Origin of the sequence: Chryseobacterium metallicongregator, assembly GCF_031324065.1 — a bacterium.
Lineage (GTDB): Bacteria > Bacteroidota > Bacteroidia > Flavobacteriales > Weeksellaceae > Chryseobacterium > Chryseobacterium metallicongregator.
In genome coordinates, this window is the sequence record NZ_JAVIXS010000003.1 from 57,672 (window position 1) to 115,342 (window position 57,671).

At 35.0% G+C, this 57,671-nt stretch carries 52 protein-coding genes (1 of these 52 only partly in view); 12 read left to right on the top strand and 40 right to left on the bottom strand.

Annotated elements, in window-relative coordinates:
- The 3 genes from rplM to rpsB form a co-directional block, all read left to right on the top strand.
- Positions 1 to 87, top strand: partial view of a 50S ribosomal protein L13 gene (rplM, locus tag REB14_RS04475; protein WP_002976217.1) — the final stretch only. It extends 369 nt beyond the left edge of the window; the window shows 87 of its 456 coding nt (coding positions 370–456); its start codon lies off the left edge, out of view; it ends in the stop codon at positions 85 to 87.
- A gap of 6 nt (positions 88 to 93) precedes the next feature.
- Positions 94 to 480 carry a 30S ribosomal protein S9 gene (gene rpsI, locus REB14_RS04480; protein WP_002976218.1) on the top strand — a complete coding sequence of 129 codons (387 nt, stop codon included), beginning with the start codon at positions 94 to 96 and terminating at the stop codon, positions 478 to 480.
- Between the two features lie 203 nt (positions 481 to 683).
- Positions 684 to 1,445 (top strand): 30S ribosomal protein S2, encoded by a 762-nt coding sequence (rpsB, locus tag REB14_RS04485; RefSeq protein WP_062675707.1) that lies wholly within the window; start codon positions 684 to 686, stop codon positions 1,443 to 1,445.
- Positions 1,446 to 1,802: 357 nt separating this feature from the next.
- On the opposite strand, the gene REB14_RS04490 is transcribed toward rpsB, so the two are convergent.
- The 8 genes from REB14_RS04490 to tsf all read right to left on the bottom strand — a co-directional run bounded on the left by REB14_RS04490 (position 1,803) and on the right by tsf (position 13,382).
- Positions 1,803 to 2,243, bottom strand: coding sequence for a DUF6759 domain-containing protein (locus REB14_RS04490; RefSeq protein ID WP_079243370.1), 441 nt, complete (start codon positions 2,241 to 2,243; stop codon positions 1,803 to 1,805).
- A complete protein-coding gene (locus REB14_RS04495) occupies positions 2,240 to 2,938 on the bottom strand; it encodes a DUF6759 domain-containing protein (RefSeq protein WP_309521619.1) in 699 nt (232 codons plus the stop codon). Before REB14_RS04495 ends, REB14_RS04490 begins: the two co-directional genes overlap by 4 nt.
- 17 nt (positions 2,939 to 2,955) lie before the next feature.
- Positions 2,956 to 3,633, bottom strand: a complete 678-nt coding sequence (gene trmB, locus REB14_RS04500; protein ID WP_034692928.1) for a tRNA (guanosine(46)-N7)-methyltransferase TrmB — start codon at positions 3,631 to 3,633, stop codon at positions 2,956 to 2,958.
- A gap of 96 nt (positions 3,634 to 3,729) precedes the next feature.
- The gene (locus tag REB14_RS04505) at positions 3,730 to 4,494 is read right to left on the bottom strand and encodes a DUF6759 domain-containing protein (protein ID WP_309521620.1); all 765 of its coding nucleotides are present in this window, start codon (positions 4,492 to 4,494) and stop codon (positions 3,730 to 3,732) included.
- 292 nt (positions 4,495 to 4,786) lie between these two features.
- A complete protein-coding gene (locus REB14_RS04510; RefSeq protein WP_079243368.1) occupies positions 4,787 to 5,581 on the bottom strand; it encodes a hypothetical protein in 795 nt (264 codons plus the stop codon).
- Between the two features lie 204 nt (positions 5,582 to 5,785).
- Complete coding sequence (locus tag REB14_RS04515; RefSeq protein WP_309521621.1) at positions 5,786 to 9,184, bottom strand: T9SS type B sorting domain-containing protein; 3,399 nt, start codon at positions 9,182 to 9,184, stop codon at positions 5,786 to 5,788.
- A 223-nt stretch (positions 9,185 to 9,407) separates the two neighbouring features.
- Positions 9,408 to 12,233: a T9SS type B sorting domain-containing protein gene (locus tag REB14_RS04520; RefSeq protein ID WP_079243367.1), complete on the bottom strand. Its 2,826-nt coding sequence runs from the start codon at positions 12,231 to 12,233 to the stop codon at positions 9,408 to 9,410.
- A gap of 324 nt (positions 12,234 to 12,557) precedes the next feature.
- The gene (gene tsf / locus REB14_RS04525) at positions 12,558 to 13,382 is read right to left on the bottom strand and encodes a translation elongation factor Ts (RefSeq protein WP_034692936.1); all 825 of its coding nucleotides are present in this window, start codon (positions 13,380 to 13,382) and stop codon (positions 12,558 to 12,560) included.
- A gap of 143 nt (positions 13,383 to 13,525) precedes the next feature.
- Between tsf and REB14_RS04530 the strand changes: the two genes are divergently transcribed.
- Positions 13,526 to 14,296: a DUF6759 domain-containing protein gene (locus REB14_RS04530; protein WP_309521622.1), complete on the top strand. Its 771-nt coding sequence runs from the start codon at positions 13,526 to 13,528 to the stop codon at positions 14,294 to 14,296.
- Positions 14,297 to 14,358: 62 nt separating this feature from the next.
- On the opposite strand, the gene REB14_RS04535 is transcribed toward REB14_RS04530, so the two are convergent.
- Positions 14,359 to 15,315, bottom strand: a complete 957-nt coding sequence (locus tag REB14_RS04535; RefSeq protein WP_047435651.1) for an acetyl-CoA carboxylase carboxyltransferase subunit alpha — start codon at positions 15,313 to 15,315, stop codon at positions 14,359 to 14,361.
- A gap of 49 nt (positions 15,316 to 15,364) precedes the next feature.
- Positions 15,365 to 16,873 carry a glutamate--tRNA ligase gene (gene gltX / locus REB14_RS04540; RefSeq protein WP_309521623.1) on the bottom strand — a complete coding sequence of 503 codons (1,509 nt, stop codon included), beginning with the start codon at positions 16,871 to 16,873 and terminating at the stop codon, positions 15,365 to 15,367.
- Between the two features lie 438 nt (positions 16,874 to 17,311).
- On the opposite strand from gltX, the gene REB14_RS04545 reads away from it, so the two are divergent.
- From REB14_RS04545 to REB14_RS04555, 3 genes are all read left to right on the top strand, one after another.
- On the top strand, positions 17,312 to 18,745 hold the full coding sequence (locus REB14_RS04545; protein ID WP_079243364.1) for an MAC/perforin domain-containing protein: 1,434 nt from the start codon (positions 17,312 to 17,314) through the stop codon (positions 18,743 to 18,745).
- A 279-nt stretch (positions 18,746 to 19,024) separates the two neighbouring features.
- Complete coding sequence (locus REB14_RS04550) at positions 19,025 to 20,413, top strand: MAC/perforin domain-containing protein (RefSeq protein ID WP_079243363.1); 1,389 nt, start codon at positions 19,025 to 19,027, stop codon at positions 20,411 to 20,413.
- Between the two features lie 304 nt (positions 20,414 to 20,717).
- Positions 20,718 to 21,683, top strand: a complete 966-nt coding sequence (locus REB14_RS04555) for a glycosyltransferase family protein (RefSeq protein ID WP_309521624.1) — start codon at positions 20,718 to 20,720, stop codon at positions 21,681 to 21,683.
- Positions 21,684 to 21,735: 52 nt separating this feature from the next.
- Here the strand turns inward: REB14_RS04555 and REB14_RS04560 are convergent, their stop codons facing one another.
- The 16 genes from REB14_RS04560 to pdxA form a co-directional block, all read right to left on the bottom strand.
- Positions 21,736 to 22,617, bottom strand: a complete 882-nt coding sequence (locus tag REB14_RS04560) for a hypothetical protein (RefSeq protein ID WP_079243361.1) — start codon at positions 22,615 to 22,617, stop codon at positions 21,736 to 21,738.
- Positions 22,610 to 23,512, bottom strand: a complete 903-nt coding sequence (locus tag REB14_RS04565) for a glycosyltransferase family 2 protein (RefSeq protein ID WP_309521625.1) — start codon at positions 23,510 to 23,512, stop codon at positions 22,610 to 22,612. The genes REB14_RS04560 and REB14_RS04565 overlap by 8 nt, the downstream gene beginning before the upstream one ends.
- Positions 23,491 to 24,630: a glycosyltransferase family 4 protein gene (locus tag REB14_RS04570; RefSeq protein ID WP_309521626.1), complete on the bottom strand. Its 1,140-nt coding sequence runs from the start codon at positions 24,628 to 24,630 to the stop codon at positions 23,491 to 23,493. Before REB14_RS04570 ends, REB14_RS04565 begins: the two co-directional genes overlap by 22 nt.
- Entirely contained in the window at positions 24,630 to 25,877 is a 1,248-nt protein-coding gene (locus tag REB14_RS04575) for a glycosyltransferase family 4 protein (protein ID WP_309521627.1), read from the bottom strand. Before REB14_RS04575 ends, REB14_RS04570 begins: the two co-directional genes overlap by 1 nt.
- 76 nt (positions 25,878 to 25,953) lie before the next feature.
- Entirely contained in the window at positions 25,954 to 27,189 is a 1,236-nt protein-coding gene (locus REB14_RS04580) for a glycosyltransferase (protein WP_079243358.1), read from the bottom strand.
- Between the two features lie 3 nt (positions 27,190 to 27,192).
- Positions 27,193 to 28,380: a glycosyltransferase gene (locus REB14_RS04585; protein WP_309521628.1), complete on the bottom strand. Its 1,188-nt coding sequence runs from the start codon at positions 28,378 to 28,380 to the stop codon at positions 27,193 to 27,195.
- A gap of 3 nt (positions 28,381 to 28,383) precedes the next feature.
- Complete coding sequence (locus tag REB14_RS04590) at positions 28,384 to 29,370, bottom strand: WaaS/CpsH family glycosyltransferase (RefSeq protein WP_034692960.1); 987 nt, start codon at positions 29,368 to 29,370, stop codon at positions 28,384 to 28,386.
- A gap of 4 nt (positions 29,371 to 29,374) precedes the next feature.
- Entirely contained in the window at positions 29,375 to 30,121 is a 747-nt protein-coding gene (locus REB14_RS04595) for a glycosyltransferase family 2 protein (protein WP_309521798.1), read from the bottom strand.
- Between the two features lie 53 nt (positions 30,122 to 30,174).
- The gene (locus tag REB14_RS04600) at positions 30,175 to 30,939 is read right to left on the bottom strand and encodes a polysaccharide deacetylase family protein (RefSeq protein ID WP_309521629.1); all 765 of its coding nucleotides are present in this window, start codon (positions 30,937 to 30,939) and stop codon (positions 30,175 to 30,177) included.
- 1 nt (position 30,940) lies between these two features.
- Positions 30,941 to 31,741 (bottom strand): glycosyltransferase family 2 protein, encoded by an 801-nt coding sequence (locus REB14_RS04605; protein WP_309521630.1) that lies wholly within the window; start codon positions 31,739 to 31,741, stop codon positions 30,941 to 30,943.
- The gene (gene rocD, locus REB14_RS04610; RefSeq protein WP_309521631.1) at positions 31,742 to 32,989 is read right to left on the bottom strand and encodes an ornithine--oxo-acid transaminase; all 1,248 of its coding nucleotides are present in this window, start codon (positions 32,987 to 32,989) and stop codon (positions 31,742 to 31,744) included.
- A gap of 326 nt (positions 32,990 to 33,315) precedes the next feature.
- The gene (gene accC, locus REB14_RS04615) at positions 33,316 to 34,671 is read right to left on the bottom strand and encodes an acetyl-CoA carboxylase biotin carboxylase subunit (RefSeq protein WP_034692971.1); all 1,356 of its coding nucleotides are present in this window, start codon (positions 34,669 to 34,671) and stop codon (positions 33,316 to 33,318) included.
- Between the two features lie 94 nt (positions 34,672 to 34,765).
- The gene (gene accB, locus REB14_RS04620) at positions 34,766 to 35,248 is read right to left on the bottom strand and encodes an acetyl-CoA carboxylase biotin carboxyl carrier protein (RefSeq protein WP_034692974.1); all 483 of its coding nucleotides are present in this window, start codon (positions 35,246 to 35,248) and stop codon (positions 34,766 to 34,768) included.
- Positions 35,249 to 35,375: 127 nt separating this feature from the next.
- Positions 35,376 to 35,579 carry a 50S ribosomal protein L32 gene (gene rpmF / locus REB14_RS04625; protein WP_007843326.1) on the bottom strand — a complete coding sequence of 68 codons (204 nt, stop codon included), beginning with the start codon at positions 35,577 to 35,579 and terminating at the stop codon, positions 35,376 to 35,378.
- A 67-nt stretch (positions 35,580 to 35,646) separates the two neighbouring features.
- Positions 35,647 to 36,177, bottom strand: a complete 531-nt coding sequence (locus tag REB14_RS04630) for a YceD family protein (RefSeq protein ID WP_309521632.1) — start codon at positions 36,175 to 36,177, stop codon at positions 35,647 to 35,649.
- Positions 36,178 to 36,261: 84 nt separating this feature from the next.
- Positions 36,262 to 37,353, bottom strand: a complete 1,092-nt coding sequence (gene pdxA / locus REB14_RS04635; RefSeq protein ID WP_079243350.1) for a 4-hydroxythreonine-4-phosphate dehydrogenase PdxA — start codon at positions 37,351 to 37,353, stop codon at positions 36,262 to 36,264.
- A gap of 48 nt (positions 37,354 to 37,401) precedes the next feature.
- Between pdxA and REB14_RS04640 the strand changes: the two genes are divergently transcribed.
- From REB14_RS04640 to REB14_RS04650, 3 genes are read left to right on the top strand one after another with little or no spacing between them, the layout of a single operon-like run.
- Positions 37,402 to 37,986, top strand: a complete 585-nt coding sequence (locus REB14_RS04640) for a riboflavin synthase (protein WP_079243349.1) — start codon at positions 37,402 to 37,404, stop codon at positions 37,984 to 37,986.
- A gap of 1 nt (position 37,987) precedes the next feature.
- Entirely contained in the window at positions 37,988 to 39,442 is a 1,455-nt protein-coding gene (locus REB14_RS04645) for a sensor histidine kinase (protein WP_034692985.1), read from the top strand.
- Positions 39,442 to 40,134: a tRNA1(Val) (adenine(37)-N6)-methyltransferase gene (locus REB14_RS04650; protein WP_079243347.1), complete on the top strand. Its 693-nt coding sequence runs from the start codon at positions 39,442 to 39,444 to the stop codon at positions 40,132 to 40,134. The genes REB14_RS04645 and REB14_RS04650 overlap by 1 nt, the downstream gene beginning before the upstream one ends.
- A 59-nt stretch (positions 40,135 to 40,193) precedes the next feature.
- Here REB14_RS04650 and REB14_RS04655 read toward each other — a convergent pair whose 3' ends face one another.
- The gene (locus REB14_RS04655) at positions 40,194 to 40,904 is read right to left on the bottom strand and encodes a cell division ATP-binding protein FtsE (RefSeq protein ID WP_034692990.1); all 711 of its coding nucleotides are present in this window, start codon (positions 40,902 to 40,904) and stop codon (positions 40,194 to 40,196) included.
- A 154-nt stretch (positions 40,905 to 41,058) separates the two neighbouring features.
- A complete protein-coding gene (gene rpmH / locus REB14_RS04660; RefSeq protein ID WP_002976260.1) occupies positions 41,059 to 41,217 on the bottom strand; it encodes a 50S ribosomal protein L34 in 159 nt (52 codons plus the stop codon).
- 235 nt (positions 41,218 to 41,452) lie between these two features.
- Here rpmH and REB14_RS04665 point away from each other — a divergent pair, with 235 nt between their 5' ends.
- The gene (locus REB14_RS04665) at positions 41,453 to 42,457 is read left to right on the top strand and encodes a DHH family phosphoesterase (protein ID WP_034693239.1); all 1,005 of its coding nucleotides are present in this window, start codon (positions 41,453 to 41,455) and stop codon (positions 42,455 to 42,457) included.
- 28 nt (positions 42,458 to 42,485) lie between these two features.
- On the opposite strand, the gene REB14_RS04670 is transcribed toward REB14_RS04665, so the two are convergent.
- From REB14_RS04670 to tilS, 9 genes are all read right to left on the bottom strand, one after another.
- A complete protein-coding gene (locus tag REB14_RS04670) occupies positions 42,486 to 43,292 on the bottom strand; it encodes a patatin-like phospholipase family protein (protein WP_079243346.1) in 807 nt (268 codons plus the stop codon).
- Positions 43,293 to 43,363: 71 nt separating this feature from the next.
- Positions 43,364 to 44,146: an alpha/beta fold hydrolase gene (locus tag REB14_RS04675; RefSeq protein WP_079243994.1), complete on the bottom strand. Its 783-nt coding sequence runs from the start codon at positions 44,144 to 44,146 to the stop codon at positions 43,364 to 43,366.
- Between the two features lie 110 nt (positions 44,147 to 44,256).
- A complete protein-coding gene (locus tag REB14_RS04680; protein ID WP_309521633.1) occupies positions 44,257 to 44,781 on the bottom strand; it encodes a biopolymer transporter ExbD in 525 nt (174 codons plus the stop codon).
- Positions 44,782 to 45,087: 306 nt separating this feature from the next.
- Positions 45,088 to 46,626, bottom strand: coding sequence for a T9SS type A sorting domain-containing protein (locus REB14_RS04685; protein WP_309521634.1), 1,539 nt, complete (start codon positions 46,624 to 46,626; stop codon positions 45,088 to 45,090).
- Positions 46,627 to 46,733: 107 nt separating this feature from the next.
- Complete coding sequence (locus REB14_RS04690) at positions 46,734 to 48,269, bottom strand: T9SS type A sorting domain-containing protein (protein ID WP_079243343.1); 1,536 nt, start codon at positions 48,267 to 48,269, stop codon at positions 46,734 to 46,736.
- Between the two features lie 135 nt (positions 48,270 to 48,404).
- Entirely contained in the window at positions 48,405 to 50,474 is a 2,070-nt protein-coding gene (locus tag REB14_RS04695; RefSeq protein WP_309521635.1) for a protein-disulfide reductase DsbD family protein, read from the bottom strand.
- 332 nt (positions 50,475 to 50,806) lie between these two features.
- The gene (locus REB14_RS04700) at positions 50,807 to 51,766 is read right to left on the bottom strand and encodes a redoxin domain-containing protein (protein WP_309521636.1); all 960 of its coding nucleotides are present in this window, start codon (positions 51,764 to 51,766) and stop codon (positions 50,807 to 50,809) included.
- An 80-nt stretch (positions 51,767 to 51,846) separates the two neighbouring features.
- Positions 51,847 to 52,407, bottom strand: coding sequence for an RNA polymerase sigma factor (locus tag REB14_RS04705; protein WP_309521637.1), 561 nt, complete (start codon positions 52,405 to 52,407; stop codon positions 51,847 to 51,849).
- Positions 52,380 to 53,732 (bottom strand): tRNA lysidine(34) synthetase TilS, encoded by a 1,353-nt coding sequence (gene tilS, locus REB14_RS04710; RefSeq protein ID WP_309521638.1) that lies wholly within the window; start codon positions 53,730 to 53,732, stop codon positions 52,380 to 52,382. Before tilS ends, REB14_RS04705 begins: the two co-directional genes overlap by 28 nt.
- Before the next feature lie 87 nt (positions 53,733 to 53,819).
- Between tilS and REB14_RS04715 the strand changes: the two genes are divergently transcribed.
- Entirely contained in the window at positions 53,820 to 54,653 is an 834-nt protein-coding gene (locus REB14_RS04715; protein ID WP_309521639.1) for an OmpA family protein, read from the top strand.
- 48 nt (positions 54,654 to 54,701) lie between these two features.
- Here REB14_RS04715 and REB14_RS04720 read toward each other — a convergent pair whose 3' ends face one another.
- The 3 genes from REB14_RS04720 to REB14_RS04730 are packed head-to-tail and all read right to left on the bottom strand — an operon-like array spanning position 54,702 to position 56,887.
- A complete protein-coding gene (locus REB14_RS04720) occupies positions 54,702 to 55,706 on the bottom strand; it encodes an HTTM domain-containing protein (protein ID WP_309521640.1) in 1,005 nt (334 codons plus the stop codon).
- Positions 55,669 to 56,241, bottom strand: coding sequence for a hypothetical protein (locus REB14_RS04725; RefSeq protein WP_309521641.1), 573 nt, complete (start codon positions 56,239 to 56,241; stop codon positions 55,669 to 55,671). Before REB14_RS04725 ends, REB14_RS04720 begins: the two co-directional genes overlap by 38 nt.
- Positions 56,242 to 56,293: 52 nt before the next feature.
- Positions 56,294 to 56,887 carry a hypothetical protein gene (locus REB14_RS04730; RefSeq protein ID WP_309521642.1) on the bottom strand — a complete coding sequence of 198 codons (594 nt, stop codon included), beginning with the start codon at positions 56,885 to 56,887 and terminating at the stop codon, positions 56,294 to 56,296.
- Between the last annotated feature and the right edge of the window lie 784 nt (positions 56,888 to 57,671).

The following is a 57,671-nucleotide window of genomic DNA, read 5'->3' on the forward strand; positions in this document are numbered from 1 at the left end:
CTTAAGAACCTTTACTTATATGAAGGAACTGAGCACAAACATGAAGCTCAACAGCCAAAAACAATTAATGTTAACGAATTTAAATAATTAATTATGTCTATAGTTCACAAAATCGGAAGAAGAAAAACTTCTGTAGCTAGAGTTTATGTAAAACCAGGTTCTGGTGTTATTACAGTAAACGGTAAAGATGCTAAAGAATATTTCTCTACAGACGTGATGGTTTACAAATTAAACCAACCGTTTATCCTTTCTGAGACTGTTGGTCAGTATGACGTTACCGTAAACGTATTCGGTGGTGGAAATACAGGTCAGGCAGAGGCTATCAGATTAGGTATTTCTAGAGCTTTATGCGAAATCAACGCTGAGTTCAGATTAGCATTGAAGCCAGCTGGTTTACTTACAAGAGACGCAAGAATGGTGGAAAGAAAGAAGCCAGGTCAGAAAAAAGCAAGAAAGAGATTCCAATTCTCAAAACGTTAAGAATTGCGATAAGCTTAAAGCAACATGCAATAAGCTATTTGAAAAACTTATTAAAATTTTTAATTCGCTTCAAAGCCTATGGCTTACTGCCTGAAGCTTAAAGCAAAAATTGCCCGTTACGTTTAGCATCCAAACGCTTCTCCCATCTAAAGAAGTTGTTGATTGTTTAAAAGACGGAAAGTAAACTAACAAAAACAGAAAACATGGCAAAAGCAAATGTAAAAGACCTTTTAGAGGCTGGCGTACACTTCGGTCACATGACTAGAAAGTGGAATCCAAATATGGCTCCATACATTTTTATGGAGAAAAACGGTATTCACATTGTAGACTTACATAAAACAGCAGTTAAATTGGATGAAGCGTGCAGCGCTTTAGAAAAATTAACTTCTGCAGGTAAAAAAGTTCTTTTCGTAGCTACTAAGAAGCAAGCGAAAGAAGTAGTTGCAAAACACGCTTCTGAACTTAATATGCCTTATATTACAGAAAGATGGCCAGGTGGTATGTTAACGAACTTCGTTACTATCAGAAAGGCTGTAAAGAAGATGAATGCTATCGACAAAATGAAAAAAGACGGTACATTCGAAACTTTATCTAAAAAAGAAAGATTACAAGTTGACAGACAAAGAGCTAACCTAGAGAAGAACTTAGGTTCTATCGCTGACATGGTGAGACTTCCATCTGCTGTATTTGTAGTTGATATCTTAAGAGAACACATCGCGGTAACTGAAGCTAAGAAACTAGGTATTCCAGTTTTCGGTATCGTTGATACAAACTCTGACCCTAGAAAAGTTGACTTCGTTATCCCAGGAAACGATGATGCTTCTAAGTCTATTGATATGATCCTTAGCGTAGTTTCTGAGTCTATCAAAGAAGGTCAGTCTCAAAGAAAAGCTGATAAAGAAAAATCTAAAGAAGAAGGAGAAAAAGTATCTGCTGATACAGATGCTGATTTCGATGCAGAATAATTAAAGATTTTCTTTAATATAGAAAAAACGCTGGATTTTGATCCAGCGTTTTTTTATTTATATCAAGAATGATTGCGTAAGATCGTGTTTTTGATTTACTCCGTTTCCACTTTTAATAAATAAGTTTTAGACGGTTTAACTTTACTTCAAAGCATTGAAATATATGAATATTGCTTTCTTCTATTGCATTATTAAGCATTTCTAGACAGCGCAAACACTTTTCTATACTTAGTGATGAGTTTTATTTTTTTTAGCTTTAAAAATAATGTTGTTTTGGTCCTTTGGCTATTGACCAAAAATAAAAGATCCAAATATTTCATTAAAAATAAAAACCTACAGAATTCTGCAGGTTATATTTTAGTTTGAAAGTTTTATAGAATAGGAAGTTGTGACAAACTTTGTAGACTGGTAGGGAGAGTTACAAACCACTCCGGATAATCTGTAGTTCTGATTTTTCGGAACCATTGTATATCCTATTTTTCCTGCACCAATGGGAATCTTCTTGAAGAAATTGCCGCCGCTCACTGTAAGGACCATATTACAAGGAGATTTATTTTCTACGGAAATAGAGGTCTTTGGATTTTTAGGATCATCACTGTTGAGAAGGTCATTAAGTACATCAGCTGTTTCCGGCTTATAGGTCTTTATAAGATCATTATACTCTCTTTCTGTATTGGCTCTGTTCCCTGAATTGTTAGCAGGATAAGGGTAGGAGGTTCTTCCCGGATAGCCTCCATAATTGACATTACAGCTGGCAAGAATCAACGAAATTCCGGTAAGAACTAATAGTTTTTTCATCCTATTTTATTTTTTGACTTTTGTTTTTTCTGTGACTTTTCCGTTATCGGCTCCTTTTGAGGAGGTTTCAGCTCAATGTTGGACGTTTTTGGATTGTCTACCGTTACAAATATACTTTTTTTAATATCTTTCTGAGAGGAATATTTCATATCACAGATATTGCTTCTCAATGTATATGAGTTTTTCTTAAGTACAATGAAATTTTCTGCATGAGCAGGAACAGCAAGGTTGTAAAATTCCTTTCCTTCTATTCGTAATACAATATTGCAGTCAGAGTTATTTCTGAATAAGAGAATGGCCTCATTACGGTTGATATTCTCATTAAACATAGCATTCAGTACCTTCACTGTTCTATCCTTATGTTCGGCAGATGTTTCAGCGATGAGCTTTTTAAACTCTTCAGCATCGTCCGAATTTGGATTTCTCATTACATCCTTAGGAATGTCTGCAATAACAGGCCTTGTTTCCATAGGTTTTGCTGTACGCGCTCCCTTTGTCCATTCTGTGTTTTTTAAAGCAATGAGCTTGGGTTTAAGCACTGTTTTTTTAGGATCGTCAGGGTGTGCGTTCTTCAGGTATTCTTCAATTTCTTTAATGTTTGTGCTTTTTAAAATGTCTTTACTGCTTTTCTGAGCCTGTGTAAAGTGGGGAATAAGAAATGTGAAGAATAAAATCGTTAAAAAATTTTTTTTCATCAAGTTTGTTTATTTCATCAGCTTATCCGGAATTTGATGTAAGTAATGGTTTTTCCTTTCGCTGAGAATAGCTCTTCATAATACGTTTTGATGTCTCTCAAATGTTCTGTATTAGGATCGTATTCTGGTGCACCGTAGATATCATGGTGGGCAGAAATGATTTCATAGCCTGCTCCTTGTAAATATCCAAGAGTATATCCATGCAGGAATTCTGAATCAGTTTTCAGGTGTATAATTCCTCCTGGCTTCAGGAACTTTTTATATCGGTTTAAAAAATCCGGATGGGTTAATCTGTGTTTTGTTCTTTTGTATTTAATCTGTGGATCCGGGAATGTAATCCAGATTTCGTCTACTTCATTTTCAGCAAAGAAATAATCTACAAGTTCGATCTGAGTTCTCAAAAATGCTACATTAGTCATGTTGTTATCCACAGCTTCTTTAGCACCAAACCAAAATCTGGCTCCTTTAATATCAACTCCGATGAAGTTTTTTTCAGGAAATGTTTTTGCGAGTCCTACAGAATATTCTCCTTTTCCACAACCCAGTTCCAATACGATAGGATTATCATTTTTAAAAAAATTGTCTCTCCACTTTCCTTTAAGATCGAAACCATTTAAAGCGTCTTCTCTTGTTGGCTGGATTACATTCGGTAATATTTTGTTTTCTGCAAATCTTGCTAATTTATTCTTGCCCATTGAGTTATAAAATGAGTGCAAAAATAGTGAAAATTTATGGAGTCTCTATGTCTTTTGGTTGTAAAAGACATAGAGATCATTCGCTTTTAGTTTGTATTATTGACTTCCCAAAGCCACCATAATTGGTCTTTCAATTGTTTTTTGTGAAGCATATTGGGCCCCGCAAACAAGGCTGGTAAAAAGATATTGCCCTTTATCTATCACAATGGAACCTTCACCCTGAGCAGGAACTGCAAGTCTATATTTGGTAGTTCCTACACCTTCTATTCTTACGATGATATTACAATCCGATTTATTTTGAATCAAAACAATACATTCTTTAGCATTAGGATCATTATCAAATAGGGAATTTAAGATTTTTACTGTTCTGTTTTTGTGCTCTACAGGAGATACAGCCATCAGCATATTGAATTCTTCTGCTTCAGCATTGGGAATTGCCGTGTTTGCAGTGGTATTCACAACATATGTATTTTGAGCAGTACTTGGGGTAAACACTGTGGTAGATTGTTTTGCAGCCAGCTCAGCTTTATATTTTGCAATTTGTTTTTGTTTGATGATGGCATTCATTTCATCAAAAGTAATTTTGGTAGAAGGTCTTCTCCTCAACATAGCAAGCATTTCCTGCATGTCTTTTACCTTTTGATCAGCAGGGTGTGCATTTTTGATGTACTCTTTCATCATTTCCATTACCCTGGGTTTCAAAACAGATCTTCGGGGATCATCAGGGTGAGCATCCCTTAAAAAGGCATTGATCTCATAGATATTCTTACTTTTTAAAATATCACTATAATCTTTCCCTTTCTTTTGGGCAGAAACCATAAAAAAGAACATACAGCCAAGAAGTAAAAGTACTTTTTTCATTAATTAATATTAAGTTAGAAATTAGGTGCTTCACTCTTAATTTGCGTTTTGGTTGCTTAGTTTTTTATTTGATAACGAAATATCTGGTGTTTTTATTTTAAACACTTGTTTGTGAGATAAAATTAAACATATTTTTGAATATTGAGGAATAATATGTTGCAAAATTTGAATAATCCATATTGAGAATACTTCTAGTAAAGCATAGCTGGTACTTTCAATCATTCAGCAAAAAAATAACCCATGTAATGTACATGAGTTATAAAAATATTTTGAGTTGTCTTTTTAAAAATTTCTAGTTACTGCCTACAACTTCCTGAAGGTGTGAATTTTTGAGTCTTTTCTGATAAATAGGAAGATATTTTTCAATAGGAATTTTTACCGCTTCAAAGTTGCCCGCCAATACATAAGCCTGGATATTTTCGGAGGAATAAACAAACTGAAGGAAATTGTCAATTAAGTTTTCCGGTATTTTAAACTTTATAAAATAATCTTTACCCAGATAATTTTTGATCTGTGCTACGGAGCTGTTCATCCTTTCATAGGCCTGGTAGCGCTGTTTTTTCTTTCTTTCCCCGGAAAGAATATCATAAATACTTTCTAGGCTGAAGGTAAGTCCTCCATCTCGAAGTCCGGCAACAGGAAGTTCCGGTGGTGTTCCGTCTCCTTTGGGTTCAGGAAGACCAATTACTTTTTTAAGGGCATATGCTTTGTCTTCTTTTCTTAAAGAGTTAACGTCATATCGAAGGTTACCGGTAGGCTTGAACCTGCTGAGAACAATCTCCTGAATTTCGTAATATGCGATTTTAAGCTCAACCAGATTTTTTTGTTCCATGGATTGTGGAGTCAGCTTGATATCTTTTCTTTCGGTCACAATAGAGGTAAAGCGGATTACGTCCCCGGTATTGGCCGGGATATTAAAATTTCCATTGTAGTCCGTAAGAACGGTTTTCTGTGTATTCAGATTGGTGACATACACCTGATTGAGATATAAAATAGAGTTGTCTCTCAGAAATACCTCCCCGGAATATATTTGTGCATTAATTTTTGCCAGAAAAACCAATAGCAGTAGAGTAAACAGTTTCTTCATATAATGCGCAAAATTACATAGAAATAAAGCAATTCTGTGTAGTTAGATGAATAATAGTGGTTAAAGTTATATTAAACTTTGGGATTAAATTGTTAAGGAGTGTTAGAAACTTGCCGTTCATTTAAAAAAGGAAACATTTACATAAAAAAAACGGAAGAAAGAAGTACTGAATTTTCAGTTGCTCTTTCTTCCGGCTTTCTGTTGTTATCTATGTTTTACAAGCAGCCAGCTTGTGTATTTTACCATAAGGTTGGAGCCATATTCTGTCCAGGTGATGAAGTACCAATAATTTGCTGTAGGTACATACCTGCCGCCAATTCTTCCATCCCAGGTGTATCTGTTTTCAGGAGTGCCTCTGAAGACTTCTGCACCATACCTGTCAAAGATCCGGAATACAAGATTATCATTCTTCATTAAGGAAGAATAGTCGATGACTTCATTATGACCATCTCCATTCGGAGTAATGGTATTGATCAGGTTAATAATGGCAAATGGTTTTTTAACATCCTCACACATTTTAGAGTCTCTTACAAATATGTTGTGAGCTCCTCTGGGTACATTGTAGAAAACATTGGAACTCTGCCATACCACACCATCTAAAGAATATTCATATGGAGGTGTACCACCGCTCGCCCCAACTTTTACAGTTGTTCCATCAATTTCAATAGAGGTTATGATAGGAAGAGGTAATTCCGTAACATTTACATATTGCTTGTAAACACAGCCATTGGAGGTAAGTTCTACCCAATAACTTCCGGGAGCAACATTCGTAATGGAAGGAGTAGTCGCTCCGGTGCTCCATAAATATTTTTCAAAGCCAGGTCCTGCATTAAGTGTCGTAGTGGTTTTTGGGCAAATTGCCTTGTCTTTTAATATATCTGATTTCTTAGGAACTTTAATATTGATTTTCAGAGTACCTACTTCAGGACAAACTCCATTTTTTTCAAAACGTATATAAAAAGTCTGTGAAGTTGTAATATTAACAGGAGATGAAACTGGATTCACATTATTCTGAGCATCTGCTAAAGTTGCATGAAAAGTGAAGGTAACATTTGGATCTAATGTAAACTGGGGAATAAACTGAGCTAAGTTGACACTTTTTATTCCGTCCAAATCATCATCACAGGTACTTTCTGTAACGGTTTTTGTAATCAATGTTACTTTTGCTCCGATACTAAATTGTAAAGGTTTGATCACAGTAGCACATCCATCCGGAGAATCTACCCTGATGTAAATGGTTGTCGTAGCTGTATAACTCCAGTTATTAGGGAGTGTATTGTTATTCCCAGCATTGGCATCTGCTAAATTTGCATAATATCTTACATTCGTAAAGTAATTCGGATTATTAAGAACAATAGGGGTGATATTGGAAAGCACCACAGTAACTGTTCCATCCAGATTATCATCACAGAAGATGCCATTGTAGTTATCCAGTACAATAGCTTTATTAAAAAGTGATAATGTTATTTGTGCAATATTTTTGCATCCAATATTGTCATTAACAACCGCATATATTATTGTTCCGTTAGCTGCGGTATAGGCAGTTGTATTAGTTATTAGTGCTGCGGCATTTTCATTCTGAGCATCCAAAAGGGTAGGGTAATAAGTAATAGTAACTGGTGAATTACTAGTAACATTTGCTGTAGTCAGGTTGAAGGTTCCCTGCCCATTGATATCACAGGCAAATAATGTTGCATTCATTACGGTTAGAGCCTGAATATTCATCGTAACGGTTATCGTTTCACAATCTGGAAAGTCTGGATCATCTCCACAGAATGTATAGGAGAATGTATCAGTTCCTGATGCTCCGGGAGTATTTACAGTATAAGTAATAACGCCTGTAGTAGAATTTATAACAGCTGTACCCAATGAGGGTATTGTTGTAATAGCTACCGTGCTTGGAACGGGAGTCTGTGGTGAACCGCTGAATGCAGGGATTATAGTTTTAGAATTACATGCAGTGTATGAGGTACTGGATAGTTTTGTACAATTCAGAACTTTAAATTGTTCAGTGACTAAAGGTGCACAGCTTCCCATTGTTACAGAGCATGTATAATACCCTGGTAGGGCAGGGGCAATGGAAGAGGTATTTGCTCCCGGAATTATATTCCCATTTCTGTACCATTGGTAGGTATCATAAATTAAAGGATCCACAGTAAGAACCATCCCTGGAATACAACCACCTCCGGATTGTAAAATAACCGGCTGTGTAGGAAAACCTGCAAAAAAACCTCCATATCCTACTGCATCACTGCCGGCAGTGATACCAGCCATAATTGCTTTATCTGAAACTACAGTAATAGTTCCTGTTACATTAGGTATTCCATAGGTAACCCAATTCGTTGTACCTGTCATATTGTAAGGACCGGTTATTGCAGGAGGATTCGTGCCGTTCACGGTAACACTAGCTCCTCTTTCTGTAATAATATTCAGCTTTGTGGTGATGTTCAGAATACCTCCGGGGTGACCGTTTGAATGAACAAAATTTTCATTAATAAGACCCAGTTCATTAATTTGCTTGGGAAGATAACAGTTTAACGCAGGAATAAAATTGAATCCTCCGGTAAATACTTCACTTCCTGCATTTGAATCTCCAGCTAAAATCTGGTAGACATAAGCATTTTTAGAGGTTTTGAGATATAAATTATAATGACCATTTCCCTGAAGGATATATTTGGAATCAGGAATAATGAAGTATTTTCCTGCATTGATCGTTGCTATAGGAGGGATTTCATTATTGACAAAGACCTGAGTATTGTCTTCAGTAGCAATTACAATGGCTCCTTCTGTACGAGTACCAATTGGTCCGCTACCCTTTACAATGGCAAATTCATTTCCAAGTCTGTTGACAGGTACTGCCTGATCCATTAAAATATCTGAACTAGCGGGATAATTTCCTGCATATTGACCGTTAAAATTTCCATTGGTTACATTCACCGGTTTGTTTGAAGTAATCTTTGCGCCAATAAAACCATTAAAATTTCCTGCTATGTTACCGATTCCGTCAATAATGTAGGATTGCCCCTTATTTAAAGTAAATGTTAATGTCGGGTTGGTTGTTCCAGTCAGTCCATTTGAAAACTGAACAGTAGGACTGTAGCCGGAAACGGTAACAGTGGTGTTATCTTCGGTTGCCAATACGCTGGTCATGAAATTCAGAATGGGGTTGTTCACAGTAATAGGAGCTGTAGCTGCATAAAACTTTAGCCCTATGGAGGAAGTCCCTTTGGAAGTAATGATTTCTGCATGGTTGAATACTGAGAACCTTAAATTGGCATAAAAAGGAAATTCAGCTTTAAGATACAAGCCCTTAGTGGTTGTGGTGAATAAATCTCCCTGCAGTTTGGTAATGATATAATCTCTTAATACATCAAATTTTTGCGGATTATTTTTACTGATATTTACGGTTCCAATTAAAACATTGTTGTTGTAAATATTTACTGGAAAAGGAGTTGTTCTATTGGTAGATAAATACAGTTTTTGATAGGGATTGGGAGCGCCTGTTCTATCTATCATCGGAGCAAACCAATGCTCTCGGTCCAATTGGGAGAAAGCAGAGGTGAAAATGCAAAGCATAAATAGAAAAGATAAAATTTTTTTCATTCAGCGGTGGTCTTTATCACAAATTTAGTGATAAAAAGTATTAAATTATTGAAAATAGAATAAAAAAATATGATTTTGAAATTGTGGTTAAACAAAATTTAAGTTTATATTATTTTTTTCTGCTTTTAACATAATATAAAAAATGAATTGAATTGGAGAGCTTAACAAAAATGAGCCACAATCATCTGATTATGGCTCATTAAATATAGTTTTAAACTAATTATTACTCTCTGTTTTTAACAAGAATCCAACCTGTATATTTTATTGGAGTCTTTTCTTTGTTGGACTCATTCCAGCTGATATGATACCAGTATGTTCCTGTTCCCAATTTTTTATCAAAGTGTTTTCCATCCCATCTGTAGTTGTTGAATCTATTTCCGGTGAACACCATGTTTCCATATCTGTCATACACTACAAAACTCAGATTTTCTTTATAAGCGAGTTCACTGTAATCTATATAATCATTTACATTGTCTCCATTAGGTGTAATCGCATTTAATAGATTAGGAATGGTAACTTCCACAGCAATAGGAGTACAGTTATAAGCATCTTTTACATAGAAAGTGTGTTGTCCTCTTGTTAAACCTGTGAAGGTACTTGAATCCTGCCAGTTTGCAGTTCCATCAACTGCATATTTGTAAGGAGCTTTACCTCCGCTTACAATTACAGTTGCTGTATTATTATTGATCTCAATAGTTTGAATTACTGGATCTTCAACTTTTTTAACTTTTACAGTCTGTGTAAGGAAGCATCCGTTCTTACCAAGAATTACCGTGTATTCTCCAACACCTATATCTCTGATACCTGAAGAGGTAGCTCCGGTGCTCCATTGGTATGAATCATATCCAGGACCAGCGTCCAGGTTTGTTTTCGCATCCATACAGATATACTGATCTACAAGGATTGGAGATTTTTTAATTGGAAGTACAATTAATTCAATTTTTGCATTTGCCGTACATCCCTCAGCAGTTGTTACTTTCACATATACAAATCCTCCTGTTGAAGGGAAGTTGTTGGGTGTTGTAATTTCATTGATTCCTGCAGTAAGATCATTCAGAGTACGGTAGTATTTTTTTGTAACAGCATTATAGTCTGTTACTTTTGCTTTTGTAAGGTCAAAATAAGCGTAAGGATCCACATCGTACCAACAAGCCTTAATGGAAGCATCAGTTACGATGAATGGTACTACGGTAAGGTTCAGGGTTACCTGCTCACAATCTGTAAATTCAACTGAGTTTCCACAGAATTTATAAATGATTTTGTCTGGTCCTAAATACCCAGGATTAGGTGTATAAGTGATTGTTCCGTTTGGATTCACTACAGCTGTTCCTTTGGTAGGAGGAGTTAAAATTACTACTGTACTTGGAACCACAGTTTGAGTGGAAGAAGTAAATGTAGGGGTAATAATTTTAGTAGAACAAGCATTAAGTGCTTGTGTTGTTTCTTTTAAACAAGTTTGTACTTTATAGATAGGCGTTGTTACTGGAGGACATGTCCCCATTGTTACTTTTACGGTGTAATTTCCTGATTGGGTAGGGGTATAAGTATAGCTGGTAGCACCTGAAATGGCAACTCCGTCACGGAACCACTGATATGTTTCATATCCATCGTCTACCTCAAGAACGATTCCCGGAACACATTCACCTGTCTTTTTCGCAATGACAGGGATTGATGAGAATCCGGCAAAGTACCCTCCGTATCCTGCAGAACTATATCCTCCGTTGATACCTGCTGTTACAGCTTTTGTAGAGGTAATCTTAATATTTCCGGATACACTGTTGATTCCATAGGTAACCCAGTTAGCATTTCCTGCCAATGGATAAGGTCCGGCTTCAGGCAAAAGAGGAGCATCATTTACCATGACAGTAGCACCAGCTTCTGTTAGGATGTTTAATTTTACTACAAGATCACTTGTTGTCATGCTGGCTCCTCCTACTCCAAGAGGCATTTCATTGATCTTCCCGATTTCATCAATTTTTCTTGGAAGGAAACAGTTTAATGGCGGAATATAGTTGAATCCATTGGTAGCATCACTTAATAATACTCCAATAAATTGATATAAATATACATTTTTGGTTGTGGAAATGAACATGTTTGAATGTCCTGATGTCCCCTGAGCAACATAGCTGGTTTCATTAATTCTGTACCATTCTCCGGCAGCAAGTGTAGCAACAGCAGTACCTCCGCCATTTAAATATACTTCGGTATTATCTTCAGTGGCCACAATAAGACCGCCCTCCATATTTAAGGTAGGAGCAGTAGATCTTGTTTTTACTATGGCAAAAGTATTTCCAAGTCTGTCAACCGGAACCGATTGATCGAGAACCGGATCACTTCCTGTTGTTGAAGCAGAGAAATTGGCATTACAGCTTCCATTGGTCAATGTTACTGGTTTGGTTGCAACTATTTTGGCACCAATAAAACCTGTTTTGTTTCCGGACTGAGAGCCAGATCCTGCAAGAATGAAAGATTGTCCTTTTTGTAAAGTAAAGGTCTGAGTATTTCCAGTTGGGCTACCGTTAATAAAAACTACTCCGGCAGTTGGATTCCATGATACTGTTACATTCGTGTTGTCTTCCGTAGCAAGGACACCTGCAGTAAAATTCTGAATACTACTGGTATTGGTATTAGGAGCAGCAGCAACGAAAAATGTTTTTCCAATTCCAGCCTTTCCTTTACTGGTAATGACTTCCCCGTGAACACTCTGTGCTAGTCTTAAACTACAGTAAAAAGGTTTGGCTGCTTTTAAATAAAGCCCTTTGTTACCCACAATGAATGCTTCGGTAGATGTTCCTGTGGAAATAAGGTTATTGGCAACCTTATAGGTTTGTGGATTACCTTTACTGATTGTAACGGTTGTAACCACAGCATTGTTGTTGTAAATGGTTACGTCAAAAGGAGTGTCTGAATCAGTGGAAAGGTATATCATATTGTTATACCCTCCAACACTGTCATAATAAGGAGCAATCCAATGCTCGGTATCCCTTTGTGCAAAGAGTGTATTAATTGTCAAAAAAATTAATACCAAACTGAGTAGAAATCTTTTCATGTGTATGGAATTAGGATTTCTACAAAAATAAAATAAAAAATGAAATACTTTTAATAAAATTTAAATAAATGTTAAAAAACCGTCTTTGATATTTAATTAAAAGCCATCTTGAATATGAAACTGGTAATTGAATATTGTCCTCAGTCTATATAATTATCTTTCAGTATTTCCTGGAGAAAAATTTTGTCTATTTGAATTGTTTAAAACCTTATTGGTTTTACCTCCGGATGATCGTTTTGCGTTAATAAGTATAGCAGAAGTAATATAAAAATAAAAATCCCGATGAAACTTCACCGGGATTCTATATTTTTTGAAACAGTTAGCTTATAGGCTTACTCTTACAAATCCTGTTACTTTTAGGTCTGCGTTTACAGATTTTACGTAATCAGCAACTGAGATACTTCCGTCTTTAATGAAATCCTGGTGTACCAAAGTGTTATCTTTGTAGAATCTCTGCATTTTACCTTTCAAGATGTTATCGATAATGTTTGCAGGCTTACCTTCTTCAGTAAGTTTGTGTCTTTCAATCTCTAACTCTCTGTCGATAGTTTCCTGAGAAACTGCAGTTTCGTCAAGAGCAATTGGGTTCATTGCAGCAACCTGCATAGAAACAGCTTTAGCAGCTTCTTCAGCTCCGTCTACTTTAGCAGAAAGAGAAGTAATTGCAGCAATTTTGTTTCCAGCGTGGATGTAAGCTCCTAAGAAATCTCCTTGGATTCTTTCGAAAGATCCGATTTCAATTTTCTCACCGATAACTCCTGTTTGCTCAACTAATTTCTCAGCAACAGTGATTCCGTGGAAATCTGTAGCTAAAAGCTCTTCTTTAGTAGCAGCGAAGATAGCCATTTCAGCTAATTCGTAAGCTAGCTCAACGAAAGCTTCATTTTTAGCAACGAAGTCAGTTTCACAATTTAAAGAAATTACAGCACCTAAAGTGTTGTCTTCGTTTACTCTTGCGATTACTGCCCCTTCAGTAGACTCTCTGTCAGCTCTGTTAGCAGCAACTTTTTGTCCTTTTTTTCTAAGGATATCTACCGCTTTTTCGAAGTCTCCTTCAGCTTCAACTAGAGCTTTCTTGCAGTCCATCATACCTGCACCTGTTTGGTTTCTTAATTTAGCTACGTCTGCAGCAACTGGTGTATAAGACATAATATCTATTATTTTTTATTTAAGATTAGTATTAATTTTTAGCTTAATTTTAGAGCAGTGCAAAGATAATGATTTTAATGATAAACTAAAAAATGACTTTTCACGTTATTAATATATTTAATATTATTTTAAAGGTTTGATTAATGAAAAAAATCTTCTTCCTTCTATTTATATGCATTTTTGCTCTAGGTTTTTCTCAAAAAAAGAAAAAAACAAAATCTAAAGCTGTTGTTGAAAAAGAAACTGTAATTATCTATACTGAACAGGAAGCTGAGATTTCAAAAGAGGCAAGAATAATTGCCGGATTTTTGAAACAGAACCCTGGTCATGCTAAAACTGACTATTTCAAAAGAAAGCTGATTGATATTATTATGGCAGATAATTCTCCGGAAGCAAAGCCTACAATTAGACCAATTAGTAAAGATAAAATTGAAAATATCGTTAAAAATAATGAACTGAATAGCGGTAAAACACTTGCTGCAAATAAAACAAACACAGTAAATGGTAAGGCTGTGTCTAATAATACTGCGGCTGCTATTGAAGCTCTAAAAGAAGAAAGAAGAACTACTTTTGCATCGGTAGGATCTGCAGGTACAGCAAAAACGGCAGGAACATCTAAAGCTGAACCAAGTGAGGAAGGGAAAAGGAGAGCAGCAATGCTTACTCATCTTTTTAATAATGATATCAACAAAAGTGAAGCTTATATCAATATCAAGAACAGATCAGCCTGTAATCTTATTGTTAAGATCAGCGGGAAAAAATATTATAATCTAACGGTTCCAGCAAAAGGAGAGAATTTTATCCTGGTTGATAAAGGAGAATATATAATGACCACATCAGTTTGTGATGCAAAATATTCATCTGTAAAGAAAATTACTCAGGATATTGAAATTGCCCTGAATGTTGCGGAATAGAATAAGAAAGAAGAAAACTAAAGAAAAAAGGTTAAGAAGAAATTCTTAACCTTTTTATTTTTTTATCCTTTAAACTGACCCATTGCAATGAATTTGTCCTGTCTTTGGGTTTCAAGCTCCTGTCCTGTAAATTTGGAAAAAGCCTTGATATTTTGTAAAATTGAATTTTTCAAGTTCAAATATGTGGTTTCCTGATCATAATGAGCACCTCCAAGTGGTTCCTCAATGATTCCGTCAATGAACTTTTCTCTTAAAGCATCTGCTGGTGTAAGATTTAATGCGTTGGCTGCATCTTCTTTATGATCCCAGTTTCTCCATAAGATAGAAGAGCAGCTTTCCGGTGCAATTACTGTATACCAAGTGTTTTCCAACATATATACTTTATTTCCAACACCTATACCTAATGCTCCACCACTGGCACCTTCTCCGATGATGTAAGTGAAGATTGGAGTTTTCAGCTGAACCATTTCAAAAATATTTCTTGCAATAGCTTCTCCTTGTCCTCTCTCTTCAGCTTCCAATCCAGGATAAGCTCCCGGTGTGTCTACTAAAGTTACCACAGGGATATTAAACTTTTCAGCAAGCTTCATTAATCTTAAAGCTTTTCTGTATCCTTCCGGATTTGGCATTCCAAATCTTCTGTGCTGTCTTTCTTTAGTCGTTCTTCCTTTTTGAGTCCCTATGATCATTACTTTCTGACCATCAAGGGTAATCAATCCTCCAATCATTGCCGGATCATCAGCGAAATTTCTGTCTCCATGAAGTTCTAAGAAACTGCCTTTGTCTGCCATTCCGTTGATGTAGTCCAATGTATAGGGACGATCTGGGTGGCGGGACAGTTGTACTCTTTGCCAAGGTGTAAGATTTGAATAGATTTCTTTTTTCTTTTCTAAAATCTTATCCTCAATCTGGCTGCATGCTAATTTTACATCAACACCACTTTCTTCTCCTACTAAAGAACACGTCTGATATTGGTCCATCAATTCTTTGATAGGAAGTTCGAAACTTAAATATTCCATTTCTTGAAGTAAATTAAATCTTTCAAATGTATGAAAAATTATGGTTATTCTATTTAAAATTATTTATAGCATTGTTTATTCTGGAGATACTTTCCTCTTTACCAAGGGTTTCCAGAATGTCCGGTACGTCTGGTCCTTTCAGCTCTCCTACCAAAGATAATCGTAACGGCATCATTACTTTACCCATTCCTATTCCTTTGTTTTCAGCAAAATCATGCATGGTTTGCTTTAATGTTTCAGCCATAAAGTCTTTAGCTTCAAATGCAGCAGCCAATTCTCCTAAAATTGCTGATGTTTCTTCATTCCATGCCTTTTTCGATGCTTTTTCATCGTAAGAAGTTGGAGCTTCAAAGAAGAATTTTCCACTCTCATAGATGTCTTTCGGGAAAGTGGCTCTTTCTTTCATCAGATGAATTACTTTCAACAGTTTTTCATCAGAAGTACCGGAAAGATCAAGATCTGTATTCTTAAGGATCTGAAGAAGTTCTTCATCAGACTTCATCTGAATATACTGATGGTTGAACCACTCGGATTTTTCTTTGCTGAATCTTGCCCCTGCTTTATGTACTTTATGAAGATCGAATTCCTTGATCATTTCATCCAAAGAAAGTATTTCTTTATCATCTGCAGGAGACCAACCTAATAATGCTACCATATTGATGAAAGCATCAGGAAGATATCCGTTTTCTCTGTATCCTTTAGAAACTACACCTGTAGCAGGATCTTTGAAGTCAAGAGGAAATACGGGAAATCCGAATTTATCACCGTCTCTTTTGCTTAATTTTCCTTTTCCTTCTGGTTTTAAAATTAAAGAAAGGTGTGCAAACTGTGGTGCTTTCCACTGCATTGCTTCATATAATAAGGTATGAAGTCCCAAAGATGGAAGCCATTCTTCACCACGGATGACGTGAGAGATTTCCATTTCATGGTCATCAATAATATTGGCAAAATGGTAAGTCGGCATTCCGTCATTCTTTACCAGAACTTTATCATCTAAAGTATTGGTATTGACTGAGAATTTTCCACGAATAATGTCTTCAAGGTTTAATACTCTGTCAACAGGCATTTTAAATCTTACGACATAAGGCGTTTTTTCATCCAATAATTTTTGGACTTCTTCTTCAGAAAGGGCAAGGCTGTTTCTTAAACGATTTCTTGTTTTATTATCATAAGAGAAAACATCTCCTTTTGCTTCATATTCTGCACGCATGGCATCCAGTTCTTCTGCAGTATCAAAAGCAATGTAAGCATAATCTGTCTTTAAGATCTGTTCTGTATATCTGTCGTAGATGTCTCTTCTTTCAGACTGTCTGTAAGGAGCAAATTTTCCTCCTTTTTTAGGACTTTCATCAGGAATGATTCCGCACCATTCTAAAGCTTCTTCAATATATTCTTCAGCTCCCTCTACATATCTGGCTGTATCTGTATCTTCAATTCTCAATACAAATTCTCCCCCTTGATTTTTAGCAAAAAGATAATCATATAATGCGGTTCTTACGCCTCCCAAATGTAATGGTCCTGTAGGACTTGGAGCAAAACGTACTCTTACTTTCTCCATTTCAATTTTAATTTTTGCAAATTTACTTAAAATTATGCGTTTAAGAGATGATTTCTGACCGTGTATTGATTTTTTGATCCTGACTTTTTTATTTATTTCTTTAAATTTTCTTCAAATACCGCTTTCAACTCCCTCGTATTATATTTTCAAATAATATTTTTAATCAAAGAATATTAATCTGTGAATATTCTTGTTGTGGAAATTGGGTTCATAAAGGGAAATTATTAAATTGATTTCAGTATTCTATTTATAGTCTAATCAAGTTTGTTTGTGTAATTTATTTTACTTGTTAAATCACTAATTAGTGAGAGTGTATACCTTTGTTAAAAGCGTTTTAAATAACTATTAATTTCACTAATAAATGATATATGTCAGCTGTTGTTTTATATTTCACATAGTATTGAAGTTTATATTTGTTGAAAATTTTAAGATAATACTATGAAAAAACAAATTTTATTTAGCTTCAGTGCAGCACTGTTGCTTTTCATGGGATCATGTTCTTCAGAAGATCTGAATAATAATGAATCTACGGCTGATAGCCCAGCAAAAACTAATCGTTTGTCAGCAGCGAAATTTGCAGGAGACGGTATTTATGATGTTTTAGGACACGGTTTTAATGCTGCTGGTGAATATGCCAACGCTAATTCTGCAGGTTTTAAAGTAATTGATATTGAACGATTTAAAAATGAACAGGCAGCAAGATTACTCTCTGAAAATACAAATACACAACAGTACATTGAAGAATATGGAGAAAATGCAGAAACCTATTCTAAAATGGTTTCTACAAAAGTAGATGTTACCGCAGGAATTCCATTATTTAAAAAAACAATATCAGTAGGATTTAATTCTGCAGTGACAACCAACCATAAATTTGATGCCAAATACATTTATGGCAGTTACAATCTTATCATTAAGCAAAAAAGACTAAGATTCAATGCTACCACGGATATGTTAGCAGATTATGTAACTCCGGAATTTACCCAGGATCTGCAAACGAAAACTCCTCAGCAGATTGTAGAGGATTATGGAACCCACGTTATGGTTGATATTTATACCGGAGCTAAAATGGATATCATGTTCCAGTCTGAAACAACTAACGAAAGCCGTGACCGCGCTGCCAGAATTGGAGTAAAAGTGGGGGTGAAATCTATCTTTGATGTAGATGTAACCAATGATGTGAATACTTCGGAATCATCTATGAATTACTCTAAGAAATTATCCTACAGAACAAGAGGAGGAGATCCTTCAAAAGGTTTGGTTGGAGAATTGAATCTGGATCAGAATACACCAAAAATTAATATTGCAAACTGGCAAAGCAGTTCTACAGCTAGTAATTCTGTATTGGTAGAATTTGGAAATAATGGGCTGGTTCCTATTTATAATCTGGTAAAAGATGTGGTCAAAAAAGCTCAGCTTAAGGCGTATGTAGATCAGTATTTGATTGATAATCAGATTTCATTGGAGTATAATACCACAATGTTATATGGCTACCAAAATCAGGCGGACAGTAATCATTATTTCACTTTCAATACAAACCTTCAGCCATCTTCTTACTGGACTAATGAAGGACCAACATTTAAAGTTTTTCAGTACAAAGCACCAGATACAGTTCCTATTTACTGCTATAAAAGTACTTCAGGAGCAGATCATTACTTTACACAGGCAAGTACGTTACAACCATCTTCTTATTGGAATGTTTATATGGGGGTAGCATTCTATGCTTATAAAACTCCGGGAGCTGGAAGAATTCCTGTATACAGCTATAAAGCTAAAAACGGGTCAGACCATTATCTTTCAGTGTCACCTAATTTAGGTCCTGTGAACTATTGGAGTATCAGAGAAGGTATTGCTTTCTATATTCCAGCTAATTAATTTTTGGATTTATATAAATCAATTTGGTTATACATTATGGGTGGAGTCAGTAATTCTGGCTCCGCTTTTTATTTATCATTAAATAGAATCTGAGTTTGATGTGAAAATAATAATAGTAATTATTTATTTTTATTATTTCTCTATTATGTGATGTTGAAACTATTTATTAATAGAGTTTTAACTGGTTGTTAAATTCACTGATTAATGATATATATCATTCTGGAATTGTTTTCTCACTGGGTGATGAATATTACATTTGCAGAAACTTTTTAATAATCTATGAAAAAACAAATTGTATTTTGCTTCAGTAGTTTACTGATGCTTTTTATGAGTTCATGTTCTTCTGAAGATCTTAACTCAGAGGTAACGCCTGAAAGTCCGGCAGCAAAGGCTAATAACAGAATGTCTGCAGCCAAATTTGCAGGTGACGGAATTTATGATGTCTTAGGACATGGTTATAATGTTGCCGGTGAATATGCTAATGCAACGGCAGCAGGTTTTAAAGTGATCGATATTGACCGTTTTAAATTGGAACAGACCAACAGACTAGTCAGCGAAAACACATACTCTCAGGAATATGCTGAAGATTATGGTGAAAATGCTGAGGCGTATTCTAAAATGGTTTCAACCAAAGTGGACGCAACAGTTAATTTTCCATTATTTAAAAAAATACTCTCTGTAGGTTTTGGCTCAGCTGTAACGAGTAACAATAAGTTTGATGCAAAATATCTTTACGGAAGTTATAATCTGACGATCAAGCAGAAAAGAGTAAGATTCAACGCTACTACAGATATGTTGGGTGATTATGTTACTCCTGAATTTGCTCAGGATTTACAGACAAAAACCCCACAGCAGATTGTTCAGGATTATGGAACTCACGTAATGACTGATATTTATACAGGAGCAAAACTTGATATTTTATTCCAGTCTGAAACAACGAGCCAGACTCGTGATAAGGCAGCCAGAATTGGGGTAAAGGCAGGAATGTTGAATATTTTTAATGTGAATGTGGATAATGATGTGAATACTTCTGAATACCACATGAACTATTCTAAGAAATTGACTTACAAAACAAGAGGTGGGGATCCTTCAAAAGGTTTAGTAGGAGATTTAAACCTGGATCAGACTAACCCTAAAGTTAATATTTCCAATTGGCAGAATAGCTCCAATGTAAGCAATTCTGTTTTGGTAGACTTTGGAAGCAACGGATTGATCATTATTTATGACTTTGTAAAAGATCCTGTTAAAAAAGCTCAGCTAAAAGCTTATGTAGACCAATATCTGATTGATAATAAAGTCTATCTTGAATTTAAAACAATTCCAATTTACAGATATTATAACGGAGTAGATCATTACTATACAAAAATTGCAGGAAGCTACAATGGATATTCTTTTGAAGGAACAGAGTTTAATGCATTCTTATATAAAGCTCCCAACACAGTTCCTATCTACAGATACTGGAACGGTAAAGATCATTACTACACAAAAACTCCGGGATATTATTCGGGATATGTATCTGAAGGAATCGAGTTCAATGCTTTTGCTACTCAGCAGCCTAATACAGTTCCTATATATCAATATTGGAATGGTAAAGATCATTATTATTCAAGATCCAGCGTAACGCCTCCGGGTTACATTAAGGAATCTGTTGAATTTTATGCATACTAACTAAATAATATTAATATTTTACAACAAAGAAACCGTCTCAATTTTGAGACGGTTTTTTTTTTATAACGAGAACAAAAAATGAATATTTGCAAAATATTTTCGTTGATTAAAGGAACAGTGAAAGAATATTGCCAGTAGTCGTTTATTAAAAATGTATTTTTGTAACTTATAAATTTAGTTGATCAATGAAAAAGCATTGTTCTTTATCAGATAAAATCTGTTTCAGAAACTAGAGGAATAGTATTACAAATTTTATTACTTCCATGGAGAAGGTTTGAAACTAAATAATTTAACTTACTAACAAATGAAAATTATTTTCCACGAAAATCAATTATGTTATAGAGGGACTTCTAATGCTCTTTTTGATTATGCTTATTATAATGAGGAAATGCTTGGTAACGAGTCGATGATTCTTTATCCTAAAAATAGTCCGAATAATGCTGAAGAAGCTATTGAACGTTTTAAAAAAAAGTTTAACGTTGTTGGATATAGCGATATCAAGGAAAGAGATGAAATCATTAAAAAGGCAAATGCAGATCTTTTCTATGCAATAAAATCCGGTGAAAGAGAAACAGATACTCCTCATGATCTTATTAAAACGGCTATTCATGCGGTTTTTAAATACAACGAACCCTATGGAGATGTTTATGCCTATGTTTCTGAATGGCTGGCCAAAACGATGAGTGGTGGAAAGCTTCCTTTTGTTCCCCACATTGTAGATCTTCCTGAGGTAAATGGCGATCTTCGTGCTGAGTTGAATATTCCGAAAGATGCAGTGGTATTTGCAAGATATGGAGGAACTGAAACTTTTGATATTGGTTTTGTAATGGAAGCTGTCAAGAAAACAGCTCTGAAAAATAAAAATATATACTTTGTTTTTATGGGAACTGATGAATTTGTAAAGAGAAATTTTTTCAGGTCTTACAAGAATATTATTTTTCTTCCACCAACAACTGATGTCGAAAGAAAAGTGAAATTTATTAATACTTCTGATGCATTTTTGCATGCCCGCACGCAAGGAGAGAGTTTCGGAATGGCTGTAGGTGAGTTTTCTATTAAAAATAAACCTATTATAACATGGTCCGGATCTGATGAGAAATCACATCTTGAGATTCTGGGAGATAGAGCTATTGTATACAAAGATAAACAGGATATCATGCAAATCCTGAAGAACTTTCAACCGGATGCAGGTAAAAACTGGGATTGTTACTCAGAGCTTTTCAATCCAAGGGCAGTTATGGAGAAATTTGAAAATGTTTTTATCAAATAAAATAGTAAAGGCTAATGTAACAACATTAGCCTTATATTTTGGTCTGAAAGAATTAAAAAAGACTTCTAATTCTCATCTTTATTTTTTTTGTGAAAGATAAGTTCAGATTGAGTTTTTGCTGAGGATATTTCTTTGAAAAGGAAAGAATAAATTCATCAATGTTTTTTGCAGGGAAAAAGGAAAGCTCTTTCCAAATGCCCTTATATAAAGGATGGAAGTCTATAAATGTCTTATAATTGTCAGCATTCACCGTTTTCCAGGAATTTAAAAATGCTGAGGTGTCAAAATCATTTTTATGCCCCCAGTTATTGATTTTTTCTGAAATTTCATTTTCTTCCCGTGCCCATGACTGATGTATTAAATAAAAATCCAGTGGCAGGATTCTGCCTTTATTTGTATTTCTTGCATATTCATAGTGAGGGTTGTTTGTAATAAGCATACACTTTTCATCAAAAGGAGTAATCACAAAAAAACCTTCAGTATTATGTTTGAATAATGTCACAAAATTTACCTGAAAATTAAAAGGATTTTTAGCCGGATTCTTTAATAAAAATTTATTCCCTTTCAAAAACTTTGCTAATACTCCAAAGTCATAAGCATATTCATCTCCATCCATCTGGATATGCCATCCGCCAGAGCCCATTTTCTCCGCCATCATGTTCCTTTGTCTGGTCTCCAGCTCCATTGGCTGCATCCCTTCAATGAAAAAAGTGTCTTTGTAAAAGATGATTTTATTCTGAGTATCCAATTTTTTGATATCACTGAAAACACTTTCAGGAATATGAATATCATTGCCAGCCCAGGTTTTATTATTGGCATCATAGCTTATTACGATACAGTCTGCATGCTCATAAATATGCTTGAGAGATGTAAAGATGTAACAGTAGTCATATGATAGAAGATATCCTACTTTAATAATATTTTTTTTACTCATTTTTTATTTTATCTAAATTGGAATAAAGACCGTCTAATATACCTTTTATGTAAGCTTTCGCCATGGAAAATTTTCTTTTTTTAAGTGCTTTCCTTGCGAACTTCCATCGTTCTTTGGTCACATATTTTAAATTCCCGTCATACAGTCTGCACATCCAGATCCGGTTTCTGGTGATATAATACTCATAAAAACTGCCTTTATCGCTGGCAAGATTGAAAGCTTCACATTGTGTATTAACCGCAATTTTCCATTGGGTGTTTTTAAGAAGACGAAGACACCATTCAGACTCTTCATAATACATGAAAAAGCTGGTGTTCATTAATCCTACATCATCCAATATTTCTTTTCGGAACATCAGGGCACTTCCATCTACATATTTTATATTGTAGTTATAATGAGGAGCATTCACATGGTTTTTATCCTGTTCAGAATTGGTGTGTCCTCCCTGAAAGCCTTCTTCCGGGAATAACAGCCCACCGTCTGAGAATATTCTGTCACGAATGTTTCTGTAGCAGATTCTTGGGCCAATGATTCCAATACCTGGAAATTCTTTTAAATCGTTATATAGCTGACTGATTGTGCTGCTGGATATTTCAATATCCGGATTTAATAATAAAAAATAATTCTTACCATCTTCAATCGCTTTTTTAATTGCTAAATTATTACCGAAAGCATAGCCACCGTTATAATCACTTAAAATATAATTGATTTGCTTTTGTGAGCCCAGTTGCTCTATTTCCTTTCTGTCTTTTGAATTATTATCTACGATATAAATAGATTGTTGTGAAATACCTTCGCTTAATAATGAATTAACCTCTCGCTGGGTATCCTCAAAAGAATTGTAATTCAGTATGATAATGGCCAGGTCATCCATTAGTGTAAAATCTTTTTCCATTTTTCAATTGCTTTTTCTTCAGAAAAATTATTTTTAAAATATTCCTCAGCCTGTATTTTTATATCCTGATAATAAGATTGATCTTGCAGTAAAGACATGATCTGATCTTTAAAAATTTCAGGATGATCACTTACCAGGCAACCATTTGTTGTCTTTGACGGGAAGCCGTCAATCGCTCTTTCTGTTCCTACAATAGGAAGTCCGTAAGATAAGGCTTCAATGACTTTGATTTTGATGCCTGTTCCCTCCAGCATTGGACAAATTGCAATTTTTGACTGGTGGTAATATTCCTCCAGACTTTCTACAAACTCTATTAATGTGACGCCTTCTCTTTCTTTAATATGTTTGCAAATTCTTCCGATAATTACAATGTTGATATTTGGAGGAAGCAATGGATATACATGATCAAAAAACCACTGTATGGATTGTATATTGAAAATATTTTCAGATCCCACGAATATTAAATCATACTTTTTACCATCATTACTTTTTTCAAAATGAGAGGGGAAAGAAGGAGGTATGTTGATTACTTTTTCACCTAAAAATCTTTTAAAAACAAGGTTTTCATCTTCTGATATGGTGATAACTTTATCGAACTTTGAAAGATTATTGATTTCCTCATTGAAACGTTTTCCAATATCTAATGATTTGTTTTTGTAGAATTCATTGAGGGTAATCCAATCATGGGTATCTATGATCTTTAAAGTGTTTTTCATAGATTCATGGTCAACTAATCCTGCCCAGAATTCATAATTGATGATGATGGCATCATATTTTTCCTTATTGAAGATGTCAGAAAATTCTTTCTTGGCAAAATCTGTCAATAAGTGGTTATACTCATTAGGCTTTTTATAAAATTTTGATATTTTGTACTTCCAATATGCGGAAGATGTTTTTACTTTTAATGGTCTGTGTTTGATTAAAAACAGATTATCAACAATATTTTGATCAATATCTGTAGTATCGTTTTGGCTCTTATAAATCTCAGCGGCTCCTACCAGATCAATGTGATATCCCATTTTCTTTAAAACAGTAAGGGTCGTTTTTGCTCTCGTGGTATTTCCTGCTCTGTTTGAAAATGGATTTTCAGGAAAAAAAAATAGAATTTTTTTGGTCATTATAAAGATGTAATGGCGGAATTAAATTTGTTGATGATGGTATCCCATGAATAGTTTTTTAAAACATAATCTCTTGCTTTGATGCCTTCAGAAACAAGCTCATTCTGTGGTTGTTGCATATAAAACGTTAATGCCTGAGAAAACTCTGCACTGTCTGTAAAGCTTTTCCCGGTTTTACTCTTGTCAATATGAGAATACAAAACCTCACAGTTTTTATTTACAATGATAGGGATTTTCAATAACATGGCCTCTAAGGTAATCAGTGAAAGGCTTTCATAGAATGAGGGCATTATAAGTGCGCTGGCATTCTCCAGTAATGCATTTTTGAGGTCGTGGTCTACAAATCCGGTCAGGATAATATCATCTCCCTGAGTTATTTTTTCCTCAAGAGAATTTTTGCCTGCCAAAACTAACTTTACATCTCGATATTCAGGATGTTTTTCTTTGAAATCTTTAAAATATTCAATCATCATGACACAGCCTTTGTCTTCAACAATTCTTCCAATATAAATAAAGTATTTGGTCTGATAAAGATCCTTAGGCAGTTCACCCGATGCTGCATCATAATCATCAAAACCAATTCCTGCAATTTCTGATTTTAGCTTTTGTGCCTGAGGATAAACGCTCTCTACAAAATCTTTTTCAATCTGTGTATTGTACATGATGAATTTTGGAAGAGAAAACAATTGAGAATAGCCATCAAGATAAAACTGAGGCTCATCGTGAGCCGTTGGAATAAGAATACTTTTATCAGCAACTTCTCTGATTCCTATATTGGTAGGGTGGTATAAATAGGTAAAGAAAATAAAAGCCTTATAATCTTCTTTTTTCTCTTTTATAAACTGAATTAAATCCTGGGAGAATGGTCCCTGTACTTCTAACCATTCATTGAAATTAAAGTCTTTTTTGTTGTATTTAAATCTCTTATAAAGCAAATAAGGGAAGTTTAAAAAACTTAGCTTTCTATTATAATATTTATATAAGCTACGAGCTGTTTTACTTAGCTCATTAAATCTTTTTAAATCCTTTTTTAACGTTTTAAATCTTCTTACTTTAATATCATGGATGATTTCAATGCCTTCCGGATAGTGGTTATCCCAACGTTCGAATTCTATAGCACAGGTTGTAATAATTTCAATATCATAGAGAGCAGACAATTTTTCAGCTAATAATCTTGCGTGAAGTTCTGCACCTCCGTTGATCTCCAGCCCATATCTTTGGACTACTATTGCAATTTTGTCTTTCATCTGAAATATGATAAGCTCATTTGTAAATATAACGATTCGCCCATAAGCTGACGAACCAGAACATTAACCAATAAAATTATTTTCTGCCTTTTTTGAAGAAAGCATTTACTTTCTTTCTGATTTTATTATAAAGAGTTCGCTCAAGATAATGGACTCGGGAATTTAATCTTTCGATTTCGCTTAAATAGAAAACATTATTGACATCACTGCCTCCGGTACTTTCTTTTTTACCAAAACCATCTATGAAATTCAATCTTATTCTGAATAGCTCTCCGATAGATTGAATAGAAAAATTCTCAGCAATTTGTGATTTTGCCTTTTCTCTCATCGAAGCCAGGCTGTCAAAATTGTTTTTGATATACTGGAGTTTTTCAACAGCATCTTTCAGGCTAGGCTTGGCAAGTGTTAAACCTTCATCAATCAGCCCTTTTGTATTGGATGTTTTGATGAAATCATACTGAATCAGGAAGCTGTTATTTACATTCATGAAATCCAGATTTCCGGAATAACCCGTTCCTACAACAATTTTTCCATAGGCCATGGCTTCTGCCATCGTGAGACCGAAACCTTCAGAACCATGAAGAGAAATCAGAACCTCAGACTGTTGGATCAGGGAATGTAGTTTCTCCTTTGAAAAATGCTCGTTAATGATGATGACGTTCGGAATATTTTGGTAAGCTTCCAGCGCTTTCTGAGCATCTTTGCTTCTTTCAAGATTATGTGTTTTCACGATAAGAACACTGCTTTTATCTTCTTTGAAAACTGTTGTGAAAGCTTCCAGCGTAGCTTCCGGATTTTTTCTGATGGTGGTACTCAGAGAATCGAAAATCGTTAGATAGATCTTTGAATCCGGAGAAATATGATATTGGCTTAGCTCAAAATCCTTAGACTCTTCCATTTTTTGAATCGGATGTGAAAATCTGATCACAGGAATTCCTGTATACTTTGTAAAGATATTCACACAGAAATCACTTGGTACCCATAGCTCATCAAATACATTTAATATCTCAACAACCTTCTCGGAAACTTCAGGAAATTCCCAGGCCCAGTAAATAATATTATAATGATCCTTAAGATTCAGATCCTGATTCTTAGAAAAGAAATTGTTGATAAAATTGATGTTAATATGGAAAACATTAATGGAAGATGATGACTCGGAGCCTGAATCAATTCTTTCAAAAGTTTCACTGGAATAATTAATCCGGTTTACTTTGATACCTATTGCTTCTAATGCTAAAGCATTTAATCTGGTTGCTTCGGAAATTCCAAAATTTCCATCAAAAAAACCGTGGTAATTTACACTTAATGACATGGATTATAATGTTTTAAGTTTTTCTTTTACTTCTTCAGGTGAAAATGCTCTCAGACTGTCCACAGAATTTCTGCTTAATGTATTCCAAAGCTCTTCATTATTATTCAGCTGGATAATTGCTTCTGCAAAGCTGTTTTCATCATTGGCAATCAATACATGCTTTTGATCGGTAAGTTTCATACCTTCTGCACCAATATCCGTAGTAACTACAGGGAAAAAATATTCAAAAGCCTGCCCAATTTTCCCTTTCACGCCGGCACCAAATCTCAGAGGAGCCACCATAATTTTCGAATTCATAAAGTGCTCTTCAATGCTTTCCACAAATCCTAAAAATTTAAACTTAGGAAATAGTTTAACATCAAGTTTTTCTGCCACATTCCCGATGATGCTTACTTCCAGCTCAGGATTGGTTTTCCAGACAATAGGCATTATTTTTTCATATAAAAACTTTACCGCATCAATATTCGGCTCGTGAATAGAGCCAATGAAGGTAATTCCCTTACTTTCACTGAAGCTTTTTCGCTCAGAAATATCAATTTTAGGATAATGAATATTAGATACTGTAATGATCTTATTTTTATTTGCATACTGGCTCATAATTTCTTTCTCTTTATCAGAGATGGCAATAATATAATCCAGTTGTGGAGCAACAACAGTTTCCAAGCGGAAAAAATGTTTATAATTTTTCTTTAAAGAAATACGGGTAGGTTCCAGTTCGATGGCTCTTTTAAATCTTAAAAAATGAATATCCACCATATCATAAATGAATTTGGCGGAAGGTAAAATGGTTTTCATTTTCTTATAAAAAAGATTTAGCGCCAGAGGGCCGTTGAACCAAACGTAATCTATCTTTTTAAAAGAAGAAAGGAAATCATAAATATTCCTGTATTTATTGTTCTCTATATAAACGATAACATTGTGCTGGTGATAAAACTTCACATAAGAATCGTCTTCAAACATATGGGGAGCAAATAAAATGCAGTTGTATCCTAATTCTTTGTAAATAAATATAAGTTCTTTCAGTCTGTTAGCCCCGGATTCTTTATCATGGGCAGGGAAATCTCTTGATGCAAACAGGATTGTCTTTTTTGAAGCGTCATACAGATTAATGTTGACAATATCCTTAGACTGAAGGTTTTTGAGTTTTTCTTTTCTTTCGAAGTGTTTTTTTATTTTTTTTAAGATTCCCATTTGTCAGTTTTTAGTATCGAGTTCAAAAACTTTATTTACCCAACTATCCAAAGTGTACCTGTAGTAGATTTCTTCCGGAATTTTCTCGTAAGGTTTTTCAAAAAAAGATTTGTCAAGATTACTAATATTTTTGTTTAAAATCAAAATATTATTGGGGTTGTAAAAATCATAGGTTTTAATGGCTTCATTATCAGTTATGATTTTCTTTTCCAGAGACATGGCTTCAAAAACTCTGAAGCTAAGTCCATATTGCCCTTCACGCATCAGATCCAGTAAAACTTTTGAGTTTTTATAATATTTTGGAAGATCATTATGCGGAATCTTCTTGATACTGAAAATCAGGAAAAGATTCTTAGGTACCGTCATGAAAATGTTGGTGAGCTGATGTTTCCAGGATTTTTTTCCAATAATCATAATCTGGAATTTCAATCCTTGCTCAATCAGCTTTTTAGCCAGCAATTTTATGAGTGAAACCCTTCTGTTATCATAAGATGTGATGTAAAAAAGATCCATTTCGGGCTGCTGGTTTTCTTTGGCACAGTGGGGAAGGTAAATGTAATTGGTTAATTTTTCAAAACCGTGCTTTTTAACATCAATATAGTCAAAGGAAAAGACTTTGTCAAAAAGATACAGTTTGTCTTCTACAGGAACTCTTTCAAGATTATCATACAGATAGGTCACCAGACGGTCTGTAGATTTTCGAATTTTTTTAAGGGTAGAAAGATCAAATGTATCCGGATTCATCACCAGTATCTGATCCTGATGCCCTAATTTCTCCAAAGAATCCAGAACATACTTCTGTCTTTTTTCAGTCTTAAGATTTTTGTTTAAAAAAGTTTTGCTTAATGCATTTACAGCTCTTTCGTTGAAGTTGGAATGAGTAACGGTACTGATTTTTATATGGTGAGCATCAATACCACGTTGGCATAATGTTTCAACAATATACTTATCATAATCCCAAAAATCATAACTAATGATACAAATCTTCATTCAACTAATTTTGCTCTTTTTTTAATGATTCATAGGTTTCATAGACGCTTAAAGATTGCAGAAAAGATAACTGATAGCCTTCTTTTCCGTCTAAAATACCAAGTCTCATTATATAGGCCTTAAAGAATTTAAAAGCAGTTTTAAGATATTGAACCCCAACACTGTACTTTTTCCCTTTAGCAGCCAATTCTTTCCCCTTTAAAACTCCGTAGTGAATCATTTTTTTTCTGTAAGATTCATAATCTGAAACGGAGTAATGGAGTAATTTATTTTTTAAAACTCCGATGGTTCCGTTAACCTCCAGAGTTTCATGTACCTTTTTTCCTGCCATATATCTGGCTTTCGATTTTCTGAATAGTCTGAAATTTTTATCAGACTGTGTTCCTGAAAAATGAATCGGTTTCTGGGCAAAAAAGAATTTCCTGTAAAAATAATAGGCATCCTTTTGCCCGGGTTTATTAAGCTCATCAATAATTTCCTGCTTCAGGGCTGGTGTAATTCTCTCATCACCATCCAAAAATAAAACCCAGTCGTTGGTTGCAGTATCCAGAGCCAAATTTCTTTGCTTTGTAAAGTCTTCAAATTTATTTTGAATCACCTTTACATTGGAGAATTTCTTTGCAATTTCTACAGTGTTATCCGTACTAAAAGAATCTACTACTATTATTTCATCACAGAAATCAAAAGATTCTAGGACATCCTGTATATTTTTTTCTTCATTATATGTTATGATTAAACCACTTATATTCATCACAACGATTTGTTTGACAGAGAAGTAGGTGAATACTTCCCTAAAATTGTTTTTTAAAATAGTTTTAATCTGCCAAAGATAAGTTTTAATTTGAATTTTATAAGCGAATCTTTGCCTTTTATATCAATTCTACACAGTTCGTATGGGTGCTGGGTAGGGTGATAATTCACTTTATTTCCAATTCTTACTGCAAAATCAATTCCTATTTTTTTCAAAATAGAAAAAAATGCTAATTTATCATGTTTTTTTTGTGGATATTTTCCATAAGGATATGCCAAAACCTTTGAATACCCTATATTTTGGACATCGAGAATCTCCATATTTTTTTTTAGATCTTTTTCTATAAAGTCAAGAGATACATTTCTTAAATTTTCATGGGCATGGCTATGAAGGGCAATCTCAAAATATTTTTTATCCAGACTTCTGATTTCATCAAAGGTCATCATTGAATAATTGTTATATCCCTTTTCAATAAATTCTGTTGGAATAAAAATTGTCGCCTTCAGATTATACTTTTCCAGTAAAGAGGGGAGATATTCGAGGTTGTTTCTATATCCGTCATCAAAGGTGATGATAATGTTTCTTTTTGCCGAAAGAGGAAGCTCTGAGAAAAAATATGAAGTATACTTTTTAGAGCTCAGATATGAAAACTGCTGTTCAAGATTTTTTAAACTGACTGTAAGATCTTCATGGCTTTTCTTTTCAACCTGGTGGTACATAAGGATGACCAGTCTGTTGTAAGGAAATGCAAATAAATAGAGACGGAAATATATAACGATAAATATCGCTATTAAAACAGGAATAAGATACAGAATCATACTATTTTACTGTATTTTTTTCAATTTCCTGCATCCGTATTTTTTCGTACAGTCGTGTTTTTTCATGCAGTTTAATGTATTTCAGGAAGGTGTAATAAGACATTGTTTTAGCAATATAAAATCCTGGAAATCCATCCAGAAAACCAAGTTTGAAAATAAAAACCTTACTAAACTCAAACATTGGGCTTACAATGATTTTAAATCTGTTGATTCTTTTTCCTCTCTCAAACATCTTTTCAGCCATCATATCCGAATATTTATTGATTTTCGAAACATGATGATGAATGCTTTTGTAAGTATAATGATCCAGTTTTCCTTCCATAAGGCCCACCTTCTGATCAGTAATCAAAAATTCATGAACTTTATCATCAGAATACTTTGCATATTTTTTTCTGAAAAGCCTTTCACGGCATACATTTCCCCAACCACCAAATCGGATCAGGTGAATCCCAAGATGATTGTTGAATTTTGCTTTATACACATTGAATTCAGTATTTTCTGAAGAAACAATGTTTTGTATAGATTTTTTCAGATTTTGATCAGGAACTTCATCAGCATCCAGAAACAAAATCCATTCATGGGAACATAAATGAAGGGCATGGTTTTTTTGTTCACCATACCCATTAAATTTTTTCTCAAAGAATTTTACCTGAGGATATTTTTGAGTGCAAATCTCTTTGGTCTTATCTGTAGAAAAGCTATCGACAATAATAATTTCATCCACAATATCTGTTAATGAATCTAAAAGTCTTACGATGTTCTCTTCTTCATTATAAGTAATGATTGCAAGGGAAAGAGCCATTTATTTGTACTCAAGAATTGTCTTCTCAATAATCTTCACGCAATCCAACAATTGCTCTTCAGTAATTACCAATGGCGGTGCAAGCCTGATGATATTACCATGCGTAGGTTTTCCCAGCAATCCGTTTTCTTTCAATTGCAAGCAAAGGTTCCATGCAGTAGAACTATCAGGTGTATCATTGATCAGGATAGCATTTAAAAGGCCTTTTCCTCTTACTTTGGTAATAAGATCTGTTTTTTCAATAAGCTTCTCTATTTCAGCTCTGAAAAGTTTTCCTAATTCTTCTGCTCTTTCAGACAGTTTTTCATCAGCTACCACATCCAATGCTGCTACCGCTACTGCGCATGCAATAGGGTTTCCTCCAAATGTAGAACCGTGTTGTCCCGGTTTGATAACATTCATGATGTTATCATTTGCTAACACAGCGGATACAGGATACATTCCTCCGGAAAGCGCTTTTCCTAGGATCAAAATATCTGGTTGTACATTTTCATGGTGACATGCAATCAGTTTTCCTGTTCTTGCAATACCTGTCTGAACTTCATCAGCAATGAAAAGAACATTGTATTTTTTACATAATTCAGACGCATTTTTAAGGAAGTTTTCATCCGGAACATATACTCCGGCTTCTCCCTGAATAGGTTCTACAAGGAATGCTGCAATATTTGCTGCTTCTCTGCTAAGAACTTCTTCTAAGGCTGCAATATCGTTATAAGGAATTTTAATAAATCCTGGGGTAAAAGGTCCGTAGTTTTGGTTGGCATCCGGATCGTTAGAGAAAGAAACAATAGTTGTTGTTCTTCCGTGGAAGTTGTTTTCGCACACGATAATTTTCGCTGCGTTTTCTGCAATTCCTTTTACTTCATAACTCCACTTTCTGGCTAGTTTTACAGCAGTTTCCACAGCTTCAGCTCCGGAGTTCATTGGTAAAACTTTATCAAATCCAAAAAGGGTCGTTATTTTCTGTTCGTATTCTCCTAATTTAGAGTTGTAGAATGCTCTTGAAGTTAAAGCCAGTTTTTGAGCCTGCTCTACCAAAGCGCTTACAATTTTAGGATGAGAATGCCCTTGGTTCACAGCAGAATATGCTGAAAGAAAATCATAGTACCTTTTACCTTCCACATCCCAAACGAAAACACCTTCTCCGCGGTCCAGAACCACTGGAAGCGGGTGATAGTTGTGTGCTCCATGTTTGTCTTCAAGGTCAATAAAATACTGCGAGTTTTTTGTTTGTTCTGCTGTTGACATATATTTTGGTTTTCAACAAATTTACGCAATATTAATGATATGTATAAACAATTATCAAGTGACGTTTGAGGGTATAATTGAAGTAGATTTTAGGGTGGAATAATGGAGGATTAGAAAATATTTTCCCTGTTGACAGACTGTTATAGGTATTATATCTTTATAAGTGTGAAATTTTATTTTCTGTCTCTTTATTAATTTTTATTTATACTTCAGCAATAACCACGATAACGACTGATTGATGCTTTGTATTGAAAATTTCAAGTTTACAGGCTAAAAATAAAAACTGCCTCAAAAAGAGGCAGTTTCATTTTTATTGTAAAATAATCTTAGTGATTATCATATTTTCTGTCCATTACAAAATCCTCCATGAATTTTGTGGTGTAGTTCCCTGAAAGATAATCTTCATTATCCATCAGTTGTCTGTGGAAAGGAATGGTTGTTTTTACTCCTTCAATATAAAATTCCTCAAGAGCACGTCTCATTTTTGCAATAGCTTCTTCACGGGTCTGAGCCGTAGTGATAAGCTTAGCAATCATTGAGTCGTAGTTAGAAGGGATTGTATATCCGGAATATACGTGAGTATCTACTCTGATTCCGTGTCCGCCAGGGATATTTAATCCTGTGATTTTTCCCGGAGACGGTCTGAAGTCAGCGTAAGGGTCTTCTGCGTTGATTCTGCACTCGATTGAATGTAATTTAGGGTAATAGTTGATTCCTGAAATAGGAGTTCCTGCAGCAAGAAGAATTTGTTCTCTGATCAGGTCATAATCAATTACCTGTTCAGTAATAGGGTGTTCTACCTGGATTCTTGTATTCATTTCCATGAAATAGAAATTTCTGTGTTTGTCTACAAGGAATTCGATAGTTCCTACACCTTCATATCCAATGAATTCAGCAGCTTTTACAGCAGCATCGCCCATTTTCTCACGAAGTTCGTCTGTCATGAAAGGAGAAGGCGTTTCTTCAGTTAATTTCTGATTTCTTCTCTGTACAGAACAGTCTCTTTCAGAAAGGTGGCAAGCTTTACCGAATTGGTCACCCGCAACCTGAATTTCGATGTGTCTAGGCTCTTCAATCAGTTTTTCCATATACATACCTCCGTTTCCAAAGGCCGCTACAGCTTCCTGAATTGCTGATTCCCAGTGATCTTTAAGGTCTTCAGCTTTCCAAACAGCTCTCATCCCTTTTCCACCACCACCGGCAGTAGCTTTGATCATTACAGGGTATCCTGTTTCTTCAGCTACTTTTACAGCGTGTTCGTAAGATTCGATCAATCCGTCAGAACCTGGTACACATGGTACACCTGCTGCTTTCATGGTAGCCTTAGCATTTGCTTTGTCTCCCATTTTTTCAATCTGTTCAGGGGAAGCACCAATGAATTTGATACCGTTCTTCTGGCAGATTCTTGAGAAGTTAGCATTTTCAGATAAGAATCCGTAACCTGGGTGAATTGCATCAGCATTGGTAATTTCCGCAGCAGCAATAATGTTAGGGATTTTAAGATATGAGTCTTTACTCATTGCAGGGCCAATACATACCGCTTCATCAGCAAATCTTACGTGAAGACTGTCTTTATCAGCAGTAGAGTATACCGCAACGGTTTTGATCCCCATTTCTTTACAAGTACGTAAAATACGCATTGCAATTTCGCCACGATTGGCTATTAATATTTTTTTGAACATCTCTCCGAAATTTTAAATTATAAATTTTGAATTTTAAATTATTTTAAATGAAAAAAGATTCATCTAAAATTTATAATCTTTAATCTAAAATTCCTTAAGATGGATCTACTAAGAATAAAGGTTGGTCATACTCTACGGGAGTAGCGTCGTCAACTAAAATTTTAACAATTTTTCCGCTGATTTCAGATTCAATCTGGTTGAATAGCTTCATTGCTTCAATAACACAAACTACTTTACCAACAGAAACTTCGTCACCTACATTTACAAATACATCTTTATCAGGAGATGGTTTTCTATAGAAAGTACCAATCATTGGAGATTTGATTGTTACATATTTGCTGTCATCAGATGCAGCTTCAGCTTTTTCAGCAACAGGAGCAGCCGGAGTTGCAACAGGTGCCGGAGCAGCTACCGCTTGTGGTGCAGTGTGATATACTGCAGGTTGTGCATAAACAGCATCGCTTCCAGCTAATGGAGTTTTAATAGTGATTTCGAAATCTTTAGTTTTGTACTTCACTTCTGATACTTCAGCCTTAGATACAAACTTGATAAGATTTTGTATGTCTTTAATGTCCATAAATTTGATATTTGATTTGATGTCAAAGATACCAAAAAAACGTAAAAAACAACAAAAAACCGCCAAATTTTATCAAAATTGGGCGGTTTTTGTATTAAAATGAGGCTTTTTCAGTGAAAAGCGACTCTTAGTTTTCTTCAGTAGTAGCTACTTCTTTTTCCAATACTACTTTACCTCTGTAGTAAAGTTTTCCTTCATGCCAGTGAGCTCTGTGGTATAGGTGAAGCTCTCCTGTTGTTGCATCTTTAGCTAATTGAGGAACTACAGCTTTGTAGTGAGTTCTTCTCTTATCTCTTCTTGTGGACGACTGTCTTCTCTTTGGATGTGCCATTTTCTAATAACTTTTTTAATTGATGAGCGATGAGATTCATCATCTCATCATATTTAAATTATTCTATTTAATTATTGTCTTTTAATTTTCTTAAAGCATCCCATCTAGGGTCACTTTCATGTTCTTCTTCTTCAGTTACCTCAATATCTTTAGGACTGAACTGGTCAAGAATTTTAATATCGTCATCACTTACATTCGGTGAAATTTTTTTCATCGGGATAGAAAGCATCACATTTTCATAAATCAAATGTGCTACATTGAAAGCATGCTCTGCAGTAGGAATGGTAATGACATCTTCATTGCTGTCATCATATTCTTCCCCGAAATTCACCAAAATTTTGATTTCATTCTCAATAGGATAGTCGAAATCTTCATTTGTGATATCACAAACCAACTCAACCAATCCATTAATTTTAATCTCAAATTCTAAAAAAGTAGTGTGTTTATCAAGTGATACATTCACTTCTATTCTAGGATTTGTAAATTCCTGCTCAGTGTCAAATAATTGAAAGAACGTTTTATCTATCTCAAACTTGAACCCGTGTCTTCCGTTTTTAAGTCCGGAAAAGCTTACGTCATAGTTTCTTAACTTGTCCATAAAATGAGTGTGCAAAAATATGCATTTTTTTTATAATAACAAATAAAATCTGAAACAAATTAATTTAAAATTTGTTTTAAAGATTTATGCTTCAGTTTCCTCCGGTAGATCTTCATCTATTCCGTTGTCTACAGCCATTTTTCTAGGCTGAAGGCGGTCATTCATCAGTTCGCTGTATTCACTTCTGTTCTTGAAAACCTGGATCGCTGTGAAGATCGCTTCTGTAAAACTCTGCTCATCGGCCACATTTTTTCCTGCAATATCGTAAGCAACTCCATGGTCAGGAGATGTTCTGATAAAAGGAAGTCCGGCTGTATAATTTACTCCTTCCTCATAGGCTAATGTTTTGAAAGGAGCCAGTCCTTGGTCATGATACATCGCTAAAACAGCATCGAAATTTTTATATTTACTCGGCTGGAAAAAGCTGTCTGCAGGGAAAGGTCCGAATGCTAATATTCCGTTGTCAGAAAGTTCTTTAATAGCCGGGCTGATGATTTCAATTTCTTCGTTTCCGATAACGCCTCCGTCTCCTGCATGAGGATTTAGTCCTAATACAGCAATTTTTGGTTTTTGAATACAGAAATCTTCTATAAGTGTCTGATTTAATACCCTGATCTGTTTCTTTATTTTTTCCTTGGAAATATTTTCAGCTACCTGTGCAATAGGAATATGATGCGTGGAAACAGCTACTTTAAGATCTTCAGTAACAAGGAACATTAATCCTTTTTTATTGAATTTTTCTTCAAAATAGCCCGTGTGTCCGGCATGCTTGAATCCCATTTTTACCATTTCATCCTTGTTGATCGGAGCGGTTACCAATACATCAATATCTCCTTTCATCAAAGCTTCAGTAGCCGCTTCTAAAGAGTCAATCGCCATTTTCGTAGATTCTTCAGTAGGAACTCCCAATTCTACATTCACGTTTTCCTTGGTAAGGTTAACCATATTAAGTTTCCCTGCCTGTGCCTGTGAAGGCTCGTTAACGTAGTTGAAATTAAGATTCAGCTTAAAAATGTTTTTCTGATAAGTGAATAATTTTCCCGAACCAAAAATTACAGGCGTGAAAAAATCTGTAATAGTTTTGTCTTTCAGAGACTTCATAATGATCTCCGGACCGATGCCGTTGAAATCACCGATTGAAATTCCTACTCGTACTTTATGGTTTTTTGGGCTCATTTTGATTATCTTTGAAGATTATAATTTACAAATTTAGCAAAAAATAATATGTTCACAGGAATTATTGAAGCAGTTGGTGTTATTGAGAAGATTGAAGAAAAAGGAAGTAATATAGATTTCACCCTTACGTGTCCTTTTACAAACGAACTGAAAATTGATCAGAGCCTTGCCCACAACGGGTGTTGCCTTACGGTAGTTGAGATAAAAGATAATCAATATGTGGTTACAGCGATTAACGAGACACTGGAAAAAACCAACCTTGGAAAATGGCAATTGGGAACTGTTGTAAATCTTGAACGTTGTATGAAAATGGATGGAAGACTGGATGGCCACATTGTTCAGGGACATGTTGATAAAACCGGTGAAGTTGTTAATATTGAAAATAAAGACGGAAGTTATTTTATTACTATGAAGTATGAAAATGACGGAAGTTTTGTAACGGTACCTCAAGGTTCAATTACAGTAAATGGGATCAGTCTTACTGTTGCTAAGAGCGAAGATGCTCAGTTTTCCGTAGCTATTATTCCTTACACCTGGGAATTCACGAATATGAAACATTTGAAAATTGGTGATCAAGTAAACCTGGAATTTGATATCATTGGTAAGTATATTGCTAGGTTAATTAAAAAGTAGAATGTCAATAAATAAGTATAAAGGATATAGCTTAAGAAACCGGGTGTTTTTCGGTTTCTTGCTGGTATGTTTTTTAAGTGTCGTTGCTACATCACTTGTTCCTTACTTTGTATTGAGAAATCATTCTTTACAGCAGAGTAATATTGATATGCAGGATAAAACCAATGCTGTAATGCGATATCTGGATTATGCAGTAAGCCAGACTCTTATAGAGACAAAAGATCTTCCGGAAGTTTTAGGGAATAAGATCTTTGAAATAGCGGATATCAACCAGCATGACATTTTTATTTATGATCTGAAAGGAAACTATTTGCTTTCCAATAAAGATGAAGGATTAGTTGAGCAGAAAACAATTCCTATAGAAATCATCAATAAGATTCTGTCTACTGACGCAAGAGTAGATATGGTGAATTATGATGCTGCTAAGGATGCTAAGCTTACTTCTTCTTATCTTTTATTGAAAAACAATGAACTTGAACCTATCGGAATTGTTTATATCCCTTTATATCACAATGAATCTGCTTACCTTGAGGTTCTTCATCAATATGTAAAATATATTCTTTTAGTCGATATATTCCTTATTCTTTTTAGTATATGGATCAGCTGGGTTACTTCTAATAGTCTGGCGAAAACCATTACGAAATTCTCTGATATGATTACCCGTATTACTTTGTTTGAAAATGAAATGCGTCCTATCAGATACTATAAAAATGATGAGCTTAATGCTCTGGCAAGAGCCTATAACAGAATGATTCTACAGATTCAGGATCAGAAAGAAAGGCTTAGGTTTAAAGCATCTGAAGAAGCGTGGAGAGAAATGGCCAAGCAGGTGGCTCATGAGGTGAAAAATCCGCTGACTCCTATGAAGCTGACCATTCAGAATTTTGAAAGAAAATTTGATCCTGAAGATCCTAATATCAGAGAAAGAGTAAAGCAAATGAGTAAAACTATTGTCGACCAGATTGATCTGATTGCTACAGTAGCCTCAGCATTCTCAGAATTTGCCAAACTTCCTGAAAAAAATAATGAAGTGATCAATCTGAATACAGAAGTTGAAGATATTCTCCGCGTATTCAATGATGATAGTATTTTCATGCATGCCAACAAGACGAATATAATGATCAATATGGATAGAATTTATCTTTCCAGAATCATTACAAACCTTGTGACCAATGCAAAGCAGGCGGAAAGTGACCAGAGAAAACTCATTATCAATGTGGATGTGGAGCAGCATCAAAGAAGAGTGATTATCTCTGTTCAGGATAATGGAGTCGGGATTCCTGAAAATATGTACGAAAGAATTTTTGAACCGAATTTTACTTCTAAAAGTAGTGGAATGGGGCTTGGTTTGTCCATGGTGAGAAAAATGATTGAGGATTATAAAGGTGAGATCTCTGTGAAATCAGAAGTAGGGAAGGGATCTACATTCATTATTACACTGCCTACTAATTTATAGTGAAACCCTTTACATTTAAACAATTTGAAATTCAGCAGTCTAAAGACGTCTTTCGTGTAGGAACAGACGGTGTTCTGCTTGGGGCTTTGGCTGATATTGAACATGCTTCCAGTGTTTTGGAAGTCGGAACAGGTACGGGATTAATTTCTCTTATGCTGGCACAAAGAAATCCACAGGCTGGATTTTTAGGGCTGGATATTAATGAGGATGCTGTAAGGCTTACTCAGCTCAATTTTGAAAATTCTCCTTTTCGTGCAAGGCTGAAAAATTGCCATCAGGATTTTAAAACTTTTGAAACCGAAGATTGTTTTGATCTTATTGTATCCAATCCTCCTTACTTCGAAGAATCTGGGTCTGAAAAAGATAAGATTGCGCGCCAGACTGTAGAATTAAACTTCAGACAGTTAATTAGTAAGGCGGCAGAATTATTGTCCGAAAACGGAATGTTTTCTGTGATCATACCTGTGGAAGCGGGAGACGTTTTTATTTCCATCGGTAAAGAAAATAATCTTTATCTGAACAGAAAAGTGAATATCAAAGGAATTGAAAATTCAAAGGCAAAAAGATTGATTCTGGAGTTTTCTTTACAAGAAAAGGAAATCAACGAATCTGATTTTATTATAGAAAAAAGTCCGAGACAATACTCGGACCAATATCTTGAACTCACCAAAGAGTTTCATGTTTTTAAGTAAAGAAGTTAGAAATTAGATTTTAGAACTTAGTTATTTCTGAGCTTCTTATTTTTTTATTCTTATTCAAATAATTCTGAAGTATCCAATACAGAAACTTTTCCGTCTTCACATCTGATGGCTTCACCAGGGAAGTTCTGAATCATGTGATAATCGTGTGTTGCCATTACTACTGCAGCGCCATTTTCAAGGGCAACCTGCTTTAATAGCGTCATAATTTCGTTGGAAGTCTCAGGGTCAAGGTTTCCTGTCGGCTCATCCGCTAAGATAAGATCCGGGTGGTTAAGAAGGGCTCTTGCGATGGCAATACGCTGCTGTTCTCCTCCGGAAAGTTCGTGAGGCATTTTGTGCTTCTTGCTCTTCATGTTCACGCTTCCTAAAACCTCATTGATACGGTCTTCTATTTTTACTTTGTCATTCCATCCTGTTGCTTCAAGAACGAACTTCAGGTTTTTCTCAACCGTTCTGTCAGAAAGTAACTGGAAATCCTGGAATACGATACCTAGTTTCCTTCTTAAGTTAGGAATATCGGATGGCTTTAGTTTTGCCAGATCAAATCCTACAACAGCTCCGTGTCCTGATGCTAATGGGATGTGTCCGTAAAGCGTTTTCAGTAGGGAACTTTTTCCGGAACCTGTTTTTCCGATAAGGTAGCAGAATCTACCTTTCTTTATATTAAGATTTACATCAGAAAGTACAGTGAAGTTTTTTTGTGCAATCTTTGCGTTTTGTAAACTTATAATATTGTCTCCGGCGATATTTGTATGTGGCATAATTAAATTTTAAAGGCTGTTTTCTAACAAAAAAATTTCAATCTTTAAAAATAGAAAAAAGAAGTCTATTTGACTCTAATTTTAGTAAATTTTAACAACAAAAAATGCCTGAAAAGGAACTTCTCAAGCATGTTTTGTATATGATAATTAGAAATTATCTCTTAGCGCGTGCAGCACTTACAGTTAATCTCTTTCTGCCTTTAGCTCTTCTCGCAGCCAAAACTCTTCTTCCATTTGGCGTAGACATTCTTTCTCTGAAACCGTGTTTGTTTCTTCTCTTTCTTTCTGATGGCTGGAATGTTCTTTTACTCATTACTATATGTTTAAATCGTAATTAATCTATTAATTTTCAGGTTGCAAAGATATATAAAAAAATATAAGTTACAAACTTTAATTGTCTTTTTTTAAAATTAAATGTAATGTTTTTCAGTCAGGCATTTATAAACCCTCATGGGAAAACCATTTTCGGGTGCAAAAATAATATTTAAATGATTTATATAAAAGCTCTATCTTTGAAAACTTTAATTTTAACGAAAAATAAACACCAGATGTTTACACCAGCAGAACTTTTAGATATCAATACATTACTTACCCAGGATAGCAGAATAGTGATCCTTACCCATTATAACCCGGATGGAGATGCTATTGGTTCAAGCTTGGGATTAAAACATTATCTGAAAGCAAAAGGAATTCATGCAGAGGTTATCGTGCCTAATGATTTTCCGAAATTTCTGAAATGGATGCCGGAATCTAAAAAAGTTATTATTGCAGAATATAAAAGAAAACTGGCTTCGGATATGATTGCGGGAGCAGATGTTATTTTCTGCCTGGATTTTAATTCTCCGTCAAGAATCGGATTATTGGGAGACTGGCTGGTAAAAGCTCCGGGGAAGAAAATTCTTATCGATCATCACCAACAGCCGGAACAATTTGATTTTGTGTATTCCGATACAGTCATTCCTGCCACTTCACAGATGATTTATCATTTCATTGAAGCAATGAATGATGAAAAACTGGTGAATCAGGATATGGCAGAATGTCTTTATACTGGAATTATGACTGATACAGGTGGTTTCCGTTTTCGTTCTACCAGTGCCACTACTCACCGTATTATTGCTAATCTTATTGAACACGGTGCAGATCCTGCCATGATCACCTCCAATACATGGGACACGAACACGGTTTCCCGTCTGCATTTGCTTGCTTTGGTTCTTGGAAGAATAGAAGTAGTGAATGATGGAACAGTAGCGGTTTTAAGCCTTACCAGAAATGAACTTAAGGAATTTGGTTTCCAGAAAGGAGATACAGAAGGTTTTGTAAACTATGGTTTAAGCATTGCTGGTGTAAAAATGTCAGCATTCTTTATGGAAGATTTGTACGAAGACTTCGTTAAAATTTCTTTCAGAAGTAAAGACGATGTGGACGTGAATCAATTCTCAAGAAAATATTTCAACGGTGGTGGGCACATTAATGCAGCCGGAGGGAAATCTTTAGATTCTTTAGCCGGAACAATAGTGAACTTTAAAGAGAAAGTAAAAGAAGAAGGTTTGTAGGAGAAGAACGGGAATGTCTTTAAAATTCCTAAATACTTTTACGAAACCCTTTTTCTTCAAGTTCCTGGCAGGTATAATCGTACACCTGCTGAAACATTTCATCCATGTATCTTTTGTTGAAAAGACTGTATTTCGTCATTTTGGGTGGATCCAAAAAGATATTGCAGTATTTTGCTTTAGAATACACAGATTTGGCAATCGCTAAGTGGAGAATTCTGTCGAATTCCTTCATCAGACTCATTTTGTTTAATTCATCATAGCTAATGGAGTTGACATGAGAGGCGATCAGAAAATTACATTTATCCATGATGGGTTCAATAGGGAGATTATCCAGAACGCCACCATCCACATAAATTTTCTCACCAATTCTTACCGGAGGGAGAATAAAAGGAACGCTTGAGGAAGCCAGTAATGGTCCAAAAAGCTCTCCTTCAGAAAAGAAGTCTACGATGCCATGCGTCATTTCAGTAGCAGCCACATACATCGGAATTCCTAAAATACTGAAATTGTCTTCCGGGAAATAATCTTTGAACAGTTTTAAAATAAAATTGGAACTGAAAATTCCGTTTTTGGATAATTTTAAAGATGATCTTGAGAAAAAAGAAGTCTGTCTTACAATTTCCATCATCTCGTCAGGTGTTTTTCCAAAAGAATAAAAAGCACCAATGATGGAGCCCGCACTGGTTCCTGAGATAATATGTGGTTTCAGATTGTATTCTTCCAGCGCTTTCAGTACGGCAATATGAGCAATCCCACGCATTCCTCCGCCTGAAAGTGTAAGTCCGATAACCGGTGGTGCCGGTGGTTTCTTTTTTTTGAATGAAAATAAAGCCATTACCAAAATTATCCTCTACTAATATACAGGATTTTTTGTTATGCGCAGCTTAATTTGTCATGTTACCTGTTTTATAAAACCAGTTTTTTAGGAAGATTGTGAAGAAGTTCTGTATTGATGATTTCTGCGCAGATTCCTGGCTTTTCCCAGTGACCGTTGTGGCCGCAGTCCAGGATATAAGATTTAATATTCGTTCTGTCCGGAAGATGTTTGATCATCATATCGGTTTTTACAGCATTGTCATGTTTACCGGCCAATATTAATATTTTAGCTTCCAGATTTTCCAGAACATGCTTTTTGTCTGTTCTTTCTACCATACCCTTCACAGAGGCAAGAGCCCCTAAATTGTTGGTGGAAAGGGCTGTTTCAAGAGCTGTTTCAATTTTTCCTTCCAGAATGTCTCTTTCATTCGGATTGAATAAATTAGGTACTCCCGCTCTTGCATAATGGGCAAATGCATCTTTGATGATTCTATAGCTTTTGATACGTTGTTGTTTTTTCTCTTCATCATCCGGAAAGTAGGTAGAGAAAAATAACGTTAAAGTTTTTAAAGAACGGGGATATTTTTCAGCAAAGGCAAGTGAAGTATAGCCTCCCATGGAATGTCCCAGAAGGTGAACTTTTTCTAAATTCTGATGGTCTAAAACTTTTTTTACTTCCTCAGCCATCAGTTCCATGGTGTGAACTTCAGCCAGAATTTCAGACTGTCCGTGGCCGGGAAGGTCAATTTTGAGTAGTGAAAAATCTTTGGAAAGATGATGCTCCATATCGCTCCAGATGGATAGGTTTTCCATAAATCCGTGAAGAAGTACTAAAGTTTCTTTTCCGTTTCCTTTTCTTTCAAAGTTCAGCATGATTCCAAAATTTAGAAGGTTAAAAATAATACAGCAGTTTGCATGCTGCAGATCTGTTTCTCCTTTCAAATTTAGTCAAAAAAAGAGCATTTAAAAAATGCCCTTGTCTTTTATTGAGTTAATTCCTTGTAAATCTTTGTTTCCCAAGGCTTGATGTCTGTTACGCCATATCGTTCCTTTTTAGAAATAGCAAGGTTATCCAGCATATCTACAAAATTTTTGTAATTGGCTTCATCTGTAGGTTTTACAATGACTGTGAATTTCTCAGGTGCCGGAGCTTTTTTATAGGCTTCAGCAATGATTTTTGAAATTTTTATTCCACTGAAATCAGTCTCCTTAAGGTTTCCTGTATTTAAATCTTTAGCATTGCTTTGATGATAAAATACACGGTTGTCTTTTCCAAGGATAAAGGTAATCTGGTTTTGGTCTCCAATCACCGGAGTGTTGATAGGATTGGGATTTGGGTCTTTCGCTGGTAATCCTAAATCCATTACGTTAGGTTTTGTAAAATTAGTGGTGAACATAAAGAAGGTGATGAGTAAGAATCCCAGATCTACCATAGGAGTCATGTCCACGCGGATCATTTTTTTCTTTTGCTTTCCGCCTTGTTTCTCTTGTGCAATTACTTCTGCCATGATTAAAAATTTTTAAATGTTAAACGGTGTTTTTTTTGAAAAATTCTTACAACAAGCGTGCCTTGTTTGTGGAATAATCAATAGATTCATGAATCTATTGATTGTTTTTGTAATTAATTTTTAAATGCTTCCATTTCTTTTATTTTTTTAGAAAATGAAAGAAATGACTTTATTGTTTGGGCAATGAACCTGATGAACTGAAGAGGTAAACAAAAACACTCACGCAGTAATGGGTGAGTGTTTTAAGCAGAAAAAATAATCTATTGACGTTATTTCTCCCGAATGATGAAAGTATTGGTCAATAAATTATCTGCTGACTGTTATTTTCTTTGATAGAATGATTTCCTCTTTGCTTTTTATCTGTACAATATAAATTCCTTCAGAGAATGCAGAAGTATTGATTTTTATTTTTTTCTCATGATTCTTTTGTGAGAAAATTTTTCTTCCCGACATATCGGTAATATCAATATTGCTTTCCTGAGGTAAGTTATCTGCATAAAAGAAATCTTTTGCCGGGTTAGGGTAGAGGTTAGGTGGATTCATTTTCTGACTTTCGGAGATGCTTAGTTGTTCCGGGCTTAGCTTTACGATCCACCCGTCAATATTGCCGTGGTTCTCTGAAACATCTCCATTGATGGAACTGGAATACCCAATGATAATGAACCCGCCATCTACGGTCTTCCGGATAGTCTCCGCATTCTCATTGCCGGTTCCGCCTAAAGATTTTTGCCATTGAAGCGTTCCTGTGTTATCTGTTTTTATAATCCATGCATCAGTATTTCCATGATTTCCCAGCACATCACCATTGTTAGAATTGGAAAGCCCTGCAATTATATATCCTCCATCAGCTGTTTGTTGAATAGATTTTGCACCATCACTTTTATTGCCTCCAAAAAATTTTTGCCATTGTACATCTCCATTACTGGCTAGTTTTATGATGCCATAATCAGAATTTAAAGGATAAGGATAAATAGACCTTTCATATATTCCGGCAACAATATAGCCCCCATCAAAAGTCTGTTGAATAGAATTGGCAGTATCAAAGCCTGTTCCACCTAAGGACTTCTGCCATTGTAAATTCCCGTATGAATCCAGTTTTATAATCCAATAATCTGATCCTCCATAAATTTGTGTAACATCTCCGTCAGCAATATTTCCCGTGGCGGCGCCAATAATATATCCATTGTCAGAAGTTTGCTGGATAGATTGAACTTGTTCCACTGAACTGCTGCCTAAGGATTTTTGCCATTGTACATTTCCTGCGGAATTTGTCTTAATGATCCAGATATCCGCACCTCCATGGTTTCCCAGTACGTCACCATCATTAGAATAGCTTGTTCCGGCAATAATGTATCCTTCGTCAGAAGTTTGCAAAATATCTTTTGCAATATCGCGATCGCTTCCGCCCATCGATTTTTGCCATTCTATATCCCCAGTTGAATCTAATTTTACAATCCAATAATCTTCAAAACCATTGTTGCTCGTAAGGTTGCCATCTGCAGAAGTTGATCCTCCGGCAAGAATATATCCTCCATCGGAAGTTTCCCGTATAGAATGGAATAATTCTGCCTGGCTGCCTCCTAATAATTTTTGCCATTGTATATTTCCGTTGAAATCAAATTTAATAATCCAGGCGTCCCTGCTGCCAAAATTCTGTGTAAGATCTCCGTTGTTGGAAAAGGTAGAACCCGAGACAATATATCCGCCATCAGAAGTTGGTTCTACAAAGTGAAACAGATCTACATTACTTCCACCCATCGATTTTTGCCATTGAATGGAAGGAGCAGTCTGAGCGTATAGAATTGAAGTTATAAATAATAGTAGAATAAACGATAAGTTTCTCATATTTTTGATGGGTATTAGTTTATTCTAATGTAATTAATTTTATTCAATTCGCTAAAAATAATCTATGATGTTATTTCTCCCGAATGATTAAAGTATTAGTCAATAAATTATCTACTGACTGTTATTTTCTTTGAGAGAATGATTTCCTCTTTGCTTTTTATCTGTACAATATAGATTCCTTCAGAAAATGCAGAAGTATTGATTTTTATTTTTTTCTCATGATACTTTTCTGAGAATATTTTCCTTCCCGACATATCGGTAATATGAATGTTGCTTTCCTGAGGTAAGTTATCTGCATAAAAGAAATCTTTTGCCGGGTTAGGGTAGAGGTTAGGCTTACTGATCTGCTGACTTTCTGATACTCCTAATTGTTCCTGACTTAACTTAACTACCCAGGCATCAAGTAAACCATGATTTCCTGTAACATCTCCGTCTATAGATCCTGTATTTCCTGAAATAATATAACCATTATCATCAGTTAGCTCTACAGCGGTTAAGTTTTCATAATTACTCCCTCCCAGAGTCTTTTCCCATTTCATATTTCCGTTACTGTCCATTTTTATAATCCAGCAATCATTATTTCCATGATTTCCTGTTACCTGTCCGTTATTGGAAGCAGTCCAGCCTGCAAAAATATAATCCCATTCGCTTGTCTGCCGGATTGCTATACCATTATCATGAGCACTTCCTCCAAAATATTTATCCCACTGAGGAACCCCATTACTATTTAATTTTACCACCCAATAATCAGGAAGTCCGTTTTCAGAATGTAAGGGATTAAAAGAAGTTCCCGCAACAATATATCCGCCATCAAAAGTCTGCTGTACAGAAGAAGCCATATTATTACTATTATTTCCTAATGTTTTTTGCCACTGCATATTTCCTGCGTAGTTCAGTTTTACTACCCAAAAGTCGTAACCGCCATTGTTTCCGGTAACATGGCCGTTATTGGAAGTTGTAGATCCCGCAATAATATATCCACCATCAAACGTTTGCTGTACAGAAGAGGCTTGGTCGCTGCCGCTTCCCCCTAATGATTTTTGCCATTCTATATTTCCGCTATTGTCTAATTTTACAACCCAGTAATCCTGTCCTCCCTGATTTCCGCTCACATCTCCATCATTAGAGCTTGACCAGCCGACAGCAATATATCCACCTTCAACGGTCTGTTGAATAGACAGAGCCTGATCGAGATTACTCCCACCTAAAGACTTCTGCCATTGTATATTTCCATTAGAATCTATTTTTACAATCCAGAAGTCATAGTTTCCATGATACCCGGTAATATCTCCATCATTTGAGTTGGATGATCCGGCAACAATATATCCTCCGTCTATAGTCTGACGGATAGATTGTGCAGTATCCAGATTACTTCCCCCTAAAGATTTTTGCCATACTATATTTCCGGCCGAATCAAGTTTTATGACCCAATAATCACCTTGTCCGTGGTGGCCGCTCACATCTCCATCATTGGACATAGAGTTTCCTGCTACAATATAACCTCCGTCAGAGGTTTGCTGGATTGCATTGGCGGATTCGCTCTGAGTACCTCCCAATGCTTTTTGCCATTCTATGGAAGGAGCAGTCTGTGCTGTGATTATTGAAAAAGTAAAAAATAAAAAAGTAGTTGTTAAATATCTCATATGTATTTGAATAAGTGATGGTTATTCAAATGTAATTAATTTTACACTACGTTTGGTGTTTTGTTGTTTATTTAATTCATGAAAACAAAAAACTCACACGATAAAGTGTGAGTTTTTGAATGATATGTGAATAATTTATTTATTCTTTTTGTAGAAATTTACCCCGCATTCAAGGAATTTTTTGAAATCCTCTTTCGGCATATATCCTGAAACAGGAGTATTTATTACTTTTCCGTCCGGAGTGATTAAAACATAGTGAGGTTGAGAGTTATTATTGAAGTTCACCTGTTGGAATAAACTCCATCTGTCCCCAATTGTTTTTACCTTCTTGATCTGTCCGTCTCCAAGGTCAATTTTGGTTTTCTGATCTTCAGGAAGTTCTTCCTTATCATCTACATATAGAGAAGCTAATACAACATCATTCTGTAAGATTGGCAAGATGTCTGGTTCGCTCCATACAAATTCCTCCATTTTTCTACAGTTTTCACATCCGTATCCTGTGAAGTCAATCAGGATTGGCTTGTCTTCTTTTTTAGCCAGTTCTATAGCTTTGAAGAAGTCGTGTTCCGGATGCATTCCTAAAATTCCGTCTTTTTCATCATGGAAATAGCTTACGTTCAATGGAGGTAAAATCCCACTTAATAATTGAAGTTTCGGACGGTCAGATGGGATTAAACCCTGAACCAGATAGATCACAAAACCAATTCCCAATACCCCTAATATTTTTCTGGTGATAGAAATTTTAGGTTTCTTATCATCATGAGGGAATCTGATCAATCCTAATAAATAGATTGCTAATCCTAATGCGATAATAATCCAGATCGCAATGAAAAGTTCCCTTTTTAAGAAGAAGGTTTTAGAAACGAGATCTGCTTTAGACAAGAATTTTAACGCTAATGCCAGTTCTACGAAACCTAATACCACTTTTACGGTATTCATCCATCCTCCTGATTTCGGAAGACTTTGTAATGCCTGCGGGAACAATGCCAACAATCCAAAAATAATCGCCCATGCCAGTCCGAATCCTGCCAACGCAAAGGTCAACAGCATTGGAACATTGGATGAACCTGTTACTGCACTTCCCAGTAAACTTCCTAAAATAGGACCTGTACATGAGAAAGAAACAATCACCAAGGTTAATGCCATAAAGAAAATACCGATAATTCCTCCTGCCTCTTCCGCTTTAGAAGATTTGTTGGCAATAGAACTTGGTAGAGTGATATCATAATACCCGAAGAAACTTCCGGCAAAGAAGATGAATATGATAAAGAAAGCAATATTCAACCATACGCTTGTAGAAATCTCGTTGAAGATATTTCCGGCGATTCCATCAATAATATGGAAAGGAATACTCAATAAAACGAAGATAAGAAGAATGAAAAACCCATAAATAAGCGCATCTCTTTTTCCTTTTGCTTTGTCTTTACTTCCTTTTGTAAAGAATGAAACCGTTAGTGGAATCATCGGGAAAACGCATGGCGTAAGCAAAGCAATTAATCCTCCGATAAATCCTAAGAATAGATACGTCCAGTAGTTTTCATCCACTTTGGTAGACGCTGTACCGCAATCCGTCAATGGTTTTTTGAAATCAATACTTTCAATTTTCAGCTGCTTAGGATCCAGTTTTGAAGTTTCTGTAATCGTAGCTTCTGTTTTTGCAGGATTTTCAGTAACCGTCTCAGTTATTTTTACAGAATCTTTTGCAGGACCTGTAGTTTCTTCGGTTGCAGCCTCTTCCGTTGCTCCTTTTGGCGTAACTTTTTGGTTGAATTCTAATGTGTTGGGAGCCAGACAAACTCTGTCATCACAGGTCTGATAGGTAATCTCAGAAGCGACATCTGCGGGTTTTGTAGGATCTTTTAATTTAAATTTTTGCTTAAATCCAGCAGAATTGGAGTAGAAAACAATTGTTCCTCCAAACGCTTCAGAAAATTCTTCATGTTTTTTACCTACTTCGGTAAATTTTCCGATCAACTCAATATTTTTTCCTGTCACTTTATACTCGGTCGGAATACCGGTGTCTTCCGGTAAGTCTTTCGAGTAAATATGCCATCCGTTTTCCATGGTAGCATTCAATACCGCTTCGTATTGATTGTTCCCCAAATCGTTGATGGTGAATTTAAACTTTACAGGATTTTTTATCTGCGCATTAATTCCTGTCGCTAAAAATAGTAGAATTAATAAAAACCAATTTCTAAATTTCATTGTTCATTTCATTAAAGTTTTGAGACTCCATTTCGTTTTCTCATTCTTTGCAAATCTTCTGTCTTACCTGAAAGGAAGGCTGTCAAATACAGCATTATTCCTAATGAGTCTGTGTCCAGATTTTTTGCCTCGCTAAAATAGATAATTTTTTGTCCCTAAAAAATTTAGAAACTTTCTTTTTTTAAGCCTGATCCCTAAAATATTTTGTCTTATGCCCTAATCGCAATAGAAGTGTTACTTATTTTATCATTCAAAATGATTATAGATTTTTTCAATTTTGCCAACTTGGTATGATGATGAGTATCTTTTCCAGGCAGAAATCTCTGAGAAAATCAATTCAGATTTTTTAAAATGTCTTCTACGGATGCTCTGTTTTTATAGTCCGGATCAAAATGTCTCCATGTAATTTCTTTCCCCTCATTCAGGATGAAAGTTGCGGACACAGGAAGCCTCCCTGAATGATCTGATCTGCTGTTGGCAAAATCTTCCTTTAATTTTGAGTTGTAGAAATTAAGTGTTTCACTGTCTGGAGTGTACAGGACATCAAATGCTTCTGCAATTTTATATCCTTCATCATATAAAACTGTATAATCTGTCTTTGTTTTGCTGATCGTCTTTTCTATAAACTCCGGTTTTTCTGGAGAAATAATGACAAGTCTTGCGTTTTTCGATTTCAGCTCCGGAGCCAGATTTTGTAATGTTTCAATATATTTGTTACAATAAGGGCACCATTGCCCACGAATAAAAACAATTACCAGTTTTTTGTTTTCCTTTGATGATGAAAATGTATTTCCTAAATGATCTTTTGCATTGAAATTATCAATTTTATCACCTATCATTTTTCCTTTTACCTGATCTAAAGTTTTGCCGGATTGAGACATCTTTTTTTTCAGGACAGATGCTCCAACTTCCAAAAACTGTTCAGGATTATAGTATCCGAAATCATATTGAACCAGTTTTCCTTTTGAATCCAGAAATAAAAAGGAAGGATAGTTTACCACTTTAAATTCTTTAGCAAGGTTTAGCCCTTCTTTTTCTGCATCTATGGCAAGGTTTACAAAATTTTTGTTGAACATATCTCCGATTCTGGCATCAGTGAAAGTGTTTTTTGCCATGAGCTTGCAAGGTCCGCACCATGTGGTGAACAGATCAATGAAGATCAGTTTATTCTCTTTTGCTGCGATTTTTTTCGCGGCTTCCAAATCAATTTTTTGAAAATTGATGCCTGCGCTTTGTGCGTTAAATGAAATTCCTACTAGTATAAGAAGGCTCAATACGATTTTTCTGAACATATATTTCTTTTCTTATTATGTTCCCTGATCAAGAATAAAATCACCCATACATTAAAATATTTTATTTAATTGTTTGATTTTCAGGTAGAAAAAATACTATTGTTTTTAATCTTCTTGATCTGTTCTACACATTTATATTTTTGGTTCTGAGCATTATGTTTGCTGGAATATTGGTATTTATCCTGAATTTCCTCTATACTTTTATTTTCAATAAAAATGTCATGGATAAGATTCTGACAATGTGAAGAGATTGATTTGATATAACCAACCAATTTTTCCCAGTAATACCTTTCATTTTCAATTGCAGTACTTATTTCCTCCTGATGTTCCATGAAATAGTTTTCAGGAGACTCTACATAAAAGTTTCTGTTTTTTAGTTTTTTAAACCATAGATTTTTTACAATTCCGATAATATAATTTCCCAGACAGGTTTGAACTTTGAAGTCATCGGCATTGAGTTTTTCGTAAAGAATGAGTAATGCATCCTGGAAAATATCTTCTGCATCTTCCAGATTACCTTTATTGTTCAGAATAAATTTCTGAGTATAACCAAAATACTGTTGGTATAAAATTCCAAAAGCTATATTGCTGTCTTTCTTAAAATCATCAACAGCTAACGAATTAGTTGTTCTTCTGTCCACGTTACAGTTATCTTTTTTTGAGTAGTTCTGTCTGCCTGATACCTGCGATCCTGTCTGAGAGGGATGACACCTAAAATATGGTTTCCGGAGTCACACAATAACCAGGTCTTTTCCTTGATCAAAGCAGATAATTTTTCGTCCCTAAAAAATTTAGAAACCTTTTTTTTTCCTGAAAACCCTGTAGGATAAAATTCATCTCCATCCTGTTGTTTTCTCAAAAAGAGAGGGAATTGAAGCTTTTCAGCATCGAAGTTCCATTCAAATCCTTTATTGATCTCAACAATGTTTTCAATATCATCTACGAGGTTGATGCTGATCTGGTTTTCGGAAAAATCAAATTTTTTGATCAGTACTATTTCTTCAGGAGTTCCCTTTTCTTTCCTTTTATCAATAAAAATAAGTTCATCACGGTTGACAATCAACTGATATTCTTTTGAAAAGAAAGAACTGTTGTTTTCTGCTTTAAAAATTTTCGGGATTTCTTCTTCCTGATTGAATCCGTATTTTTTTAAGATTTCAAATTTCACGAAATCACTTTCCTGATCCAGCTTTTCCTTTGATAAGATTTTATAGTTTTGGTTAAATATTGTAAGATTATTTTCTCTCTCCTGAATCTGTTTCTGAACAAAATCCTTAGTCTGATTAAGGTACAAAGAACTTTTTCTGAAGTTTTCCAGAAAATGATCGTTGGTTTCCATCAGCATCGGAACAATCTCATTCCTGATCTTATTCCTCAGATAATCACTTTTTTTATTAGAAAGATCTTCCCGGAATTCAATAGCATTCTGCTCAGCAAACTGGTAAATGTCTTTTTTTGAAACATTTAAAAGGGGACGAAGGATATTGTTATCATTCGATGGAATTCCACTCAATCCATTAATGCCGGCAGCTTTGGATAGATTAATGATGAAAGTTTCCAACTGATCATTAAGGTGATGGGCGGTAACGAGAAATTCCAGATCTTCTTTTTCCTGAATTTCTTTAAAAAAAGCATATCGAAGCTCTCTTGCCCAAAGCTGTATTGAATTTTCAGGTTTTCTATCTTTTTCCGAAACTTCATACAAATGAAATTTTATATGATTTTTCTCACAAAAATCCTGCACTGTTTTCTGATCCAGATCCGAATCATTACTACGAAGTTTATAATTGATATGAGCTACCTGAAACCGGAATGTTGAACCTTGAATTTCAAGACCTAAATCCCTGAACAAAGAGGCCAGAACCATAGAATCTGCACCTCCGCTCACAGCCAGAAGATAAGTGTGATTTTCCGCTTCGTGAACGAGACTTTTTAATTGATTGATAAAGGTTAATTTATTCAACATAGATGTTGAGAATTTCTTTTATGCAAAGATAACCGATATAATTCAATTGAATTTTCCTAACTTTGAGTAGTCTAAAAATGATTATTTATGAAGATTTTAAAAGTTTTAGCAGTTTCTGCAATGGCGCTGGGGATGACATCTTGTGTCAGCAAAAAGCAGTATGATGCTTTGAGCACAAACTATAAGCAGTGTATTGAAAATATTGGAGAAAGACAGAGAGAAATTCAGGATTTGAAATCTCAGAACTCTGCATTGGCGGGTGAAAACAACTTGTTGAAAAGCCAGCACGATGCATTAAAATCATCACTTGATGCATGTCTGTCCAATACAGGAAAAAGCTCTGCTAACATTGATAAACTGGTAGGAGAAATCAATGCTTCCAATTCTTATATCAAGCAATTAATCTCCAGTAATGCTAAAAATGACAGTTTGAATCTGGCATTGTCTAATAAACTGAAGAGATCATTGGATAATGTATCAGATGAAGATGTACAGGTGAAAGTATTGAAAGGAGTTGTAATGATCTCACTTTCTGATAAAATGTTATACAAAACAGGAGATTACAACATCTTGCCTGCAGCTCAGGAAGTGTTAGGTAAAGTAGCAAAAGTAATCAACGATTACGACAAATACTCAGTATTAATTGAAGGTAACACCGATAATGCTCCGTTAAACTCTCCAAATCTTCCTAGAGACAACTGGGATCTTTCTGCATTAAGAGGTACTTCAGTTGCTAAAGTTCTTCAGACTCAGTTTGGAGTTGATCCGGCAAGAATTACAGCTGGTGGACGTTCTGAATATAACCCGAAAGCGACTAACATGAGCGTTTCAGGTAGAGGAGAAAACAGAAGAACGGAAATCATCATTATGCCTAAACTTGATGAGTTTATGAAACTGATGGATATCGCTCCTAAGAAATAATGACTAAACCCCATATCAAAAAAAATCCCGAAGCAATTCGGGATTTTTTTATGAGCCAACCTGTTTGGGAATATAATCTGCCGATATTTTTTTCTTTGAAGACGATACTGTTTTTTTAGCGGGTTGTTCAAAATAAAAATTGGTGATATTCCATACGATCATAATGGCTGAAAAATAATATAAATTGAGTACAAGCGCAATTCCTATATGCATGGAAATTGTGAGAAAAAGCCATATTTTTTGTGTGGGTTTGTACCAGATAAAAATAGGGTAACACATCTCAATAAGAATGGTACTCCATCCAATCAAGCTCAGAATATAAGAATGTTCTATCAGCCAGCTGAAATCAATATTCAGGTCTCTGTTGGAGTAAGGCAGATGAATGGCTTTCCAGATAGATTCACCATTCCACCAGTTGAACCCTAAAGCTTTGTCAAGCCCGGAAAAAAAGTAAGCAATAGAGATATGAATCTGGAATAATCTTTTGACTGGAGCAATATTACTATACTCAGGTTTTCTGCTGCAAATAAAATTTCTCAATGAAAAATGCTGGTCAACAGGAAAAAGAATCAGATAGAATAAAGACATGCTTGTGAAAAAATCTGCACCATAGGCAAAAAAAGAACTTCCCTTAAGCAGGGCTATCTGCAGTATAAGTAAAAGCAATGCAGAAATTCTTGAATAAAATCCGATGATGATCAAAATACAGAATGTGATAAATGATACCTTGGTTATTGCTATTGTTGTACTTTCTTCAATTCCGAAGGTCTGAAAAAAACTTACTATTTTTGAGAAGGTAATCAGCCAGTCTGGTGTAAAAACACTCATAATATCCTGAGGAATAATACTGCTGCTTGAAAATAACTTCTCAAAATCAGGTAGTACTGCAGTAAACTGTAATAGGATAACGATACCTATGGCAATCCGGAAGAAACTTAAGAATTCCGTTTGATTATCTTGTTTGAAAAAGAAATTTTCAATTTTGGTATAGAATGCACTCAGGTTTTTCATCACTTTAGTATTTGAATTCATCAATAAGAATAAGGTTTTCATTCGTTTTTCCCTTTTTGAAATCTGCAATAGTAGGGTAGTTGTACAGATAAAGCCTTGTCGTTATACTGGATGCCAGCGGATTTTCTTTCATCACGTGGGCTGCGATCTGTCTGATAATGATATCCAGATACTGATAATACTTTTTATCATACTTGTTCTTGTCAGAAATTTTATCAAGAAACATGTTAAAAACAGTGGTGTATCTCACTCTGCTTTCTTTGTTCTTAAAATAGGGAAGATTTTTTTGTTCCAGAACTTTTCCATTCTGGTCCTTTAATTCAAAGCTCATGACAAAGTCACTGGCAACATTGGGTGCGTAGAAACCATATCCTGTATCAAAACCTGTATAAGAAGTAAATATATTGACAGGCTTTAACTGGGCAATATTTTCTGAAACGGTATAAACCAGCGGTTTTTTATAGTCTTTGTTTTCATAATAAAAACCATAGTAACCATCAAATGTTCCTTTCATACCAATGGTAAAAACCACCAGCAGAATAATGAAAATTCCGGATAACTGAAGCTTTCTTTTCATGGCAAAAGATTTAAGAAAAGGCTGTCTTCGGACTAAAAACAGCCTTTTGTGGTTATTTATAATTCATCAATACACTGTTCAGTTTTACATTGATTCTTGGATCAATAGCTGTATTGACTTTGTAAGATTTTATGATCACATTGGTAAGATTTTTTCTTCCCATGGTTGGCGGACAGATGGTGTACTCTTCAGCGCCTCTTATCGTTAATTTACTTAAAGAGGCAATGTCCTTCTGGCTTAATAATGCTGCATTTGTAGCAACCTGGTTGTTTTGAATAGCATAATAATTGGCACCCAGTTCTTTAGCTCCGTATTTTTTCAGAATCCCTTCCACTTTTGCTCTCAGATCACCATATTTTGTCCAGTCGATGTTGGCTTTCATAAGACATCCGCGGATTACATACTGTCTGTTGATTTTATAGATAATGAAATTGGTGCCCAAACTGTTCTGATGAAGTTTCTGAAGGCTTAATAAACTTTTCATGTCTTCATCCGAAATTTTTTTAACATCTTTCAGAATGTAATTATGGTCTACAATGTAATTGCCTTTTTCTTTATAAAAAGACATTTCCTGAGGTTTTAGCTGGGAAAATATCATAACAAGTCCCACTATTGCTCCGATTAATAATAAAGTCTTTGTTTTCATGTGGTTATTTTTAAAATATCCCTACTCTTTTTTAGGATTTTCGGGTTCCTCCTTTATTTGAATGTTTCATGGTTGGAAAACGTATATCAAAGGTAGAGGCATGTAAGCACTTGTATAAGAGTGTTTTTCCTGTTTTTTTATGAGGATTTTGACTTGTGAACTGAGATATGAATCAGGATTTTGAATAATAATGGCTATTTATAGATATTCAAGTTGCTGTATTGTGGCTTAAAATATGAGTTCTGAGAATGAACTAGATAATGAACTTAGTGAAGTTTTGTTGAATGCGTTGAGAAAAATGATGAAGGAAATGGATGAGGTTTTTAATATGAACTAACCAGAGAAGGAATATCTGACTATAAAGCAAAAATAAATCCCGAAGGTGGCCGGGATTTATTTTTTAATCAAATTAATTCTTCCTTTTTCAGGAGTGAAATAATTCGTTGCAAAAATGAAGTGGATATTTCTGTCTTACTTTTTGCTGCAGAAGAATCAGTTCTACTTTTCAGTACAACTTTTTTGTGATTCTCATGGTTAGTTTGTGTCTCTCCTGCAATCATCTTGTTTTCTCTTAGTGTTTTTACCCCTTATTCTTATTGCAAACTTATAACTAATACCACAAAAATAACATCCGTGTTTTCACGGTATTTTATATGGGGTTTTCACTGATATGTAGATTTTTATACATTTAATAGGTAATTTATATGTCTATAATTAGTTGATTAATAAAAGAATATGTATATTTAAATCTCCGTTAAAGGAAATAATAAAAGAGGTGTCCGAA

Bases quoted from the DNA above. Each gene is read 5' to 3' on its own strand.
- REB14_RS04690 (WP_079243343.1), bottom strand. From the start codon at position 48,269: ATGAGATATTTAACAACTACTTTTTTATTTTTTACTTTTTCAATAATC.
- REB14_RS04695 (WP_309521635.1), bottom strand. From the start codon at position 50,474: ATGAAATTTAGAAATTGGTTTTTATTAATTCTACTATTTTTAGCGACA.
- tilS (WP_309521638.1), bottom strand. From the start codon at position 53,732: ATGTTGAATAAATTAACCTTTATCAATCAATTAAAAAGTCTCGTTCAC.
- rocD (WP_309521631.1), bottom strand. From the start codon at position 32,989: ATGTCAACAGCAGAACAAACAAAAAACTCGCAGTATTTTATTGACCTT.
- REB14_RS04600 (WP_309521629.1), bottom strand. From the start codon at position 30,939: ATGATTCTGTATCTTATTCCTGTTTTAATAGCGATATTTATCGTTATA.
- REB14_RS04535 (WP_047435651.1), bottom strand. From the start codon at position 15,315: ATGGAATATTTAAGTTTCGAACTTCCTATCAAAGAATTGATGGACCAA.
- REB14_RS04675 (WP_079243994.1), bottom strand. From the start codon at position 44,146: ATGCTGAACTTTGAAAGAAAAGGAAACGGAAAAGAAACTTTAGTACTT.
- rpmH (WP_002976260.1), bottom strand. From the start codon at position 41,217: ATGAGTAAAAGAACATTCCAGCCATCAGAAAGAAAGAGAAGAAACAAA.
- REB14_RS04575 (WP_309521627.1), bottom strand. From the start codon at position 25,877: ATGAAAGACAAAATTGCAATAGTAGTCCAAAGATATGGGCTGGAGATC.
- REB14_RS04585 (WP_309521628.1), bottom strand. From the start codon at position 28,380: ATGGGAATCTTAAAAAAAATAAAAAAACACTTCGAAAGAAAAGAAAAA.
- REB14_RS04545 (WP_079243364.1), top strand. From the start codon at position 17,312: ATGAAAAAACAAATTTTATTTAGCTTCAGTGCAGCACTGTTGCTTTTC.
- REB14_RS04640 (WP_079243349.1), top strand. From the start codon at position 37,402: ATGTTCACAGGAATTATTGAAGCAGTTGGTGTTATTGAGAAGATTGAA.
- REB14_RS04565 (WP_309521625.1), bottom strand. From the start codon at position 23,512: ATGGAAAAAGATTTTACACTAATGGATGACCTGGCCATTATCATACTG.
- REB14_RS04515 (WP_309521621.1), bottom strand. From the start codon at position 9,184: ATGAAAAAAATTTTATCTTTTCTATTTATGCTTTGCATTTTCACCTCT.
- REB14_RS04665 (WP_034693239.1), top strand. From the start codon at position 41,453: ATGTTTACACCAGCAGAACTTTTAGATATCAATACATTACTTACCCAG.
- rpsB (WP_062675707.1), top strand. From the start codon at position 684: ATGGCAAAAGCAAATGTAAAAGACCTTTTAGAGGCTGGCGTACACTTC.
- REB14_RS04715 (WP_309521639.1), top strand. From the start codon at position 53,820: ATGAAGATTTTAAAAGTTTTAGCAGTTTCTGCAATGGCGCTGGGGATG.
- trmB (WP_034692928.1), bottom strand. From the start codon at position 3,633: ATGGGCAAGAATAAATTAGCAAGATTTGCAGAAAACAAAATATTACCG.
- REB14_RS04720 (WP_309521640.1), bottom strand. From the start codon at position 55,706: ATGAAAACCTTATTCTTATTGATGAATTCAAATACTAAAGTGATGAAA.
- REB14_RS04555 (WP_309521624.1), top strand. From the start codon at position 20,718: ATGAAAATTATTTTCCACGAAAATCAATTATGTTATAGAGGGACTTCT.
- REB14_RS04685 (WP_309521634.1), bottom strand. From the start codon at position 46,626: ATGAGAAACTTATCGTTTATTCTACTATTATTTATAACTTCAATTCTA.
- REB14_RS04560 (WP_079243361.1), bottom strand. From the start codon at position 22,617: ATGAGTAAAAAAAATATTATTAAAGTAGGATATCTTCTATCATATGAC.
- REB14_RS04680 (WP_309521633.1), bottom strand. From the start codon at position 44,781: ATGGCAGAAGTAATTGCACAAGAGAAACAAGGCGGAAAGCAAAAGAAA.
- tsf (WP_034692936.1), bottom strand. From the start codon at position 13,382: ATGTCTTATACACCAGTTGCTGCAGACGTAGCTAAATTAAGAAACCAA.
- REB14_RS04510 (WP_079243368.1), bottom strand. From the start codon at position 5,581: ATGAAGAAACTGTTTACTCTACTGCTATTGGTTTTTCTGGCAAAAATT.
- REB14_RS04495 (WP_309521619.1), bottom strand. From the start codon at position 2,938: ATGAAAAAAAATTTTTTAACGATTTTATTCTTCACATTTCTTATTCCC.
- REB14_RS04670 (WP_079243346.1), bottom strand. From the start codon at position 43,292: ATGGCTTTATTTTCATTCAAAAAAAAGAAACCACCGGCACCACCGGTT.
- REB14_RS04580 (WP_079243358.1), bottom strand. From the start codon at position 27,189: ATGTCATTAAGTGTAAATTACCACGGTTTTTTTGATGGAAATTTTGGA.
- REB14_RS04590 (WP_034692960.1), bottom strand. From the start codon at position 29,370: ATGAAGATTTGTATCATTAGTTATGATTTTTGGGATTATGATAAGTAT.
- accC (WP_034692971.1), bottom strand. From the start codon at position 34,671: ATGTTCAAAAAAATATTAATAGCCAATCGTGGCGAAATTGCAATGCGT.
- REB14_RS04700 (WP_309521636.1), bottom strand. From the start codon at position 51,766: ATGTTCAGAAAAATCGTATTGAGCCTTCTTATACTAGTAGGAATTTCA.
- REB14_RS04730 (WP_309521642.1), bottom strand. From the start codon at position 56,887: ATGAAAACAAAGACTTTATTATTAATCGGAGCAATAGTGGGACTTGTT.
- gltX (WP_309521623.1), bottom strand. From the start codon at position 16,873: ATGGAGAAAGTAAGAGTACGTTTTGCTCCAAGTCCTACAGGACCATTA.
- REB14_RS04530 (WP_309521622.1), top strand. From the start codon at position 13,526: ATGAAAAAAATCTTCTTCCTTCTATTTATATGCATTTTTGCTCTAGGT.
- REB14_RS04595 (WP_309521798.1), bottom strand. From the start codon at position 30,121: ATGAATATAAGTGGTTTAATCATAACATATAATGAAGAAAAAAATATA.
- REB14_RS04630 (WP_309521632.1), bottom strand. From the start codon at position 36,177: ATGGACAAGTTAAGAAACTATGACGTAAGCTTTTCCGGACTTAAAAAC.
- pdxA (WP_079243350.1), bottom strand. From the start codon at position 37,353: ATGAGCCCAAAAAACCATAAAGTACGAGTAGGAATTTCAATCGGTGAT.
- REB14_RS04490 (WP_079243370.1), bottom strand. From the start codon at position 2,243: ATGAAAAAACTATTAGTTCTTACCGGAATTTCGTTGATTCTTGCCAGC.
- REB14_RS04550 (WP_079243363.1), top strand. From the start codon at position 19,025: ATGAAAAAACAAATTGTATTTTGCTTCAGTAGTTTACTGATGCTTTTT.
- REB14_RS04655 (WP_034692990.1), bottom strand. From the start codon at position 40,904: ATGCCACATACAAATATCGCCGGAGACAATATTATAAGTTTACAAAAC.
- accB (WP_034692974.1), bottom strand. From the start codon at position 35,248: ATGGACATTAAAGACATACAAAATCTTATCAAGTTTGTATCTAAGGCT.
- REB14_RS04505 (WP_309521620.1), bottom strand. From the start codon at position 4,494: ATGAAAAAAGTACTTTTACTTCTTGGCTGTATGTTCTTTTTTATGGTT.
- REB14_RS04520 (WP_079243367.1), bottom strand. From the start codon at position 12,233: ATGAAAAGATTTCTACTCAGTTTGGTATTAATTTTTTTGACAATTAAT.
- REB14_RS04725 (WP_309521641.1), bottom strand. From the start codon at position 56,241: ATGAAAAGAAAGCTTCAGTTATCCGGAATTTTCATTATTCTGCTGGTG.
- REB14_RS04570 (WP_309521626.1), bottom strand. From the start codon at position 24,630: ATGACCAAAAAAATTCTATTTTTTTTTCCTGAAAATCCATTTTCAAAC.
- rpmF (WP_007843326.1), bottom strand. From the start codon at position 35,579: ATGGCACATCCAAAGAGAAGACAGTCGTCCACAAGAAGAGATAAGAGA.
- REB14_RS04605 (WP_309521630.1), bottom strand. From the start codon at position 31,741: ATGGCTCTTTCCCTTGCAATCATTACTTATAATGAAGAAGAGAACATC.
- rpsI (WP_002976218.1), top strand. From the start codon at position 94: ATGTCTATAGTTCACAAAATCGGAAGAAGAAAAACTTCTGTAGCTAGA.
- REB14_RS04645 (WP_034692985.1), top strand. From the start codon at position 37,988: ATGTCAATAAATAAGTATAAAGGATATAGCTTAAGAAACCGGGTGTTT.